Origin of the sequence: Bradyrhizobium nivariense (assembly GCF_029846695.2) — a bacterium.
Taxonomy (GTDB): domain Bacteria; phylum Pseudomonadota; class Alphaproteobacteria; order Rhizobiales; family Xanthobacteraceae; genus Bradyrhizobium.
In genome coordinates, this window is the sequence record NZ_JARWCR020000066.1 from 1 (window position 1) to 52,711 (window position 52,711).

Sequence of the window (52,711 nt, forward strand, 5' to 3'; positions counted from 1 at the left end):
AAGGGCAACAATATTGCTAGTCTCGTTCATGGCGTATCGCTCTCCTTGAGAGGTTCTGGCAGGCTCGACACCCGCCTCGATACGCCGCCTATCTCATTCCGTCATCACCCACTTTCCCGCATAGCTCGAAGGCCCGTCTAGAGCAGATGGGTTTTGTTCACGTGGGTGACAATCAATATGTGCTTGACCCTACGCAGCACTCCGACAAGTGGACGCTGAACGAGGAGGGAAAATGGCAGCGGGCGGACAAGCCTCGGCTATATCTCTCTAAAGCTGAGAGTAGCGATGACGATAACGAAGGAAGCGTCGAGGAAAATTCGGGCGAAGAATACATCGAAACGGATTCGTCTCCGGATGAGTTTGGTTGGTACTTCGACCGGCTCAATTTAGCCTCGGGACCGACTAGCAGGAGTCGCACCAGGTGCGGCTTGGCCCGAAAGTGGCCAACTTCTTAGCCGCATGCACCGGGGCGAAAGTAGCACCGCAACGGGAGCGCCCGCCACGCGCGGGCGTGCTCCTGATGTCACACGCGAGCGGATATAGATTCGGAATTGGCACAGGCTCGAGTCAGCTTGCAGCCCCGGCTCAATGGAAGCATCGCGTGTGCTGCGCGATGAATGTGCCGGCGACGAGCCTGTGGAGCGCGGTCCGCTTTCCGACTGCGTGTGAAACCAGGATTGGAGATCGATCAGCTCTTGCGCGCGCTGTTCGGCATCGTGGCGCGCTGGTCGCTCGCAGTCCTGCGGGAAATGTCCTTCCGACCAGAGTTGATCTTATGAAAGTGAAGATTGCCGCTCGCCCGACGCTGGCCTGTCGACTTACGTGCCGAAGAAGGATCTCGAACAGTCGGTGGTTGGATCGGGGCACGACACGCTGTGGGGCGGGTGGATAAGAATAGCCAATGGCTGGGTGTTCGATCTGCTTGAGATGGCGGGTGACACGCCGTTGTCGATCACGTAATGCCAGGAATGTGGTGAGGACGGGGATAACCGATGAAGACGACCCCGCTCAATGCGAGCGAGCGGAGACGATCCTCATTGGCCTCGGCCTTAGGTAGCGTGCCCGCAGCACTATTCCCTATCTCGGCCCTTGCCTCACCGAGTTGTCCAAAGCGATGTGCCGATGACGCCGGAGGCATTGGCTACCTTCTTCGCCAGCAACGTCGCGCTGCCCCGCCGGACCAAGGGCAATGTCTGCGCGTCGGCGCAGTACATCGAGACCAACAAACATCGCTCAGCCTCGACAGCACTGATGGCGCAGGCTTTTGCCCCACCGGTCGAGCTGACAGCGCTGTATCATTATCTCGCGGAGCTGTTTCTGTTAAATGCGACCGTCTGGAATGATGATTAGGGCAATTCCACCACCCGTCGTGTCAACATCACCGAACCCAATCGAGCCGCTCTATTGCAGAGCCAATGGCACAGGATCTCATTCCCGGAGTCCAGAAGATAGACAGGAAATCCGCCGAGGAGCCTTGGAATTCCTCCGCGTCAGTTTGCAGAAACAGGATGGCCCGCCAAACGACATCTTTCTTCAAAGCAGCCCGACCGCAACAAGCGCGGTGTCGAGTCACAAGGGAGCGATAAAGGTAAAGAGCCCCTCAACGAGGGTGGCCTTCGAGCCATCGCATTCGAATCGGGAACGCGGGCGCGGGTACAGCTGTGTCCCGAAACCTGTCAGCTTACTGACAGCTAGGCTCCCTAACATGAGAACGTGGTCTCTTGACGGCGGTTGCCGCCGATGGGGCAACTGGTGACAAGCCCAGGGAAAGCTCTGGCGGATTTGAGCCCACGTTTCTGAAACCAATAGGAGGTGGATTTCAATCGGATCGACGGTGCTGGGTCTCCAGGGTCCCCAAGTGCCTACGAGTGGACTCAAGAAGATCATGACCTATTTAGTCGAGTGATCAATGAAGCCGGGCCGTCCTCGTCTGCCGAGCCAGATACGACGGTATATGATGTCTCATGGGCCGTTCCCGAAAGGTTTGCGCACGGCTCCCAAGTCGCCCCGCTCCGAATGATCGAGCAACTGACCCACCACGGTCTCCTGCCCGACTCGGAGCAGCCGACGATGAGCTACGTGATCCGGGGGCACCTCTATACGGCCGCATGGGATCCGTCTGAGGGCGTACACCTCATTCATAACCCACCGGAAGCTCAAATGCCGCGACTCGGGTCGACGGGGGCGCCAGATTTCGGAGCGTTCTTCGTTGAGACCCGGCACGATGGTGTGCCCCACCCGGAGCAATGGGCCCCGCTGGCGCTTATTGAAAAGCTGCGGGAACATGGGCTCATGCCTACCGAAGACCACCCAACAATCATTTCGCTCGACAGCAAGCTTTATAATGCCGAGCTAAAAGAAGGAGGGTTCGTTAGGCTTACGCGCCAGACCTGAAATCTATGCGGTGGTTGAGTCGAGTTGGCTGGGCTGGAGTTCCTCCGGCCCAGCCGGCTTCTATTACGTAGACAATTCACCGTTCGCCAGGGGGTTGTCCGCATCGCCAGCGGGCGCGCATTTTATCGAACCCGCTGGCAACTGGTGAGCATGAACGCTGTGGCACTTGAGTGGCTACTTAAGCGGGTGGCGGTCCGGCGGATTTCCTGAATGCAGTACCGGCCAATAGCGATGCAGCGGTAGCGCTCGCGATCGCGCTCCTGCCATATGGCGCTACTCGCAGGGAGATGGCGCTAAGCATCAAGCATCGGCAGCATAGAGAATTAAGCAATCGAGCAGAGAATTCCCACCGGCCCGCTCGCCGAAGAGAGCGGCAGATGAAGAACTCGCACGCGATGCCGGAGAGATCGGCGCGGGCGCGGAGTGCGATGGGTTGGCGGAGTTCTTCTGGATCGGCTGGGAGGGAGCAGTGATGTGGGCCCGCCTCGTCAAGAACGGCTTCCGCTCGATACTTTCATCGTCGGCTTTATCGCCGGCCTGCCGCGTCCGGACGGGCCGAAGGGCAGGCCCAGAAGAAAATCGTGAAAAGGAGTTCGAGTTGTTTAAGGCCGTGTTGATCGAAGGACGAGCGGGGATATCGGCCGATGTTGCCGAAATTACCGGAAACCGACCTCCCCGGCGAAGCCATGCATGAGACGCCACAGTTCAAGGTGCTATTATCAACCCGCGCATCAGAGCTTGATGACAAAGCTCACTATGTCGCCTCTTGCCCCCCGATCAGCTCTATCGCGATCGCTCGAATTCTATTTCGCATGCTTGGAACACATCAGAGCACCGTCAGCCCGACCTACATTTGTTGCTTCTGATGTGCGAGGTTCGCAAATGTCTTTGAAGCAGTCGGCTCATGTTTATGGATCGCTTCGTTCGTGACCCTCAGCATGCGCGATGCGCCGCTCCATAATCTATTCGGCAGTTGGATGCGGTCCATAAAAAAATGGATTTGTTGATTTTACCCTGAAGGCCGATAGTGCAATCGCTGTTGGAAGGAGCATCCAGGAAAATCATGCGCAAAGCGTTCGTCAGTCCGTCGCAGGCCAACTCAAGGACCAGTTGGCGGCAGCAAGACGTGGATACCCAACGGGCTATAGTGTGGCTGTTAACTCCGACGTCTGAGCCGAATCGATCTATCGCACTGTCGAGCACGTAATGGCTTGCCCAAAACGCAAAGAAAGATGTTGCCTGATTGCTCGTGCGCGGGGCGTAGTTTTGGAGCACGAGCTGACTAGGTCGACCACCGTGTGCCAGTCGATGGACTCGCCCGGGTTGGCTCGTCGCAGTTCGGTGCCCCGCAAGGGAGTTGGTATTCGATCAATCACTGTCAAAGCCACTTGAATCGCACCTAACGTCAGAGTGTAGGCTTTGCGACAAGTCGCGGCATCGGTCGCCTCAACACTTGCTGACAGTTAGGCAATAATAGCGAATGTCTGAAGGCTATAACATCGCGCCGCTCGACTGCGTGACGCTTTGCGAGCATCCCTCCTGCCGAGGGCCTGTCGGAAAGATCTCTTGTGCAACAGGGCGTACGATTCGCCGCTGCCCAGTTGCAACCGGAAACTCCGGGCGGACCGAGAGCAAGGCGGACTGTCTCCGTCCGCCCCCTGCCGCGCCTAGCGCAACTTCGATACCATGCCGTTTGCGCCGAGAGATGAATTGCACGCGCCGCAACCGCTCAAACCAGATGGATGACGACGCCAACATGCGGCCGAATCGATTACTGATTCACTTCCTATTGTTTCCACGGCCACATTTCTGGACAACAGCCTGACTGCTGCATCGGGGACGTCAGACATGACTGAATAAAGCGACTGCTGGAACTCGCTAGTTTATCTCATCGGGTCGGGAGGGAGGCTTCCTCCCGTCCGAGCCAGATCGGTCGTTCGTCACCAGTATCTATTGGCTCATTGGCCTTCAGAGGCCCAATCTACCTTCAGGCAACTTGCATTGGGGTCACTTGGCGGTGCATCAGATCGAGAGCACAGCAAGACCGACGCAAACCAATCGATTTTGGGAGCTTCAAATGCCGAATCCTCGTGTCTATTCAGGCAGAAATCCCGCCATTGTCTCGTGCGCTTTTGCTTCAGGCTCGGAGAGCGGCAGTATCGATAATGTCCTCAGCGGGTCAATGACCGCGGTAACTGCGGGCATACGGATGCGCCAGCGTTCTGCTATGGCCCTCGATGTCCAGAATCGATTCAGGCGCTCTTCCAGCCGGAAGGGCATCTTGAGCGTCGCCGACAATGTGTGCGACCCCGGGCGAGACGCCGCAGTCGCCAACAGGCTGAACAAGCTCGGGTGACACTCGTCGGTGGCGACCATGATCTCCGCCATTGGTCCGGGCTTCGGACGGTCAGACGAAAGGCGAGCTCTTGAGATCGGCCAGACCTCATTTACGGCCGTAATGCGCTCGGCTTTTGGGACAGATGTGCGAAGGGCGATAGAATGCGAATTCTCGTGGTTGATCGTGATGCGGATTTTGCGCGCGCTGTAAAGGAAGCGCTGTTGGTTTGCGGTTTTGCCGTGGATGTCGTCCGCATTCTTGACGAGGCGGAGACTGCCCTTGCTTGCGCCAGCTATCAAATTGTCTTGCTCGAACTGGTTTTGCCCGATGGAGATGGCTTGGACTGGCTGAAGCAGTTGAGACGCGAGGGATGTTCGATTCCCGCCATAATAGTGAGCAAGTTGAACGATCTGGGCAGGCGAATCGCGATCTTCAACGGCGGCGCGGACGATTTCCTGCCCAAGCCAGTATCTATCGATGAACTCGTCGCTCGTATGCGAGCCATTTTGCGACGATCGCCGCAAATGACAGCGCCCGTCCTTACGTTCGGAAATCTACATTTCGATTCTATCGGCCGGCAAGCTTCAATTGATGATCGGCAACTAAGGATCGCCCGGCGCGAACTGTGCATTCTTGAACATCTGCTCAGCCGCGCTGGCCGCACCGTACCACGAGCGTCACTGGAGGAGGGCCTCTATGCGTTCGACGACGAGGTCTCGACCAACGCCCTCGAAGTTGGGATTTACCGCTTACGCACACATTTGAGCCGGTCCGGCGCGACGCTACGGATCACGACTGTGCGCGGCGTCGGTTATGCACTTGAACTGGCGCAGGTCCCCGCTGCGCAATCGATTGAACCTGAAAGCGAAGGCTCCCTTGAAGTTCGCTCCTAACACTCATCATGGCAGCCGCGGAGGGCCGAGCGCCGTCACATCTGCCGCGCTTCCCTGCATTTTTTGTGCGCTATGCATGGTCGCTCTACTAGCTCCTTTTGCCGCCACAGCTCAGGTAAAGCGGGTTGGTACTGTGGGGACGCCACGCGCGACTGCTGATAGCCTTCAGGGAACTCTGAATCTTTCCTCCTCGCAGGGCAAAACAATTCATCTCCCAGCGCCAGCTGCGAGCATCTTTGTTGCCGACCCGACGATCGCGGACTATCAGGCGCCGTCAAACACGACCATCTTCGTGTTTGGAAAACACTCGGGGCGGACCAGCTTGTTCGCTTTGAACGATAATGGCGAGGCGCTAGCCGAGCTTCGCGTTGTCGTCACCCAACCTATAGAGGATCTGCGTGCCGCGCTGAAGGCGCAGCTCGGGGACTATCCGATCCAAGTTAGCTATACGCCGCGCGGCGCGATTCTTAGCGGAACAGCACCAAATCCCGATCTCGTCGACAGCGCCAAGAAGATCACGGAGCAGTTTCTCGGTGCGGATGCGCTGGTCGTCAACAAGATCCAGGTTGCCGGTTCACTTCAGGTCAATCTTAGTGTGCGAGTCGCCGAGGTTTCGCGCACCGCCATGAAGGAGCTTGGCATTAACCTCTCTGCCTCGGGTCAAACCGGCCCTTTCGTTTTCGGCTTTAAAAGTGGCAAAGCTGGTGGTGCCAGCGCCACCCGTGGAGCCGGCTCGGCAAGCGTCGGATACGGCATTGGCGGTGCGAACGTCAGTGCTGTTCTAGACGTACTCGCTAACGAGAACCTCGCGTATGTACTGGCTGAACCAAACCTTACCGCCATGTCCGGCGAATCAGCAAGTTTCCTGGCAGGCGGCGAATTTCCGATTCCGGTCATGCAGGACAATCGGCAGGTCTCAGTCCAATTCCGTCAATTTGGGATTAGCCTAGAGTTCGTCCCGACGGTTCTCAGCAACAACCAGATCAATCTTCACGTGAAGCCTGAGGTCAGCGAGCTGTCGAAAGTAGGCGAAGTCAGCGTCAATGGAACGTCTATACCCGGTCTTTCCACGCGGCGTGCCACTACGGTCGTCGAGCTTGCCAGCGGTCAAAGCTTTGCAATCGGAGGGCTTATCCGGCGCAATTTCAGCACCGACATTGGCCGTTTTCCTTGGTTGAGCGATGTGCCGATCCTGGGTGCGCTGTTTCGTTCTTCCTCATTTCAGAAGGACGAGACGGAGCTGGTAATTATTGTCACGCCCTACATCGTGCGACCAGGATCGACTCCTGGCAAGATGAGCGCGCCCACTGACCGCATCGGACCACCCTCGGATGCCGGGCGCACTTTAACAAACACGTTGGCAAGTTCGCCGCGAGGCCGTGATGCTCCCAAGGCACAACCAGGCGCTAATGGCGGCGCCAACTTTATCATCGAATGAGGATAGCGTATGAGCTTGCGACATCTGTATTGCTTGATCGCTATTTCGGCGAGCGTAGGTGGATGCACAAACGGTTCTGCGATCTATTCTGGGCGCGCTGAACGAACGATCCGGATAGAGCAGAAGACAAGCGTCTTGCTGCTACAGGGCGTTCGTCGCGTCGAGAGATCTCGTCTGCGGGACTTCATTGCGAGCGCCAGTCGCGGTCGGTGGGATGCAGTCCATCTCGATGTCACGGGCTCACCCAGGCTGATTGCGCAGGTGGCCCATGATGCCCGCGCGATGGGTGTTACCCCTTGGAATATCCGCCTCTCCGATTCCGTCATCAGTCTGCCTGCCCATTTCGGGGTAAGGATCGAGGCGACTATCTACGAAGCACATCCTGCCATCTGTCCACCGCTTTCGATCGTTGGCCCTTCGGTAGACGACAATTCTTTCAATCCAACGCTTGGCTGCTCCATCCAGAACAACCTGGGAGTCATGGTCAACGATCCCGGCGACTTGCTGGGCAATGAAGCTGTCGTGCCAACCAGTGGCGATCGTGCGGTACTTCCCTCTCCGGCCCGCAGGACTATCACGCCGACTGACCACGGAAACTTGGAACATGGAACTCAGAACAGAGTTCTATCGGAAGGTTCATGAGCGGCTCATCAATCCTAAGCAGCATACGGCGCTATGTTGGCTGATATTCTGGTCAGTCGGTCAGCGATAAGCAGACGACCCTACAAACAATGTTCGCTTTCCTTCGTGATCGCGCCGTTTGCAGATCCGGTAGTGCAGTTTGGGGCGTGCGCGCGAAGCTAGACCAGGCCTACGGCAAAGAGCGCTTTTGCAACCCTCTCGAAGCAGTCGATCGGAACGGCCTTCCCCAACGCTGCCTTTCGGATCAGCTGACGCGTCAACATATCGTCCTGGACAATGCTGAGATGCAGCGCCCGCGCCTGACCAAGCAAACGTGAAGCAAGTTCGCCCTCACCGCGACAGACCAAGACCGGAACACCAGTCTCACCACGAACATAGCGCAGCCCAATCAACATTGCGGGGCCGGTCAGGATCAATGTGGCCCGATGAGTACCGAGCGGCGACTCGTTCGCCGACTCGCGCCGGTGCCGACGGTGTTCATTCTTGATGTGAGGATTGCCCTCCTGTTCCTTGGACTCGCGCTTCGCTTCGCTCTGCGTCATGCGCATATCGCGCAAGAACAGCCAGCGCTGAAGTAGTAGATCAATCAAACCGCCGATCAGAAAAGCGCCGGCCGCAATCTCGATCAGAACTTTGAGCTGGTTAAAGACAAACCCGAAGCAAGCCAAACCGCAGACGGGCAAGTACACAAGCGCTTTCCAACTTGCGACCACAACAAGAAGAAGGGTTCCACCGAGAAGCAATACTTTGATGAGTGACTTGCCGAGCTCCACAAGTGATCGCTGAGAGACAATCTTTTTCAGCCCTTTGACGGGATCCAACTTCTCAAGGCCTGGTTGCAACGGCTCCATAGAAAATGTCGGCCCGCCGCTAGCCAGGACACTGGCCAAGATAGCCGCAATCACCACCACTCCGATGATTGGGGCAACTGCCGCAATAGAAATTTCGATCAATCCGACCAGCGCCTGCCGGACCGCACTATTGAAGGGCTGCGCCTGCAGCTTATTGACTAGCCGTACCGATTCTAGCCAGCCGTTTTCAATCTGGCCCGCTCTAACGTATAGGCAGCCGAAACCTGCGCAAACGCTGACGCCGGTGACAAAGTCGGCGCTGCGCGGACTCTGTCCTTTCTTACGCGCGTCCCGTAGCTTCTTGGGGGTTGGTGGAAGCTTCTTCTCCTCGCTCGCGCCGTTCATTTCAAGAACTTCGCGAGCCACTCCAGCACGCCGTTGAACTGGATGATCTCCGCGCCCATGTATTCAATGAGATAGACGGTGTAACTGATCATGATGATGCCAAAAGCGACATTCTTGATGGTCGGGGAGTGATCGTTTAGCTTGATTTGTGGCGCAAAGCGCCCGAGCAACATGAGGGATACCTCGATCAGGAGCAGTAGGGCCGTGACAGGCCCAGAAACCAGCAGGGTGGTATGCATGATATGGTCGAGGAGCGCTACAAATTCCGTTGCCCCTTGCAGCGTCAGGGTAGGAAGTAGCTGATATATGGGCCAGATAAGATAACTGTCATAGAGGCATCTGACCATCGTCTGCAGACCTCCAGACACAACGAAAATCGTAACCGCAGCGGTCCCGAGAAAAAGACCTGTCGCCGAGACTTGGCTGTGGGTCGCAGGATCGTCCACCTGGCTCGAAACACCTCGCTGGGTGTCTATGATCTCACCAACCGCCTGGATGCTCCATAGTGGTATACCGAGCAAGATGCCAATCAGCAGGCCGATGAATATCTCCTTGAGACCGATGAACGCGACGACGATCATACGGGTGCCTGGATCTAGCGTCTGCAGACCATCCTTGATATGCGCCAAGCATGGCAGTCCGATCACGAGCGCCAAGCTACCGCGGATCATCCCGCTAGTGTGCAGTCGCGTAAATACGGGAAGCACTAACGTGATGCCTAGAGTGCGGGCTGCACCTAGGCCGGCCGCAACAACGAAGTCCATAGCAGTCTTGATCAGTGTTTGCGTCTCGGTGGGTGACAAACCATGCATTTGAGATCTGCTAGTCGCTTGCTTCGGCCAACGGAACAGGCCCCGCTCGCCCTGCCCTGATGTTAGAAGTCGAGAATGCCGCAAATAATCGGCTGGGTTCGCCCCCATCGACGGCAGATGGCGGTACTGTCGCAGAGACTTTGCCCTGCCTTCCACTCGCTAATACTTCGCTGTAAGAGTGGGGAACTCGGCGAAAATATGCTGGGCTTGTTCAACAAGCGGGGCGCTCAGCACCGGAGAAAATAGAACTAGCACGGCGACGACGACGGCGAGCTTCACGGTGAGCGGTAAGGTTTGATCCTGGACCTGCGTTGCCGCCTGGATGATGCCAACGCCCAGTCCGGCCACGAGGGCTGAGAGGAGCGGTGGCAGAACCCAGATCATGAATAGGACAAGCGATCGGCTGAGGTGAGTGAGTATGTTGGCTTCGTCCACCTTAACCTCCTGGCGTTGCGTAACTTAAGACTAATCCGTGCATGAGCAGCGACCAGCCATCGATCGTGACGAATAGAAAGAGCTTGAAAGGAACAGATATTAGTGTTGGTGAGACCATGGACATGCCCATGGCCATCAAGATCGTCGTTACAATCAGATCGATCGTGATGAATGGAAGATACAGAAGGAAGCCGATTTCAAACGCACGCTTTAACTCCGAGATCATAAACGAGGGTACAAGAATCGCAAAATCATTAGCCGTAACGTTGCCCCGCATCTCCTCAGACCAGACACGTTCTGTCGACGACAGGAAGAATGTACGCTGCTCCTCGTTTGTGAATTTCTTCAGATGAGCGCGTAGTGGTTCGCTGCCTTCCTTGGCGGCGGTCACCCAGTCATCGAGCGTTTCGTAGCGAAGTTGCCGCTCGGTAACGCGGTTGTAGGTCTGTTCAAACACTGGGGCGCTAATGAATACGGTGAGGATCAATGCAGCGCCATACAGAACGATGTTCGGGGGTATGGATTGGGTGCCGAGCGCGTTGCGAACCAGGAAGAGAACGACGGAAACCTTTATGAACGCCGTTGTTGTGACGACTGCCAAAGCCAGAAGGCCGAGGCCCACCGTGACCGCAAGAAGCGCAACGATACTTGGTGGAAAGTCAATCATTGACCGCCAGCCTGCCACGCAACCTGATGGCCAGTTCTTCACCGACCCGAACGACGTCGCCGCAGCCGATCAATTGGCCATTGGCAAGAATGTCGACCGGGCTGTCAAAGCGGCGACCAAGTTCGAACACATGCCCTTCGTTGATGCTTCTCAACGTGCCCAACGGGATAGACCAGCGGCCGCATTCGAACACAAGCGTGATCTCAACGCTGTCGATGTCGGCTTCTGAGGGAGGGATCAGTTGCTGCGCTTGGCGTTTTGTCATCATATGTGCACGCTTTAGAGGGTGGGGTTGTAGGCGGAACGGCCCCCGCAGGACCAGTGTGTCACCGGTGACCTGTGCCGGAGCCCATAACCTGTCCGCGGTGAGGATGACCTCGCCGCCGGCAAGGGGAATGACGTCCGGCAACAGTGCGTCGCCCGCCTGTGCTTGACGAATCAGTGCGATGGACACGCGCAGCGAGCCAATCTCCGTTGCAATAACGACAGGCAATTCCGGAGAAAGCACGCGCGTCTCGCGCGGCAATTGGCGGACCAGTTCGCCTAAGATTCGGAACGCGGACGGAACCGGACCGTCCAGGGACGGGAATAGGAATAGGCGAGCCTTGCCCGCGAGCGGCCCGTGGGCGATCTCGAGTTCCAGATAAGGGCCGTGCGCGCTTGCTTCGTCGATGCGGGCAAGTTGCAAATCCCGCGCTAGCAGCGCTTCCAGTGGACAGAGCAAGGATTCGAGCGCAAGTTCGAGAAGGAGCGAACGGGCAGGCTCGGAAGGTAAAGTGAGGCCAGGCTGCACCGTCGAAATCAGTGTCTCCACAAGCGGGCGGGGCAAGGACAATACAGCCGTTTCACCTCCGACGCGAAATACGCAGTCAAGCATGGCCAGGGCAGACGGCTCCGCCTGCCACACAAGCCGGTTCACACGGATGGATAGCGGCTTTTCGCCAAGGCGGATCCGCAGAACGATGCGCGGCGCGGCGATCTCATTGAGCCACAAGACCACACCGTGGGACAGGAGTAGAGAGGGCTCGAACTCTGCGAGTCCACCCGGAGTATCTAGCGAAGTGATTTCTACACGACCACATTGTCGTGCCAGAGAGCCAGCCATCAAATTGAACCGCCTACCGCTTGGCTATGCGAAGCACCCTGATACGGGAGCAACTGATCATCGTCCGTCTCGATTTCGGCTGCGAACTCCAGACGAGAATCGGTCGTGCGCTGAACATCGCGCTCGATCTGTCGCCATTTGTGGCTCGCCGCCGCACGCTTGGCCCAGAGAGCCCGGGCCTCAACAACCGCCGTCTGTGCTTGCTCTTGAGCGATGCGCGCCTGCTCAAGCGCCTCCCGCCTCGATGCGATCTCGGCTGTGAGCCGTCCAATGACCAGATGGCAGCGACGGTCGAGTTCCGTGCCGGACATCGCACTGAGAGATGCCATTTCCTGGTAGAGTTGATCTTCGACGCTTGCGCGGTGTTTCTCGACGGTTGCAAGATCGCTGGAAGCTCGCTCCACCGCTTCAAACGCAATGCGGCGCTTGGCTTCGATATTGGACAGATCACGAAGCACGCTTCGCTCTCTTATGTCCTTTACGAGCCGTAATTTCGACGCTTCGACCGGTTTCAGGCCGTCAGACGCGACATCCATGTCACGGTCTCCTCAAAATTGGAAGGCTCGTCCTGGCCCTGGCACACGAATTTCCGCAACTGCTCGATTGAGGCGATTGCCCGGTCAGTTAGCGGATCGCTACCCGGCTTGTATTCACCGACTTTGATCAAGAACTCCGCCTCATTGTAGCGCGAGAGCAGTTCACGGAAGAAGGATGCCGCCTTTCGATGTGACCCAGAGACGACCGCATCCATAACGCGACTTCGGCTCGACAGCACGTCGATGGCGGGAAAATGTTCACGCGACGCGAGCGCGCGTGAAAGAATGATATGACCATCGAGAATACCGCGCGATTCTTCGGCGATTGGATCGCCCGTGCCATCACCTTCGACAAGCACGGTATAGAACGCCGTGATCGAGCCGTGCTCGCCCATACCGGCACGCTCCAATAGACCAGGCAGAAGCGCAAACACGGAGGGAGGAAATCCGCGCCGCGTCGGAGGTTCTCCTGCGGCAAGGCCTATTTCGCGCATTGCGCGGCTAAAGCGCGTTAATGAATCCATGATCAGTACGACGCGCAGCCCTTGATCACGAAAGTACTCCGCGAGTGCAGTCGCCATATGAGCGCATTGCACCCGCTCCATTGCCGAGCGGTCGGAGGTCTCAACGACCACAATCGTACGATCGAGAGCCGCTCCGATATGACGCTCGATGAATTCACGTACCTCACGTCCACGCTCTCCCACAAGCGCAACGACGGTCACGTCGGCGGCCGCGCCCCTTACAATTTGTGACATCAAGGTCGACTTGCCGCAACCGGCATCTCCATAGATTCCGATCCGCTGGCCTTCGCCGCACGTCAGCAGTCCATCCAGCACGCGAACGCCGAGCGGAAACGGCCGCTCGATGCCACGCCGCCTCATTGGATTGGGCGCCCTGCCGCGGAGCGGGCGAGTGTGGGCCGCCTTTATTGGCCCCTTGCCGTCGAGCGGACGGCCGGCACTGTCAATCACGCGGCCAAGCAAATCGGGTCCAACTGAAACTTCACGCATTCGCCCGGTCGAAACCACTTCCGCGCGGTTAGACAGGCCTATCGTTTCGCCGATGGGCGTCAGCAACACCCCGTTCGGCAGCAGACCGATGACCTCGGCCTCAAGTGACCATCCAGTGCCATGATCCTGCAGCACACAAAGTTCCCCAACACGTGCCCCTGGCAATACGGCATGAAGCAATGTGCCGACCGCCCGTGTGATCCGTCCGCGCACCGCGCGCGTATCGATCTGCTTTGCTGTAGATTTCACAGATGACAACTCGGCGCGCACAGCCGCTTCGACCAGCCCATCGTCATAGGATCGTCGTAGCGTGGTCACGGCTCGCGTTCCTGAGAAGACGGGGCAAGGCCAACACGTAAGATACGCAGCTGCGCGGCAAGCCCTAGATCGACATTGCCAAACTCGCTCCACAAAACGCACTGATCCGGCGTCAGAGCCGGGTCCGGGTCAATTGTAAGTTTCGGCCGACCATTCCTTCCGTCGAACGCTGCGAACTCGCGGATCAGTGCATCGGCTTTCACAGGCGACACATGAAGTCGCACTTCCGCACTGCCATATGTTCGATCGATCGCATGACGAACCGTCCTCACCAAGATCTCGCCGGGATCGAAGGAGCCCAGGACGTCGTCCAAGATATCGAGGACGAGCTGCGGCAACTCATGTTCCAGAACAGCTTTTCGGCGTGCCAGCTCGCAAGTAGCCCGGGAAACCAGCTGCGCCATTTCGTCCGAACCTGTCTTCAGACCCTCGGAGTGGCCGCGCGCCTGCTCGCGCTCATAGGCTTTTCTTGCCCAGCTGCGAACCTGGAGCAGATACCGCTCCGCTAGCGCCCGGGTCTTTAGCGCATCGGACCAGATCCCAAGTTCCGCGGCTGGTATAAGTGGGCCGACCGGACGAATCTGCGGGTCTGCTGGCAATGCTTGATCGTTGTCGGTCATGCCGTTGGTGCCTCCGTGGCCAGATGGGTCATCACCAAAGACAGCAATTGGCCTGCCGCCCTGTGGTGTTCGGTGGCTGGAGCTTCCGCGGCCGTCCCCACAGGTAAGCGGAGAAGAACGCGCTTACGGTCAAGCTCTGAAGCTTCATCGAGCCAAGCACCAAGACAGGCATATCCGTCGTGTTCTATTCCTTGCGAAAGTCGTTCCGGATCGAGAATCGATGTAGTTGCGACTGCGCTGGACAAGTTTCGTATACCGAAAGCATGTGCTTCCGCGCCGACATTTCCGATCAGAGTTTCCAGATCACGCCTTGACACCAGCTTCAGCAATGAACGGGCATGCCAAACACTGCCAGCGAGCAGGGCGGCGCGATGCGGATCATGGCCGAGCAGAACGTCCCTGCCCCAGTTACTTCCGTTCCAGGCCCCTTCATTGCCTACCGCCAATTCGGCCAGTCTCTCCTGAAGCCTGACACTCCTCTGCAACCGCAGCACCGTGGGCATTGACAGCAGCGCATCAAGACGGGCGGCAAAACGGCTCGGATGCATCACCGCAGCAAGTTCGCGCAGGCGATCGGAATGCAGATGAGGTGAATGATTTGGCTCGTTGGATGGCATCGATACCCATACTGCATTCCGTCTATTTTGCATCAGAGCTCAATTCTTTGCCGACGGCTTGGGCCGCGGGTACATGGTCGAAGATCCGCCGAGATTTCCAACTTTCCGCGATGATCGACCGAACTGGCGCATCCGTGTGCTCAGCAACATGTAAGATAGAACACCCAGCGCGGCACCCGCACCTCCGACCCCGATCGCAAACAAGGGGGGCGACATGAACTTGGCCGGTTGAGCCGAAGCAGCTGCTGACGCTGACGACAGCTCATGCTGAGCCCGCTCAACCGGCACGAACACGACCGCTACCTTGTCATATGATAGCCCTTCGATGCTGTTGGCGACGAGCATCTTGATCTGCGGTAGCAAGGCTGAGAGCCTCACATTGGAGCCATGTCGGATGAAAACCGACGCCGAGGACGGGGTTGCATCCTGTCGCAAAAGGTCATTCTTCGGCAGAACAACATGGACCCGGGCGGAGAGTACCCCATCGATATCGTTGATCGTGCGCGACAACTCTTCACTTAGAGCGTAAACGTACCGGGCGCGCTCTTCAACCGGAGAGGCAACAAGACCAGATCCCTTGAACACCTCCCCGAGGTTCTTGAAAGTCTGGCGCGGCAAGCCCTCGCCATTCAGCAGGTCGATCGAGAAGGCTAGCTGCTTTTCTTCCACCTGAATCACGCTGGTCCCATCCTTGGCGACAATGCGGACGGCATCGACACCCCTTCTGAGGAGAAGCGCAAGCATTTCGTTGGCTTCACGCTCTTGCACCTTGGTATAGACATCTACCTTGCAACCGGCCAGGGAGAGCAAAATCGGCAACGCCATAAGAATGCGAAACCGCCTTCCCGCGCTCGCGCGGCGACCGATCTTTCTATGCGGGAAACCGCTCATCAACGTCTGTTAGCCTGCCGAGAGCAGCTTGTTCAGAGACGAGCTGGCAGCGCCAGTGCACTTGGAGATGAGCGAAACCAGGGTGACGCTATTGTAAACATCCCGCAGATTCGCCAATGTCGATTCGAAATGGTCTGCACCTTCCAGGTTTTCGACCGGGTGCACCTCGAATTCGTGCGAGCGCAAGATGGGCTGCGCTGCCGGTCCAAGCTGGAAGCTATTCGCAGGAGTCGGCTCGCCGCCGACCGCCGAAGGAACCGAAGGAAATGCTATGCCTCGATGCATTGCAGCAAGATTTCGAAGGATGCGATCGCCAAGGGGGCTTACCTGCGGGGCTTCACGCTGAACCTCCGACACTGGCGGAGCCAACGCGCTATCGATCATCGAAGAGGCGGCATCTCGATTTGAACCCACCTGCGCGAGACTCTCGTGAAACTGAGCCCGCGTCGATGAACAAGCCTCGGATAGACATTCGAGCGGACTGGCGGAGATCGGCGTAACGCCAAGCATCATGGACGACATCGTTGCTCTCACGTCATGAGATTAGCCGTTCGACACCGTGAACGGCCCAGCACCCCTAGCGAAGCGAGCTGACCAGAAGCTGACGAGTATCAGGAGCACCGTCATCTAAAGATCACGCCTGGCCTCGCATTTGGGACGAATTCTCGGCCTCCACCTTTGTGACCAATTTCGGTGCTTGTTCGCTAGCGGAAGACTACTAGGAGCGCTCATCAGAGCCAGGAGGCTGCACATCTTGAATAACCTCTTATATGTCGGAGCTTTTATTCTCCTGGGGCTCGTTAGAGCGCTCGGCGCTCCCCTGCCGCTGCCATCGACGCCTTATAGCTACACGGTTCTGGACCAGGACCTTGCTGCCGCGCTGCAGGAGTTTGGCAACAATTTAAATATCCGAATCAATGTGAGCACCGAGGTGAAGGGGCGGATTCGCGGGCGAATGCCGGATCTCGCGCCGCGAGAATTCCTCGAGCGCTTAAGCAAGCTCTACAATCTTCAATGGTACTACGACGGACTGGTGCTTTATGTGTCTGATGCGCACGAGGCGCAAAGCCGCTTGCTCGTCCTGACTCCAATCACCTTCGAAGCATTCAAGGCCGCACTCGATGCTCTCAACATCTCCGATGAGCGCTATTTTGTGAGACCTGCAGCAGGAGATGGCCCAGTCTTCGTTTCTGGTCCGCCTCGGTTTATCGCGCTTGTGGACCAAACGCTCAAAAGCCTGCTGGCGGAGGCACAGGCGCAGCGAAACCCTACGATTGTCGAAAAGCCGCCGCAGCAATCAGTTTTGATGTTGTTTCGGGGGTCGTCGAGCATGGTCATTCGTGATGGACGACTGGAGAGCCCTCTTTTGCCCGAGGCATCGCATTAACACAGCGCGGTTCATGGTCCAGCCCGGAGATGAGTTGATGCAGCGAGTGGCTTACAGCAACGCAACGCGGAGTCTGTGTGTGCTCTATCGGTTTTCGAGAGACAGTGCTACCAGCTTGAATGCGACTGGCTGGACCGGAATGCCGCGGAGCGTCGCGATCGACGTACAGGTCAGGCCACGGACGCACGAAGCCGAGGCGGACCCGAGTAGTTAATTGGAACGCGGTCGAACGCAAGAAGCTAGCGCCAAACATGTCTTGAGAATGCACTAGAGCTTTCGGAAGGGCGTCTTTCATGACTCATCCCGAGTTCTTGCGGACCGTCAGCTTCTCGACAGCTAATCCCTTGTAGCATAGGAGCGTGAAATCTAGCCGGCGATGCGCCGATAGATTTGTTGCGGAACTGAGCGCTGGGACGCACTGAGCAACCGGACGCACCTGACAGGAGCCGTTGAGCTCCGCGTAGCATTGCTTCTTGCTCGTTGTGTCACGCGCTCGGCTGCGCCACATGATCAACTTGTGGCGCAATCTCACACCAAAGGATGTATATCAGTGAACAACCTATTGCTAAATGCCAATCCAACCGCGGCTTTGTCCGGGCTTGCTCCGGGGCTCTCGTCGCTGCCGGAGCATTCAAGCTTCGAGGCGGTGCTGGCCAGCTACTCCTTGAAGGACGCGATAGGCGATCATTCGGAGCCGCCAGATTCCGACAAGCAACTGACGGAGGAGCTCGTGCAGGAGGCACTGCATATCCTGCCTCCGACTCTCACCGATGCATTGGACGCACCTGCGCAGACCACGGAGTCGTCCTCTGGTGCGAGCGCCAGTGTTGCAACGGCGCCTGTACCCAGCTCAAGGATCACATGGAACGGCGGCACCTTGACCAACGCCGAGTTGCAGATTGTGTCGGTGCTGAACCGTCACAAAGACAAATGCCCGCTCGATTGGGAGTCCCTTTCAGATTTGGCCAACGATCCCTCCACGCCGCCGGATCTGAAGACGGCGATCGGGGCATTGCAGCAGGATCCTGAGCTCTTCTATGCAATAGGCTCGCAAGGCGACGGCCACTGCGGCGGGAAGATCAAGGCAGGTGATCTCTCGGGCTTTTCCTACCATCACGCACAGGTTGCCACATTCCAAGAGCAGCAGGCGCACAGCTACCAGCAAAACTACATTCCATCCGACGGCACCGGAGACGGCCAGCCGTCAATTATGACCGAGAGTGATGCATTGCGCGAGCTCTATCGGTATTCCGACAGTCTGCCGAAGAACCTCAGCCTCGCCGATTTTAAGCAGATTGTCGATGGCGAGGCAAAAGCCGGAAAAAGCCCGCCGCAGGTTCTAGCGGCCGCGAGATACTTTCTCAGCTACCCTGATGAATGGAAACAGTTGTACGGTGGCTCGATAGATAAGGTCCACAAAGAGGACTTCCTGCAGGTTGCGTCATCATCGATGAATCTCGCGCAAACCGAGCTGGATACGCTGGACACGATCAATACGAATCAGGGCGCTTTTTTCGGGAAGGGCGACCTGACTCAGGACAAGCTAGCGAGCATGGCCGATGACAACAGTCTAACCCCCGACATGCGAAATGCTGCCTCCCAGCTGCTCTCGGATCCGCTGTTGTTCGGGTTGATGAATAATTCGATCACAGGCTACAAGGCCCACCATCAGTTCTTCGACTTCGGCGGAGGCCATACGGTCGATTCCGGCAATATCAGCAATAACGACTTCACTCACTTCTTCGACAACATGTCGACTGCGAACCGCACCGCGCATCAATTGAAGACGCATGTCGCCCAAACGGCCGGCGAGCAGTCCGCTGCCGCGGACATGATGATGGGCGCCGCTGATCAGCCCGAGATCAAGTCTCCCAAGAAAAATGGCGGCGCTTTCATGCATGTTGTTGACGACGTGCTCAAGGTCGTCCCGAAGGCGCTCGACTGGGCTGCAACCGGAGTTGGTTTACTCGGCTTTATTCCAGGCCTGGGCGAATTGGCCGATCTCGCGTCAATGGTGCTCGAGAGCGAGGCGCAAGCAGCAACTCTTCTTCATACTGCCATTACCGGTGGCAACATCAAGCTAGCGTTGGAAGAAGCGGGCATCAGTCTTGCGTCGCAGGCGGTGGGCTGCCTCGGCGGCCCCGAGGTCAAGCTAGCCATGCGCGAAGGCTTAATGAAGCAGGCAATTCAAGAAGCCGCGACGGCTGGCATCAATCTGCCGGTTTCGATCGCACAGTCCCACGCGGAAAATTACTTGAACCAGCTGAAGGAACGGATTGAGTCCGAGCGCATGCAAGCTGAGGGCGCCAACAGCTAGTTGGAACGACGCGCCGCCTCAGACCGTGCTGTAAGCTATGCGCACTTGTGGGCCCTCCGATTGGCCGGCCACCACCTACCGATCAGTAGGTCCCGCAAGCTTTGCCTGCACGTTCGAACCCGCCGCCCGCACGCAGACACTTTGTCGTGTCGAACTTCGGCCCACGATGTGGGCAGAAGGTCCGATACACGATCAGCCTCAGTTTCATTTCGCGGCTGCGAAAGTTGCATAGGCCGGCATCTGGCTCCAATCGGACAGGCGAAGTTATCGACGCTTTATCTCCCACGAGAAAGCCGGATCGACATCGACGAGAATGGCAGGCTTACAAATGTGAGCCGAGGGCACATTAGGCCGCTAGTGCAGAGCTGGGAGGCGCCGAGCGCCGCCGCGCGAGGCGTAGGCGTCCGCCCGCGCCGCGAAGTGGGATTGACCGCATCGCCCTAAGGCGTAGCAGGGCTGAGGGATCGCTGTTCGCGGCCGGCTCGTCTGAGCACTGAATACCTTAGGATCGTATCTGATGGGATCGAGGCATCACCGCCGCCCGAGGAGAAGTAATCGCCAAAGAAGTGACGTGTCGCAGGCGAGCTATTCCATCGCCTCGGTCTCAGCACGTTGGCATCTTCGGTCCCGGTGCTGCGAGTCCGCTCGTTGAAGCTCTACCTTATGAAGAACAGAGCGCGGGATCGATCGCTACCCGGAAAGCATGGTTTTCCTTCACAAGTCATCTGGCCCCGAGTGTCCGCCAGGGCACTGCTCAGATACGATTGTTGATACGGAGCACCCAAGGAGACGAATTCCCATCGACTTATTGCATCCTCCAAGTCTCGTCAGGTTATCGAAAGCTACTGCTGGCACAATGACGATGTGGAGATTGCCTTCATCGGCATGATCGAAATTAAGATAGGAGAACGCGATGCGCATTCCGTCAAGCGCCGCTGTGCACGTTGATACCAATCTCCGTGCGGCCCGCGGCGACAAAAGCAACTCGCACATGCCCGGCACGCATGAGAATGATGGTGCGCCACGTGCGCATGATGATGGTCGATCGTCTGGTACAACCAGCCCTGCAAATGGCGCGTCCAGTCCGGACGATAACTCGCAAGATGCGCGTTTGCAGCAAGCGTTCACAGCTGCTCTCGGGTCCGTCGGTCTCCAACTTGTAAATAGTGCGTCAGCGAGCTTCGACGAAGCCATCGCGGAGACAGAGCAGGATTCCTGATGTTGGACTTAGGGCGTCAGGATATAGGAGCCGCTAAAGCGGCAATATTCGAAAACTAGGAGAAATAGTATGACTGGCAAGACAAGTGCGACTAACACCTCGACCGCAGGCGGCGCGGCTGGTGCGGCTCTCGCTGGAGGAGCTGACGCGATCACTCAGGTCGGGGCACAGGCAGCGTTCGACAAGCAACTCGCCGCTCTGACTGCCGTTAGCACCCAGGCGGCCGAGAGGGATGTTCAGCTTCGCACGCTTACAACGTCGCTTTCGACGATCAAGAAGGTGGCTGATGAGCGGGTGCAGTAACGGACAAGTTGGACGACATCGTCGCCCCACTTTTCGGGTGTGAATTGTCAGCGAACTCGAAATCAGCCGTACGGCATTGCCGTACGGCTGCTCTCGCTGTTAAGGAGACCGATTGTGCATGAACCGGACTGCCTGCATTTCGAAGTGCTATCGGGACTTTATTCCGGGCTGACTGGCAAGGCAGGGCCTGGATCGAGCCTTATTGGCAGTGGCTTCGATGCCGATTTCGTCTTCATCGAACAAGGTCTCGAACGGCAACACCTTCGCATCACCCCACATTGCGATTCGATTCAGATCGAGGCCCTAGCCAGTCAAATCCGCGTCGAAGGTCACGAGACAATTTCCTCAAACGAGCGCGTTGTTGTTGCCCTCCCAGCCGTTATTCATGCGGGCGCAATGTCCATTCGCTGGTCGATAGAGGGCTCCAAACAAGCTGGCTCTCTCGACGGCTGGCGTGTATCGATTGCCGCACTTGCGATTGTCCTCATAAGCTCTGTGGCGATCGGCACAGTCTCAACTCTTTTCGTCCACGCCGACACCGCTGCGGTCCTCAGCACCGATTCGCCCCCGGCCGTAGAAGTTGCGCCCAAACCGGCGCTCAGCGCTCCTGATGCTCTAACGACCGATGCAGCTGCCGAACGGCTGCAAGAGGAGGTTGATAGAGCGGGTCTTCTCAACATCAAAGTCGGTTCTGCGCCGGATGTTGTCACCGTTCACGGCACCATTACGCCCGCCTCTGTTGCAAAATGGCAGGACGTCCAGCAACGGTTCGATCACCATAGTAGTGGCGCTTATACGCTCCTCAACACAGTAGCGGTCAAGGAAGAGAAGATGCCCTCCTCAATTGCCGTTCAGGCTGTATGGCGCGGAACGGATCCTTATCTCGTCATTGGCGACCAAAAGTACTTCTTGGGCGCGCTGTTGAATAATGGATGGACCGTCGATCGGATCGAGGCGGGACGCGTGCTGCTGAGCCGGAACGGCCGGCTTGCTGCCCTCCCCTACTAGAGTTTCACCCTCGCAGGTCAGAAGGAATTTATCATGACTAGGCTGCCCCGGCATTCTGTAGAGCCTCGCACCTCCTTTCAGAGGATCGACCTCGGCGATCATACACCTACCGTTCAGCCGACCATCTCTCAAGCCGATGGCATCGAGATCGAGGCGGCGCAAGTAGATGATGGCAAGAGGCACGCGCCAACTTTTCGGGATAGGCCGTCGCAGGAACTGCCGGTTGGGGCCATAATCGAGGCCGCGGTGGAGATCGACTCTGTCGATCCAGTCTCGCGCGTCAATTTCGACAAGACGCGCAGCCAAGTGGGTGAGACCGCGCCATGTTCAGAACTGGCTCGGTTGAATGGCCCCAATCTCGCAGGCAACCTGCTCTCGTTCGTCACGCCGCACTTACGTCATTGGGACGTTCTGCGTGCAGACAAACATGGCCTTCTTCTCGAAACTCTGGCTGTTGCGCTGTCGGCGGCGCCAGAGGATTCGGTGTCACGTGAAGGGATCGGTGTGCTGCAGCAGGAGCTGCGGCGGCTCGTTCTGCTCCGGCAGAATCAGAATGGCTTAATCAAAGGCTAGCAATGGCCGAGGTTGACCGAGGGCAACACCTCACGCGTATTCCACCGCCAAACGTGTCCAAAGACCGTGAGGTGCCGCTGATCTCTGAACAGGAGCTTGAGTTGCTCTGCGCGCTTTCCTATGTCCACCTTGCTTGCGGGAACAGCGCCGAAAGCTTGGCTCTGCTGCGATTCGTGGCTCACGAACGCTCTCAGAACGTCGACCTGCTGCGCATTCTGGCCTACGCTCTAGTCTCAGAGGGCAGCGGCCATGAAGCACTGGCGGTATTGGATAGGCTGGACACTTTTGACGGCCAGCCGTCTTCGCGCCTGCCTCTGATGCTCTTGCGCAGTCACGCCCTGCGCAAGAGTGGCCGCATGGCTGAGGCGCGAGCCACCTTTGCACGCTATGTTTCGTTGCGGGGCAGCGCAATTCGGTTCGAACAACAATAGGGGCTGCTCATGGCCAACGTCCTACGCAACCTTATTGCGCGCGCGCCGGCCCATCCGGACTTGATGGTCGCGTTGGTTCTGCTTCTGGCGATCGCCCTGATGATCATACCGATCCCGATCGTAGCGATCGACACGCTGATCGGCTTCAACCTTGGCGTGGCCATATTGCTGCTGATGGTCGCCCTGCATCTCAACACGCCAGTCGACTTTTCGTCCTTGCCGGGCGTGATCCTTATCTCTACCGTCTTTCGTCTGGCGCTTACGGTCGCAACGACGCGGCTGATTCTCGCTGAGGGTGATGCCGGTAGCATCATTCACACTTTCGGCGACTTCGTCATATCGGGCAACATCGCCGTCGGAATTGTCATATTCCTAATCGTGACGATGGTGCAGTTCATGGTTCTCGCCAAGGGCGCCGAACGGGTCGCAGAGGTGTCGGCGCGCTTCACACTTGATGCGCTGCCCGGCAAGCAGATGGCGATCGACGCGGAGCTGCGCAACGGCCACATCGATCAGCACGAAGCCCGCAGCCGGCGCGCCGTGCTTGAGCAAGAAAGCCAGCTTCACGGCGCCATGGACGGCGCTATGAAATTCGTCAAAGGCGACGCCATCGCCGGGCTGATAGTCATCTGCATCAATATGCTAGGTGGGATCAGCATCGGCCTGCTTTCCAGGGGAATGTCGCTCGATGAGGCGCTGCATCAATATACGCTGCTGACCATAGGTGATGCGCTAATCTCGCAAATTCCGGCGCTGCTGCTGTCGATCACAGCCGCAACTATCGTCACCCGCGTCAACGGGCCCACCAGGCTCAAACTCGGTGCCGATATCGTCAACCAACTTACAGCGAGCACACAAGCACTACGGCTGGCAGCCTGCGTGTTGCTTGTGATGGGACTCGTGCCCGGTTTCCCCCTGCCTCCATTTGTTATCCTGGCCGCATTCTTTGCCGGCGCGAGCTATTACAAGGTTGGTACGCAAAGTGGGAAGATAGCCGCCAAAACGGACGCCGGTGTCACCGGTTCGAGCCCGGGCCCAACACAAGCCGAGAAGCAAACCGTCCCTACGGAGGCACTTCCGATCGCGCTATTCCTCGCACCCAATCTGACACATGCAATCGGCAAAGGGGAGCTCGAGCAATGCATCGGACGCGTTTCGGCGCTGGTCTCAGCCGATCTTGGCATCACCATTCCACGCATCCCCGCCCAACTCGATCAGCGCTTAGCTGAGTCGCAATTTAGGGTGGATGTCGAGGGAGTCCCCGTTGAAGCGGATTTCGTTGATCCGGCGCAGCTCATGCTTAACGATGACGTGGCGAACATTGAACTGAGCGGTATCCCGTTTCGGCAGGAGACGGACACAAACCGGATCTGGATCGAACAAGAGCATGCGCCGGCTCTCAAAGCCGCCGGAATAGGGTATCATAGTCCGAGCGAACTCGTCGGCTTACGCGTCCATTCGACATTGACACGGTACGCACAGCGCTTGCTGGGCATTCAGGAGACGCGTCAATTGCTCAACCGGATGGAGCAGGAGTACGCCGATCTGGTGAAGGAGGTGCTACGCACGACGCCGGTTCCCCGGATCGCCGACGTCCTGCGCCGCTTACTGGACGAGGGCATCCCCATTCGCAACACCCGCCTGGTGCTGGAGACGCTGGCCGAATGGAGCGAACGCGAGAAAAGTGTCGTGCTGCTCACCGAATATGTTCGCTCCGGTCTGAGTCGGCAGATCTGCCATCGCTATGCCAATGCCCACCGTGTCGTGGCCGCCTTTATCATCGAGCGGGAAACTGAGGAGATCGTGCGTGGTGGGCTGCGTGATACCGCTGTCGGCCCCTACCTCGTCTTAGAGGATTCGCAAACCGAGAAGCTGCTTTCCCAATTCCGTCGGATCCATGCAAGCATCGCATCGGGTCAAAGCCGGCCGGTCATTCTGGGTTCAATGGATATCCGGCGTTTCGTCCGCGGTTTTCTCACCCGCAACAGTATTGATCTACCTGTTCTGTCCTACCAGGATCTCGCCTCCGATTTCACGATCCAGCCGGTTGGATCCGTCAAGCTCACGGCAGCCAAGGAGACGGTTCCGTCAGCGGAACGTCGCGGCCCGGTTGCCGCGGCCGGTTGATGGAGCAGCAGTTGATCGTGGGATGGACCTGATGAGACAACCACAAGCAGGGCAGCAGCTGCGCTCCATTGGCGCGGGCTCGTGCTCTAGGCTCCTCGCAGTGCTCGCTGTTCTGCTGGTCGGCGGTTGCACTAGCTTGGATAAATCATCTATTGGAGCAGCGGAGGCGCCAAGACCAGAGTTATCAGCTACCAAGGATGTCGATCCTGCCGTGCGCGAGCGCGTTGTGCACGCATTTCGCCAGGATGCTGGTGAGGACACTCTGCGCGCTGCTTTAAGCCAACGGCCCGGCAACGTTGATGTTGCGATCCCTCTTGCGCGGGCCTTACTGGCGCGAAAGCACGCGGATGAGGCGCTTCAGATACTGGACAGCGTTTTGATTGCCACACCCGGTGATCTGCGTGCACTGAACGCGAAAGCCGTGGTCCTCGACACCGAGGGACGCCACTCTGAGGCCCAAGCGCTGTATCAACGTGCACTTGCAACGGAGCCAGACAACGAGATGTTGCGCAACAATCTGAACCTTTCGCTCGCACTCAATGGCAAAGCCGACAGCGGAAACGCCAGTTTGCGTGCGCCGTCCGACGAGGCTCATCCGTTGATAGACTGGAAATAACCAGCGCCTCAGACATGCGCTGGCATCGCTAACCGCCGTGAGCAGGACGTCGGCTGCATCGTCTCCATCCTATTTGCCGAGCACGCGCTGCAGTGCCCTTAGTACGGATCGTCTGTTGTTCAGATGCGGTGGCATTTGAGATTGCAGGGATTTGGGGGTCGAGAACCCCAAACTTGCAGTTTCGTTTTATGGATTCATTTTCGGGGCGGAGCATAATTCTGTGCCGGGACGATGCGGCCGAAGAAGCACAAGACGACGTGATCGAACGATCTGTTCCGGGCTCGGCTCGACCAGATCATCAATCTGAAGCACGAGCTGGTTCTGCTTGCCGGCAAGATCGATTGGGACTGGATCGACGGCGAGATCGCGCCGTTCTACAGCGAGAACGGCCGGCCGGGGATTGAGACCCGCTTCATGACCGGGCTGTTGTTGCTCAAGCACATTTACCGGCGGTCCGATGAGGGGGTCTGTGAGCGCAGGGTCCACGACCCGTATTTCCAGTACTTCACCGGCGAAGAGTTCTTCCAGCACGCGTTCCCGCACGAGCGCTCGGATCTGCGGGTCGGCGACAATCTGGAGTTGCTGCTGGCCGAGAGCCTGCGGGTGGCGCACGAGGCCGGCGCGTTGCGCAGCCAAGACCTCAAGCGGGTCACGGTCGACACCACGGTGCAGCCGAAGGCCATCAGCTTTCGGACTGACGTCAAATTGCTGCATGCAGCAATCCGAGGGCTGAACCGCCTGGCAAGCAGGCACGGCGTCAGGCTGCGGCAATCCTATTCTCGCGTGGCGTCGCGGGTGTAGGCGCTATCGAGGATCCACCAATTCGACCATACATAACTGTTCGCTCTCTTATTTTTTGCATTGAGTTCAGGCCGGCGAGGCGCGGCAGATCCCCATAAAATGCTTAGTTGACGACTAGCTTACGAAGACGTTCTCCCGGACGCACAAATCAATCAGAATTGCCTCAAGTCGACGAAATTAGGTTGCTGCCCTGCTTGACGACACCCCGCGCATCTGTTCTGCGGGGTACGCCGGACGAAAAGAAAGAGGGGCCGTTTTGTGGATCGAGGCGGCGGGGCCTGCTACGGCAGCTTCGGCTCCAAGTCGACGGGCTTGCCGCAAGGATTGTTTCATGCCTCTGCGTACGCAAACAGTCTATTCGCGCGAACATGCGATAAGAGCCGTGCATTGCCGGTAAGTTCGCCGAGCCATGCTAGGCAACCTTCGCGGAGGGATGCTTCGTCGTCTTGAGGCGCGTTACACTGCATCGGCCGTCGACGCTGACAGGCGCGTCACCATCGATTGTGGCACGATGGACGACGCGATGCTGGTCACCGTAATCGTTGACCGCATAATGCTGCGTTGCGCGGTTATCCCAAATTGCGACATACCCTCTTTCCAGCTCCAGCGCACGGTGTTTTCGGGCGCCGCGATATGAGACTGGAATAGATCGAACAGCCTCTGACCGTCGCGCTTTTGGATATCGATAAACCTTTGCACCAGATCGCCGAGCACCAGCGCGCGCTCGCCGGTCTCGGGATGTACACGGACCACAGGATGCTCGGTCTCATAGATCGTTTTAGTAAAGACCTCATCAAAATGTTTCTGGTCGATTTCGCGAACACGGCAGGTCCCGGCGTAATCGAAGGCGTTGCTGTGAACGGTCCAGAGTTCGTCGGCAAGCCGTTGGATGGGTCGTGGCAGATCCAGATAGGCGGACACAGCGTTCGACCAAATCGTATCGCCACCGGACGATGGGACCACAACAGCTCGCAGCACCGCAAGTTTGGGATAGGCCGCGAGAAACGTTCCATCGGCGTGCCAAACATCAGCCCGGCTACCTCCGCGCGCGGAATCAAGCTCGATGATCGAGGTCTTTTCATTGATCGCACCGAGTGTCGGATGCGGCACCAGCTTTCCAAACAAGCAGCAAAGCGCTCCTGCTCCGCGTCATCAAGATGCCCCTGATTGAAGAAGATCACCTTGTGCTCGAGCAGCAAGCTGTTGATCGCAGTGATGGCTCGGCTCGGTAAATCACCCGAGAGCCTGATATTTCCGATTTCAACACCGATGCGCGCTGCGCGCTTGACGACGTCGGTCGGTGGAATGACCCTATCAATCGAGGCCGTTTCTTTCATTGCGATCTCTTCCAAGCTTTGCGGATTCTTCAACAATAAGGGTTAGGGTCACTCGGTTTCGAAGGCGAACCTCGCGCTACGGGTACTCTCGAGCAAGCACCATGCCAGTCGGAAAACGAAGCTGTGAAGGTCCGTCAGCTAGCTGATCGGATGAGATAATTCGAACAGTTGCCAGGAACTCGATGCTGCCCCCTTCCTCTTTCCAACCCGAATCCGTCAAAAACCGGACGGATGCATTTGAGGCGAGCGCCTGGGTCGGCGGGGAAAGGCATAGGGCGCATAATCGACAGGAATTGTACCGCTCGGCACCCGAAGAGAAAGGCCGTACGGTCCTCGTGCAACGTCGGGCAGTGCCGTTCTCGTCCAGTATGCGCCTTCCACTCAACTGTTTGCGGCATTCGGCCAAGTCTCGAGCCGCATCTGCGAACGAGCCATCACCGGCTCCCAAGGTGTCCGGGACCTGCCCTGGCCGTAATCACGGCCGGAACATCATCCGCTCGAAATGGAAGAGGAATAGACGAGCTTGGAAGATCTCCAAACGATTGAACTACGGTTTCATCCAGGCGAAAGCCATTGAACCGCGGCACTGGGATGGCGATGTTCTCGATGCACCGGCGTCCGAGCACGGTGAGGCAGATGTTCTGCATGGCCCCGCTGGCTTTGCCTAACAAACCAAAGATATGTCCAGTCCCGGTCTTTATAGGTGTTTCAATGTTGTCAAAGTAGTTACCCTCGATCAGTGCTTGCACAGATGATCCAGCATCCACTGCATGGAAGAATCCGCCGCTTTGTTGGGCATTCGTATTGTGGAAATAATTGTTAACGAGATGAATAACGGCGTGCGCACCGTCAATGTGCGGCGCCCGCCCCGAGATCTCATGGAAATAATTATTTGCGATAGTGATCGTCTGCGGGACACCGAGAAATAGGAGATTCCAATAGTGCTCCCCGTTGCAATAGGAGGAATAGGTATCGCTGCCATCGAAGTCGTTCCAAGAAATCGTAATATTCGTCGTAGGGCCAAAGCCGCCGGCGATCATCTGTCGCCCGATATTATGAAATCGGTTGTGATCGATCCAAACCAGGTCGGCTCGTGCAACTGCAATAGCATCACCGGCAAATATCACGCCTTGATTGACATCACTGATGGTCAGGTTGCGAATAACGACGTTGCTGACCCCATTCAGGCGCAGCCCCTTCCCTTTGATTGTAGCGCTCGGACCAACGCCGATCACTGTTTTGTTTGAGCCAATTTCCAGCGGGCGCTTGCCGGCCCGGTCGAAGCCGACCAACGTCTTCTCCTTGCCATCGCAATGCGCGTCGTTGCCATCTAGGAGGAGAAGGGACTCACGCTTGTAAGGTGCCGAACAAGCGCGGCCGTATTGGCATCCCTGCCCCTCGCCTCGCCCTTCCGTACCGGTAAAGTCTATGGTTCCGATTACCTGGATCTCGCGCGGACTATTGTCATTGCACTGCCCGAAGCTGTACGAACGACATAACTCATGATTCAGAGCTTCGGTTGATCTCACCTGAACTATCTCGCCTCCAAGGCCGCCCGTCGCTGCAGAGCCAAAGCCGTTGAGGGCTTCCGATCGCACATTGTTCGATCCGAGCACGGAAGAGATGCCGAGAACGACAGCAAGTCCGCCGAGCACGCGCAACGAACGCTTGATGTGCTCCATCGTGTCTTTTCTAAACATTAGCTCTCTCTGCTACCCGGAAATCCCCACGAGAAACTGGACTTTCGACCTGAAATGCTGAACTGGAATGGGCCATCGGCATGGGGCGTTAACGCCATCACATCGGCCTCAATAAGGCAGGAACGGAATATTGGAACCCTGCTAAACAACAGCCGAAGTGTGCAGCCGCAGGCTCCGTACCAACTGCGACGGATCTGGGTAGCCATTGAGCCACTCACGGCCGATGAAAGCAGCGGTCGATGCTTCGAGAGCTCGGTCAGAATGAAAGCAAGATGCTATCCCACGGCTGGCCCTAAGGCGCACGGCTCGAAGACGACGGCTGGACCAGCTTGCAAACGCTCTTCGATCTACCCCCTTCCACACATCATAGGTTAGCTGCCTCAGCGCCAGCGTGCGCGGAGGAATGAAACTACCCAGGTTGGCTCTTTCTGTGATCCGGCATGAGGCGCACCGCAGTTCAAATCAAGAGCCGCCCGGCTGTCCGTTGGGCTGCCGGGTGGCTTCGCCCATGTACACGCCGCCCGCCTTCCGAGTCGTCGACGACGCCGACCTTCATCGGAAAATGCGCGAGGCACGTCAGCGACACTGATGACCGCACTCACGAAGGTATTGTTGGAGCGATGCTGCCCGTAGTACTCGACGAGAGCGAAGGCTCCATGGGCACTATTTACGCGCGCCTGGCGCGTTCGAATCCGCAGTGGAAGCTGACGCCGACTGGCGAGGCCATGGCGATTTTCGCTGGGGCTCAGGCCTATATCAGCCCTTCCTGGTACGTGACCAAGCACGACACAGGCGAGGCCGTACCGACGTGGAACTCATGCGTACGCTCGAGTTGAGATGATGCCGATCGGATGAGGGAGGTCGTCACGCGGCTGACCAATATGCAGGAGCGCTCGGGCAAGACCGTGGGGCGGTCTCCGACGCTCCTGCCGATTTCATCAAGCGGAGCTCAAGGGGATTGTCGGTCTGCCATTGCAAATTGCACGGCTCGATGCCACGCGGAAGATGAGCCAGAACCGCAATACGGCGGACCGCGCCGGCGTCATTGAAGAGCGTCGTGCGGCTCACCTCATTCCGAAATGATGACGAACCCGAACGGCTTATTGTAAACGACCCGGTGCCACCTGGATTTTCTCGACTTCTTCGACTGCTCTCCGTCTGCACAACGACGTGCTGGCGGCGGTGGGTTTCTGCTCGCGTCAGGTGCCTTACGCAGCACAGAAGAGTGCATGATGCCATCGAACGCGCGCCGTTTGCCGCGAGCGGCAGCCGTGGCGCCCAGGCTTTGAGGCCAACCCCGGAGAAGAAAAGCGATGCACCAGTGGCAGCCCATGGGATGGTTCGCAGCGCATTGCAGCAATGCTTTGCATTGAGATCGGATTTACGAGCGCGGCGCCGCTCTTTATTGTCAAAGCACCCTCTTCCCAACCAGTTCAGCACGGACTCTTGTGATAGGGTTAACCTGATCCGCCCCCGAAGCTCTGCTTAAGCTCAGGCGAGGGTTGCATGCAACTAAAACTACTTTCCGGATTGATATCGCCCTTCCAGCTCAAATAACGATGCTTTGAATGACGATTGCCGTCGCATCTCGAACACTGCGTCTGCAGGTTTCGTCTGATTGCGCTTGATGGCTCGCAATTCTCTAGAGAGATTTGCAAAGAGCCAGCGAGCGTCTGGAATCTGACATTGCGGTCGGATTGCAGATTTTCTGACAGTTCGCGACAATCAGCGGTCGCGCCAACAGTCCCGACGGCAGCAAGAAACGCGAATATCTCAACTTATCAAGGTCGCGCAGCTTACTTCTGTCATGATGATCGGGGCTCCCGGAGCACCCCCTGCTCGACGATGCACTCGACCTAAGACGCTCAAGAGACCTGTTCCGCCCGATCGAGGCCCTCCGGCGCAACGGGCATGCTGAACTGAAAGACGGCTCCGCGAGGATTATTGGCGCCCGCCCACATTCGGCCCCCGTGCGCCTCAATAATAGAATGGCAAATGGCCAGCCCCATGCCCATGCCTTCGGATTTGGTGGTGTAAAACGCCTCGAACACGCGGTCTGCGCTGTTTGGATCGAGTCCTGGACCCGTATCCCTAAAAGCGACCACTACATTATTCGCGCCATCAGTCCGCGTAGCGATCAGTAATTCGCGCTCGCCTTCGTTGATCTCGCTCATTGCCTCGATGGCGTTCGTGATCAGATTGAGAATCACCTGCCGCACCTGAACGCGATCTGCTCGAACGAGCGGCACCGCCTCAGGACGTCGGGTTCGCACCCACACGCCATTTTTTGCGAGTTCCGCGCGAACTAGGGCCAGCACCTCTAAGATCACTTCGTCAATTGCAAGAAGCTCCGTTTGTATCGGAGCTTTATTCATAAGAGCGCGGATCCGACGGATCACGTTCCCGGCGCGCATACTGTCACGGGCAATCAAACCGAAGGTCTGCCGAACTTCTTCCAGATTTGGGGGTTGAGCACCGAGCCAATTTAGCCCTGCCCCCGCATTGCTGCTGATCGCCGCAATCGGCTGGTTGACCTCATGGGCGATCGAGGCGGCCAGCTGTCCCATTGTCGTGATCCGGTTGGCGTGTGCAAGGCCCATCAAAGTTTCGCGATAACGCCGTTCGCTTTCACGGGCTTCGGCTTCCACTTTCTTTCGCTCTGTCAGATCGAGGACGAAGCCAACACCGTGGTCCTGTCGCTCATCGAATACGGCGAGGCCAATTAGCACCGGCACGCGGCTGCCATCCTTCCGAATATACTCTTTCTCGAACTGCTGAACAGCTCCGGTCCTTTTTGCTTCTGTCCGAGCATCCATTGTGCGCTCGTGCCATTCTGGAGGCGTCAGGTCGAGACCGTTCACTCGCCCTGCGAGAAGATCGCTTTGGTCGTATCCAACCATCGTGAGGAAGGGTTGATTTGCCTCGATGATCTCGCCCCCTTTGCGGATGATAAAGATTCCGATGACGTTAGCGTCGAGTAAACGCCGGATTTTCGCCTCCCGTTGCTGCACTTCGCTGTACAACCGACTGTTTTCCAGCGCTGTTGCAGCTTGAGAGGCAAGCATTTTCAACACCGAGTTGCGCGCAGCCGAGAATATGCGCGGGGCGAGATTATTCTCCAGATAAAGTACGCCGATCAGCTTGCCTTGCGTGATCAGTGGCAGGCAAAGAATAGAACGCGATTTGCGCTCGCGGATATACGGGTCTTCCGCAAATGAAGGCTGGGCGGCAGCATCTTCGAGAATGACGTTTTCGCGGACACGTAGGACGAAATGCAGCACGGACTCGGGAAGAGCCATCGGAGTCACGGGCTGTTCACCCACCTTTACAAGCAGCGCATCCGCTACCGTTGTGGCTTCCGCCTCGATCCGTGGCTCGCCCCCATCCAGCAGAATCAACAAACCTCGCTCGGCGCCAGCCTGCTCAATGGCAGTCCGCATAAGCGTGTCGATTAGTTTTTGAAGCACAATCTCGCCGGAAATCGCTTGCGACACTTTTGTCACCGTCGCCAGATCAAGATGCTCAACCGGAGCTCCGATCCTCATGCCATTCACGCCAAGAGTGGTCTCCTCATGGTTGAGATGGGGATTCAGCTCCTCGAGTTGACGCACCTTACCATCTGCTCCCCAACGAAGGTAGCCATGCCGGGCGTCCTGCAGGTAAACACGGGAGATCCTGTCAAAGCCGCGCGCTGCATAAAAGCGCGCTGCAAGTTCACAAGCGACCCCCTCGTGATGGGCGAAACCGTTACGTCCTGCGGTCTGGATTGAGTGTTCGTACAGTCGCATTGCGTCCGCATCCCGGCATTCCAGCCTCGCAATTTCAGCCCCGACCAAGGAAGCCCGATTGTCAAAGTTTTCGGGGCAATTCGTGGCCCATATCTGCAGCTGTCTGTGATGGGCATCAATCATCTCTCGATGTTGCTGTTGTTCGCTTTCACACAGCCTGTCGCAGTAACAGGAGTGAGACAGCGCGCCATAGAAGTGAAACTCCGCGATCAAGGCCTCTGTCGGGATGGTCCACAATCTGGGCTCTGCCTTCGAGCGAGCAGCAATAGCTGCAGGATAATCGCCGGCCAGAAACCGCGCCTGAAGTTTGCGAATCCAGTAGACGGTTTCGCTCGGTGACAGCTCCGGACTGCGTTCAAATGATCGCTCGATGTCCAGCTCGTCAAATTGCTGATCATCGAAGGAACCGAATGAGCGCGTGAGGCCGCGCATGGTTCTAATAATTGCGAGCTGTGCAGTCATGGCATCAGCAGCAAACTTGACCTTTCTGTTCCGTATCGTAGCAAGGTTTTTCTCTATCTCGTTCTGCACCTCTTTCAGGGGATCTCCTGCCATCATCATATTTGAGGTTAGATGAACCAAGCTGTACGCCTCATAGATGAAATCGCCGATGCTGTTCGCAGCTTCGAGCGCTCGCCGGATCAACACTCGTCCGTCCCTTAGGGGCTTCGTCCACGGGATCACGTTGCCTCCGATCGCCAAATAGACCGGAGCCCGGAAACGAGAGAACCGACCGCGATCAACCAGATCGCACGCAAGACGACCAAATTTATCAGCCGCGTGGTAGTCACCGAAGCGGCCCGCCGAGATTCGGCCCAGCCATGCGTAGTGGGTGCAAGAAGCATCAGTGTTGCCGTATTCGAGGCTGATGCTGACGGCTCTGCAGATGACCAGAGCGGATAAATTCACGTCCGTGAAACCTGCGGGCGGAAGAATCCGGGTCAAGACGGAAAGCGTGGCAAGCATGGTCTGATCTGTCATTTCAGGCAAACCAGCAAGCTCCTCGATCGCGCCCGGCACCTGTGACCACATCCGCTGATATTCGGCTAGTGTTTCCTGGTCCGTCGGATGCCGCGACCACTCGATCCCGACATCGCGAAGATATTCGAGACCTATGAGCACCGCTCGGCCGTGCTGACCGAGCGTCAAGTAAAGGTCGACCCGCAAACATGCGACCGCCGCTCGTTCGGGCGCGTTCAAAGCGCGCTTCGACAGCGCGGACAGGAGGCACTCCGCAATCTCCAGCCGGCCTACCAGGAATTCACATTCGGCCCGACTGGTTTCCAGTGCGAATGCGAGTTCGTGGCGCCTTTGCCACGAATCCTGCGCGAGCAGCGCAGCACCGACAGTGAAATATGTCAGCGCCGAGGCGTAGGCCGCCGACGCCCTGGCACGCTGCCCTGCGATTAAATTTAACTCCGCGAGCTGCTCTCGCTCCTGACCGGAAGCGATGAGCGCGACACCTCGATTGAGTTGACTGACAACATCGAAGATAGCCTCCTCACGTTTGTGCGCAGGGACATGTGCCGCAAGCATCCGACCGATCCGCAAATGGGCAGGAGCGCGCGAGGATTCCGGCACCAGCAAGTAAGCCGCCTCTTGAACGCGATCGTGGACAAAGCGGTAGACTGTTCCCTGGCGCGAGACCAGTTCCTGCCGGATCGCTGGCCATAGCCTCGCCTGCACCTGTGCCTGCGACGTTTCGAGCACGATCGCAAGCTCTGCCGTCTCGGCCATGTTGCCGAAACAGGCCAGCTGTTGCAGCGCGTCCTGCGTTTCGTCGGGGAGCCGGATGAGCTTACCAAGCATCAGATCGACGACGTTCTCGGTGTACGCTTTTGCGTGAATGCGCTCGAGATCCCAACGCCAGCGCGCCGGCTCGTGATCGAACGTTAACAGCTGCTCTTCGGCAAGTTCAGACAAGAATTGAATGGCGAAGAACGGATTGCCCATCGTCTTCTGATGCACCAACTTTGCAAGCGGGGCAGCGCGTTTTGGTCCGCAGCGAAGGGTATCCGCGACCAACTGCGCGACATCGCCTGCAGTGAGCGGCGAAAGCGTTATCTCCTCTAGATTTGCGTCGGCTCTCCTGATGGACTCGAGCTTGCGTTTGAGTGGATGGCCTGCATCAACTTCGTTGCTGCGGTAAGCTCCAATGACCAGCAGGTGCAGGTCCGACTGGGTCAGAAGATCCTCGATCAGGTCGAGGGTTGCGGCATCGTGCCACTGCAAATCGTCGAGGAAGAGCACCAATGGATGGGTCCGCCGGGCGAATGCACCAATAAAGCGGCGAAGCACGAGCTGGAAACGATTTTGCGCTTGCCGGGCTGGAAGCTCAGCAGGCGCGGGCTGCTCGCCAATGATCAGGCTCAGATCGGGGATCAATTCGACCATCAGCCGTCCATTCGCGCCGAGCGCCTCCCGGAGCGCTTGCCGCCAGGTCGCGAGTTCGCCCTCACTTTTGCTAAGAAGAGGCCGCACAAGACCCTGAAAGATTTGCACTAATGTCGCATAGGGAACATCGCGCTTCAGTTGGTCGAATTTGCCTGATGCCAACAGTCCGCGCGAGGGCACGAGTACTTTGTGTAGCTCCTGGACAAGCGAGGACTTACCGATGCCGGAGTAGCCGGCAACCAGCACCAACCTCGGCGCGCCGCTCTTCACCGCGCGATCGAAAGAGCCAAGCAAGGTCTCGATGTCGCGGGCTCTGCCATAGAGCTTCTCGGGGATGAGCAACCGATCAGGTGTATCGTCTGCGCCGAGCTCAAATTTCTCGATGCGACCGTGGTTGGCCCATGCTGCCAGACAGTGTTGCAGATCGTGCTCGAGGCCAGCGGCAGTCTGGTAGCGTTCCTCGGCGGTTTTCGCGAGGAGTTTCATCACAATCTGAGAGATTGGCTCCGGGAGGTTTTGCGATTTCTCGACAGGCGGTGTTGCTTTTCTTGCGATATGACAATGGATCCACTCCAAGGGATCTGAGCCCGTGAACGGCAGCGCGCCGGTCAGCATCTGATAGAATGTCACGCCAAGTGAATAGAGGTCACTGCGACAGTCGACTGAGCGATTCATTCGTCCGGTCTGTTCGGGCGCCATGTAGGGCAGCGAGCCGGCGATGAACTCGGCAGGCTCAGGCGGCACGCGCTCGCGGGAAAGTCGGGAAGCCAGGCCAAACCCAGTGAGTCGGACCTGTTCGTCAGGACAATTGACCAGAATGTGAGCGGGTTTCAGGTCCTTGTGGACGAAGCCGTGCTGGTGAAGTTTGCCCACGGCCCTTGTGATACCAACAGCGAGGCGCAGGAAGCGCTTGGGCTCCATGCGGATCCCGAGTAAATTTAACAGTGGCTCGCCGCATGGATCCTGCAGGACCAGCATAGTCCGACCAGCTTCCCGGATGAGTTCCAACGGCCGCACCGCCCATGCCTCGTCTAGCTCCTCCCTCAGCTCACATTCATGGGCGAGGCGGTCGAGCGTCGCTGGGTGTTCCGCTATGGGCCGCACGACAAGCACGACAGCCCTGCTGCCGTGGATTTGCTGGCGCCACGCACGGCAGAACGCGCGATCACCGTCCTCCCACAGGGGCTGGATGTCACTGTCGACATTTGAGCCGAACAGAGTTCGGCTGAGGGAGTCCCGCGGCATTTGCCCGCCCAGTATCAATAAGGATTGAGCCAAAATCTGACACATATGGGGCGAGCTTGTGAAGGGACTTCGCAAAAGGGCGCGAGTACCGATCAAGGCCGCCAAAGACTGGACCTGGCAACCAAGATGCGACTTACACACCCAATACGTCACAGTCTGATCGTGTCGATCCAGCCCAATCCCGCGCGCAGGCAGGCCTGCACAGCATCGGCAGCGGGCGCTCCCGACTGGGAATCGTGCGATGTGGACTGCTCAATTAGGTCCTGCGTCAGCTATGCCGCTACTGATCGTCTCGACGACGATCGCGGTTCTCAGGTTCGCACGCAATTAAGGCCACCGAAGCCGAAGCGGACATGGAGAAAACTCGCTCGGTTGCGGCCTGCGGTGGATCGTGAGGAACTTGATCAGCCACCGGAACTCGCAATCGGCTCTTATTTGTTGGGAACGGATAGCCGCGGGGCTGATCGCTATGCTACCCGAGAGCTTACGTTTTCCCGAACGCGGAATTGTCAGGAGCGCTGCCTCGAAGCAAAAAAGAAACGCAACATGAAAAAAAGGCCTTGAACCCCACTTAACGTCAGGTTGTAGCACTCAGCTCGCGAGCTTACGAAGTCTGTCTCTTCACGGAAGAGAGTGTGTGGATCCGATCAATTCAATCGACCCATGGAATACGGAATCTTGGGTGCAGGGGTACGCTGCTCGGCAAGAGCAGCAGCCGGCGAGGCAACAAGCGGGTAACATGCCCGCGGGTCTAGCCGGATTTGAGCAGCAGCTGAGCGAGCTGCACCTCAGCTCCTCTGATGAGCGCTCCGCAGAGGGGAGTTCGCCTGATGCGAGACCCGCAGACGGAGATGCGACCGCTGTGGGGGCCGAGGCATGCATCCAGCGCACTGATATTGGCGATTCCATGCGGTCGCGGTCCAACCCGCCGACCAAACTGTTCCGCGGCACGCGTTACGGCCTAGACGCCCCTCATGCGGACTCAAACAGCTTGCGATCCAGGCGATCGACATCATCAGTGGACGCGTATCAGGCTTCATCGGAGGCTCGTGAATCCTCCTCAGCGCCGCACAGCGAACGCCACCGACTGCTGCCGCGCTTTAAAGCAGGGGTCAAGGGCATCAAGAAAGCGTTGGGGCTAAGCAGCGGAAATAGGCTGTCCGGGGCTTCGACGCAGGAAGAGGTACTTTCGACAGAGCTTCGCATGTATTTCGCCAAGCGGCGTAGCGCGATTGAGCCCTTTGAGTCGGACAAAGTGCTTATTTCTAGGTTTATGAGGGCGTCCGTCGCCAGCGTGTTCATGCACACCGCCCAGAGGAATGCATCTCATTTACGCAACTTCAGTGCCTGGCTTAACGAGCACGAGAGAGGCCCAATTGCCGACCGGCTGAACGAGCCTGGGTTGAAGAACGATGCGCTGGATTATGCGCGGGAAGTGGAGCCCGCTGGCAGCAGAAACATCAAAGATCAAGTCATTGAGGCGTTGACAAATGTTCAGCAGTCCGATCTTCCACCAGCCGAGCTCTCAGGTGACGAGAAACTCATTTCCGAGTTCAGGGAGGCCGCCGAGTCCGCCGGCCGCGTGCGCAAGACTGTTCGTTGGTGGGTGGGGAATCTGCATAAATTCGTCATCTGGCTTCGCTCCAAGACCTTGACGCTGTCCAGCTTGCTTGACCGTCCTGATGAGTTGAAACAACTTGCAACACTCTATGTGGAGGAGGGTGGCACAAAAGATGTCCATCCGGTGTTGACAGTGCTTCGGGAGTTCCACATGGCGAAAGCCCAGGGACGCCCCGCAAATTTCAACCCCCAGCTACGACAGCGCTTGGCTGCCCCACCTGCCGTTGACCTGCGCTCATAACGAGGTTCAGGAGGGCAGCCGTACAAGCCGGAGTTCCCAAAAACACCATCGACAGTAGTCTCATACATGCAAAAAAATTCGCTAACTGGCTCCATGAAAACAACAAGGAGCCATTGGCTTCTCGGTTTCGCGATGCCACGCTTGCGGACGATCTCGATGAGTATAAAGCGCAAGGTAACGACCCTGAAAACCGTCTTCATTCGACGCTGAATCATCTCCGGAGGCTTGTGCCAGGGGGAGAAAACATTGGACCGATCGGGCCAGGCTCGCGTCTGATGGACCGCCGCCTCCTGCACCCGTATCCCGCAGACGCCCCCTTCATCAACGGTATGCTCGATTGCGGAATCCGAGGCAAAGCGGCCACCGATTCCGACGGAAGGCGGCCACCGATTCCGATCGAAAGCGACCACCCAATCCGAACGAAGGCGGCCACCCTGTTGATAGGGTGAGACGGGGGGGGGTTGTCGGCAATCTGAACGGGGCAAGGTCCCTCCTTTTGCGGTTCACGCAATGGGAGGTCCGATGCCCGCCGAGAGATTGCCGATGCGGAAGATTCGAGAAGTTCTACGCCTGAAGTATTCCTGTGGGACGAGCGATCGGGTGATCTCCCGATCGGTCGGGATCGGTCGCACGGCGATTGCGGAGTATGTCCGCCGCGCCGCGGTGATCGGCATCACTTGGCCGATACCGGAGGAGCTCGACGACACCGCGCTGGAGCGCAAGCTGTTTGCGCCGGCCGGCTACAACCCGCCGCGATCGAAGCCGCTTCCGGATTGGGGGCATGTCCATGCCGAGTTGCGCCGCCGCAGCGTAACGCTGGCGCTGCTGTGGGAGGAATACCGCGGCCATCATCCCGACGGCTACGGCTACAGCCGGTTCTGCGACCTCTACGTCGAATGGCGCCACGGGATTACGGCGACCATGCGACAGACCCACGCGGCCGGCGAGAAGCTGTTCGTGGACTTCGCCGGCGATACCGTGCCGGTGTTCGACGGGCTCACCGGGGAGGTTCGCGCCGCCAAGATCTTCGTCGCGGTCATGGGAGCGTCGAATTACACATTCGTCCAAGCTCGGTTCAGCGAGGCGTTGCCCGACTGGATCGGCGCCCATGTGGATGCGCTTACCTTCCTGGGCGGGGTGCCGAAGGCGCTCGTCTGCGACAATCTGAAGGCCGGGGTCACGACGGCGAGCCGCTACGAGCCGGGGGTCAACCGGACCTACCAGGATCTCGCGGCCCATTACGGCACCACCATCATGCCGGCGCGGCCGCGCAAGCCGCGCGACAAGGCCAAGGTCGAGGCGGCGGTTCTCATCGTTCAGCGATGGATTTTGGCGCGGCTGCGCAATCGGCGTTTCTTCTCGCTCGCCGAGTTGAACGTCGCGATCCGCATCTTGGTCGACGACCTCAATGCCCGCCTGATGCGCAAGCTCGGTGCCAGCCGCCGTGAGTTCTTCGACACCATCGATCGTCCGGCCCTGATGCCGCTGCCAGCCGAGCCCTATCAGTACGCCGAATGGCGCCGCGCGCGCGTGGCGCCGGATTACCACGTCGAAGTTCAGGGACACTTCTACTCGGTGCCATCCCGCCTGATCCGCCAGGTCGTCGAGGTGCGGGCCACCGAGGCTACCATCGAGGTGTTCCATCGCGGCACCCGCATCGCCAGCCACGCACGCTCGGGCTTGAAGCGCCGGCACACGACGATCCCAGAGCACATGCCGAGCGCGCATCGCCGATACGCCTTCTGGACGCCGGCGCGTCTGCTGGCCGCCGCCGAGAAGATCGGTCCGTCCACGGTCGCGCTGTGCGAGGCGATCATGCGGACAAAGCCCCATCCTGAGCAGGGCTTCCGATCCTGTCTCGGTATCCTGCGGATGGAGAGGACCTATGGGGCGCAGCGTCTCGAGGCCGCATGCCGCCGTGGTATCAGCATCGGCGCAGCGAGCTATCGGTCGATCGCCTCGATCCTCAAGACCGGCCTCGACAAGGCTTTCCTTCCCGACACCACCCCCGACGCCGATCCCATCCAGCACGGCAACATCCGGGGCCGCGGCTACTACCACTGACCAGCAAGAAGGAGACCTTATGCTCAGCAACCACACCCACGAACGTCTTGCCGCTCTCGGGCTCGCCGGCATGGCCAAGGCCTTCGATGATCAGCAACGCCAACCCGACGTCACCGCGCTGACCTTCGAGCAGCGGCTCGGCCTGATGATTGATCGCGAAGCAACCGAGCGGGAGAACAAAAGGCTCACCGTGCGCCTGAAGTTCGCCTCGCTACGGCAGACCGCAATCATCGAAGATGTCGATCTGCGCGCTCCGCGCGGCATCGACCGCGCCTTCTTTGCCAAGCTCGTCGATGGCGATTGGATCAGCCGCAAGCAAAATTTGCTCATCACCGGGCCAACTGGCGTCGGCAAGAGCTGGATCGCCTGCGCACTCGGCCACAAGGCATGCCGCGATAATCGATCCGTCTTATATCATCGCCTGCCAAGGCTGTTCGAAGCTCTTGCGCTCGCCCGCGGCGACGGACGCTATGCGCGGCTCCTCAAGACGCTATCGAGGGTCGATTTGCTCATCCTCGATGATTGGGGCCTCGCCCCGCTTACCGGCGAGCAGCGTCGCGATCTCCTCGAAGTCGTCGACGAACGACACCAGCGCGGATCGACCATCATCACCAGCCAGGTACCGATCGAAAATTGGCATGAGGTCATCGCCGACCCGACCATCGCCGACGCCGTCCTGGATCGGCTCGTCCACAATGCTCACCGCCTCACACTCAAGGGAGACAGCATGCGAAAGATCACTGCGCAGCGCGCCAATCTTGACGCAGCCAAAAAACCTGACCCAACTCCTCATGCCGGCAACGACACCCCGGCCGCCTTCGTCGGAGCAGGTGGTCGCCTTCGATCGGAATGCATGGTCGCGTTCAATCGGAATCCCTGGCCGCAATCCCCGGAATCCGCAGAAGACTCATTTTAAATGCAGTTCAAGGATGTCTAGCGCATTGATTGGCGGAGAATCAGCGCCATGCGGAAGGCACTCTACCGCTCCAGTCTGGTGCCCCGTGGGTTTGTTGTAGAGAATACGTGCTACGAGGGTGATAAGGCCGTCATCACGGTTCGGGCTTCCGGCGGTGTCGGCCTTGTGGGACGTTTCGCGGCGTATCCATCGCCGGTATCGGCGACGCGTAACTGATCTGCCGCTGTCCGGGGCGAGTCGCAGAGCTCCTGGTGATCGCCCGCCGCTTCCGCTGCGACGCCGACCTGTGCGGACGCCAGATCTTCATTGAGCGTTTCGGCGAGGGGTATTGGCTCCATCGGCGCGACGCACGGCGAGGCTGGACTCTATCGTCCATCATCTCGGTCTGGCGCTTGCTGGTCGGCCGGCAGCGGACTTTGCAAAACGGCTGATGCTGCCAGGGAGCAAAGACACGCTCCTGCGCGTCGTCCGACGCCGTAGCAGTCTGCCAGCTGACCCACCCGTGATCATCGGCATTGATGACTGGGCCTGGCGGCGCAATCACCGATACGCCAGCATCATCTGCAACCTGAAAAGGCCCGGGTCGTCGCGTTGATGCCGGATCGTGAGGCCGCGACTGCGCAAGCCTGGCCGGCTGCTCATCCCACGATCTCGATCGTCGCTCGCGATCGTGGAGGGGGATATGGCGAAGCTGCAGCAAAGGCCCTGCCGCACGCAATGCAGGTCGCCGACCATTGCCATTTGGTGGAGAATGCCAGCGGAGGAGACAGTCAACGGCCTTACCATCGGCGCTCGCAACCTCGATCTGGGTGTCTGATGCCGACCGCCCTTTCGCGCGCGCTAATGTGAAACCCTATCCCGCTCTGGACACGGCGAACCCTTCGAGCGCACTCGGCCCGGGCTTCGCCGATGCAGTGAAACCCGACACCCTCTTGCCGGAGGCCCGCGAGCATCTGCGCGTCGTACGACGAGCGGAGAGGAGATTGTTGTCGTACCGGCCCGCGCAAGCAGGGGCGCCGGTCCGAGGGTTGCAGCGCCTCCCGCCTTGGCGGAGTGGAAGGCGGCGAAGCCCATACCAACGGGACAAACGCGGGAGCCGCAATCGCATCGAGAACCGCGCACAGAATTCACGATGCTCTCGGCGGCGTTTGTCAGAGAGCTCCTCGGTACATTTGGCAGGGGACAGGCTAGAAATCCCGCTGACACGCGCGGTGCTGTTTTGGAGATCGATGTTCACTCCTGGCGCCGTTGCTGGAAGGCGCCACGCAGTCATCAACTCTGAACCACAGCATCAAGGGCAGATCTGCGAGCCGTTGTGAGCGAAACCGCGCCCATAACTATTCTCATCATTCCTGCTATCATTGATGGAGCAACTGACCCGCGACAAAGACACTCCTGATGCGAACAAAGCGCCCGTACAGGCCTCACGGATCGGAATGTCGCTGCTGCGGTTCGCAGGAGGGCGATTGCCGGCCATGCGAAGCCGATAGATCCGAGAGATATCTCGCTGCTTAAATCGCTTCAAGCAAGGCGTAAGCTATCCCAAAAGCGGTGAAGATGATTGCTATTAAAATGACGAACAGCGGAACGCCTCTTCTCACCACGCGCACTGTGACAACATTTATCCAACCTCTGCCAACGAGAACTTTGCCGGATTGCCAATTCGATAGATCTACACCAGGATCGTACAACTTGACGCTAGATACGAAGACGGAGGGACTCACTACTACTCTGCCTTGCTGAGCGAGCCTCAGTTTTGCCACGCTGGTTGCTTCATTGGAGGCAGCATCACCACGGATGTACTGGCGATGTGGGGCGAACCCGACGCACTTTCTTCTCGACGGAGTGCGTCGGGCCGCCTTTAATGACCCTGCCTGGGGGCTTTATGCCCTTAGCGGATCGATGAGCTGGTAGGTCTGACAACGGCTTCAGGTTGACCGCTCGGGGCGCGTTTTGCCGTTCCTATGTAGGTCAAAGAGCTATTCTTCAACTCCAGGCTACCCGGTACGGACCCGTGATGTCCGCCAATTCTGGTAGGAGATGACGGATAGGACTTGAATCGCACCTTGCGTCAGGTTGTACGAAGCCGATGCAAGGTGCTTTCCCCGAGGTCGCCAAGACGCAACTCACAGGCGCTCTGACGACGGAAAAGAAGTGTTCATGTGCTGATGCCGCCGCTACTCGTTCTGCTTTCTATTTTCCTTAGTACGGGTGCGATAGTCTACGCCGCTTGCCGATCGCAACGCCGGCGGGATCGGCGCGTGCACAAGCACAATCGCGCCCATTCGCTCAGCTCGCGCCCCCGCGTTCAACTACCAAGGCGGCGGGCATTCTGATCCTTCAGCGGCAAAATGAGTCGTCCGCTGCAGCACCACTCGCGAAGGCCAGGCGACACGCGCTACCGTGCTAAAGCGAGCGCCGCAAGTCCTGGATTCGGTGCTTCTCGACCGGCTGTTCATCGATTTGATCGATGCCGCGGGGCCGATCCAACGCGACGGCGGATAGACGCGAAAGGCAGTTCTCGACCACTCGAGCGGTTTTTGCTAGACTTTCCTGTAATGGGTCACGCTGGTGCGAATGGCTAACCAGTCACGTGCCTCGAAAATCTCAAAGATTCGGCTGCGCGAAAGGCTGCATATCTCAATCAAAGGTCGTTGTGACGCGACAATTCTACTGTAAATCGTACAAGTGAGGCTCTTATCGTGACCAAGCGCTCTGAACCGCGGAAGGAAGCCGCAAATGTCGTAGGGCCGGAGGTGAGGCCGAGCGTTTTCGTCGTCGACGATGATCTCTCCATGCGCGAATCCCTGGTCAACCTATTTCGTTCGATCGGTCTACATGTCGTTGCTTACGGATCGGCCCAGGAACTGCTCCAGAGCGAGCTTCCTGATGTTCCTAGCTGCCTCGTGCTTGACATCAGGCTGCCAGGATCGAGCGGGCTTGAGCTCCAGAGTGAGTTAGCCAAACTGAAGATTCACATTCCCATCATTTTCATCACCGCTCATGGCGATATTCCGATGACCGTCAAAGCCATGAAGAGTGGAGCAATCGATTTTCTCAGCAAGCCGTTTCGCGATCAGGAACTGCTCGATGGCGTCGTCGCAGCTATCGAACAGGATCGGAAGAGGCGGGGTGTAGACAAGGTGGTCGGGAGGCTGCAGTCCTTGTTTGAGGCCCTAAGTCCACGAGAGCAGGATGTCTTGAAACTGGTCGCCGCCGGCCTGTTGAACAAACAGGTAGCCGCGGAACTCGGGCTCGCCGAGATTACAGTAAAAATCTATCGCGGGCACGTGATGAAGAAGATGGGCGCTCGATCGCTAGCCGATTTGATCAGGATGAGTGAGAGGTTGGGAATTGGCACCGACCGTTTCAGGGTACAAACCTAAGTATGATTTTACAATTTCATCGAACACGCGCACCCTTCAGCTGGCCGTCATGCTTCTGCCACCGCCTTCGCCCAACTAGAACGGGTTGTCTTGTCCAGATATTCAACTGTTTCCGTTGTCGACGACGATCCTTCGATTCGTGCCGCACTGAACAACCTTTTGAAATCGCAGGGCCACGTCGTTCATACGTTTGCGTCGGCTGAGGACTTCTTGCGGTCGTCTCAATTGAAGAACACGTCCTGTGTCATTGCAGACGTGCAGATGCCCACGATGAGCGGCTTTGAACTTTTGGAACAGATGCGGGCCCAGGGTCACGCCGCGCCATTCATCTTGATTACTGCCTTCGCGGATGATCGTACGCGAGCCCGCGCGTTGAGCGCCGGTGTAGCTGGCTTTTTCGCCAAACCCTTTGCAGGTCTGGAGTTGATAGCCTGCCTCGATGAAGCGCTGCGCGAGCATCGTGGCGGAACGGATGCGTAAAAGACGGGGAAGCAGTCTCGACCACACCGCGCCCGCGCGGCGCTTACGATATCGATCAATGTGCCGCTGCCATTGCTGACCTCGTGCCGGTGGCGACCATGGCCTTTCCACCTTGCCGCATTCCTGTCGCGGTTGTTGTGCCTTCGGCCTCTCATCGAAGCACTTGCAAGGGCTCCTGACAAAACCGCCACTGGTATGATCGCGTAATCAGACGAGGCGAGGCCCTCCTCGGCCTGACAAAGGTGCGCACCAACGGCGATGCTGGGCTTGGGTCGAAAGTACCACGGCAGCGGCTTGCCAGGCAGGACCTCGCCGAAAAGGGTTCACCCGACGCTTTCGCGAGTGCTCCAGAGAAAGTCCGGCCCCGGAGTCTGTGGGAGGATGACGCGCCAATCACAGCGAAATCACGCAGCCTTTCAAGACGATCGCTGCATTCACAAAAGGCTGTAGGCCATGTTGGACTTCCGAAAGATCCACAGTTTGCACCGCGAGATTCGTGCGTTCCATCCCAGCATCCTTCGGCGGGCAGAAGCACCCGAAACTTACGCATCCGTTGCAGCCGTAAGACTAATGCCGCTGGTCGATGCGATCTCACGCCATGCCTTCGCTACCGACCGAAGCGCATCGGACCCTTTTGGGTCACGATGAAAGTTATGACATTCGTTCTCCTTCACACAATTTGTCCTGACGCAAGCTAGCCGCAAGGCAGGCGCGAACTCCTCGCGCGCGGCTAAGCAAGCCTGTCCGCGAAAGACGACTTTAGCCAATGGCGTCCGCTGGATGTGGACGACACTACTAGACATAGTAGCTTTGTTCCGCATGATTCTCAGGTAAATCGCTGGAGATGATTTTCAGACGCGCTACGCGCTACCCAAAGCACGTCGAGAGGCGTGGAACCGCGCGTTCACCGTTTGCCTATCTCGTACGATGTTGGCCGCGCTTGTCCGTCGGGCAGATTTTCTTGTCGAGGAGACGATCACATGGTTGGAGTACACGGGCCACACAGAATGAAAACAGTCGAAACGCTAGAGTCGAATGTGCGCTCGTACTCACGTTCCTTTCCTGCTGTCTTCAGTAGGGCGCGCGGCTCGATTATGTTCACCGAGGGTGGCCGAAAGGTCATTGACTTTCTGTCCGGCGCTGGAGCGCTAAACTATGGCCACAACAATCAGGAGATCAAAGCAGCAATCAGCAAGTATCTGGAGTCGGACGGCGTCGTCCATGGCTTGGACATGGCCACTCCAGCAAAGGTCGAATTCATGGAGACCTTTAGCTCTGTCATCCTTCGTGAACGGAATCTTTCCTATCGCTTTCAATTTACGGGGCCTACGGGAGCTAACGCTGTTGAAGCAGCCTTAAAGCTCTCGCGTAAGATCACAGGGCGTCACAACGTCATTTCTTTCACGAATGGATATCACGGCCACAGCTTGGGAGCCCTAGCTGCGAGCGGTAACCGCTTTTACCGCAAAGCCAGCAGCATTCCCTTATCCGGCACAACTTTCATGCCGTATGATGGGTATCTTGACTCCGCTGACAGTCCGGCGGATTACGTGCGAAAGGTATTAATGGACGAGAGCAGTGGCATTGATCTTCCAGCCGCCATTCTCGTCGAAACCGTGCAAGGAGAGGGAGGCATTAACGTCGCCGGTAAGGAATGGTTGCAGTCAATTCAGGCTTTGGCAAAAGAGGTCGGAGCTATTTTCATAGTTGACGATATCCAAATGGGCTGTGGTCGTACAGGCGAGTTCTTCAGTTTTGAGTTCGCCGCCTTGTCGCCAGACATTGTTGTGATGTCGAAATCGCTGAGTGGGTACGGCTTGCCGTTGTCGATGCTCTTGATCAAAGAAGCGATCGACGCATGGGAACCAGGCGAGCACACGGGAACGTTTCGAGGGAACAACCTTGCGCTCGTTTCTGGCAAAGCGGCTTTGACTCTGTATTGGCGTGACCAGACGTTCTCGCACCAGGTCCAACGCTTGGGCGCATTTATGCGGCGTCGACTCGATGCTATCGCGCATCAGCACGGAAACAAGTTTGCTGTTCGTGGACGGGGCATGGTACGCGGCTTCGATTGCAAAACGACAGAGATCGCAGAGGCGACGTCACATAAAGCTTTTGCGAAGGGCTTGATTATCGAGCGATGCGGATCGACGGATCAGGTTGTGAAGTTCTTGCCCGCACTTACGATCGACCAAGACACGTTGGGACAAGGCCTAGACATATTCGAGGAGTCGTTGACCGAAACGTTGAATGCAGCCCGAGGAAGCTAATTTGTAGTCAGACGAGAGAAACTGTTGCACGACAGCATCGCCGCACAAGTCACTGGCGCGAGTCCCTTCTTGCCGCCGAAACGTTCAGGAGTTTTGAAGCCGTGATTATGGAGGTGATGCCTGAACGCCAATGCTGTCTGTGATCCGCCGAGTCGGCTGATGCGCGAAGAACGGCTGCTGCCCTCCTTGGTCCACAACACTGAGTGCGAGCAGCACCTTTGACCATAAAACCTCGCAATCGCGAGCGACTCTGGTCGAGCTGGTTCGCTATCAATCACCCTGCGAGTACGATCCAACTAGTACCTCGTCACAGAGATTATGACTCTTTGGAAGTGGCGGGGTAGGCGCCAGCCATTTTGGGGCGAGCCTTGTCTGTTGTGAACATCCATTTGATGCGGGAGCGGGCGGCATTTCGTTGTCGTTCCCAGGCGGTGATTTCGCGGCGCAGTCGCTTGGGGTCGTCGATCCTGCGATCCAGGCACTGGCGGACGCCGATTTCGATCTCGACCATGTTGAGCCAGCTTGCGTGTTTTGGGGTGTAGTGGAACTCGAGCCGTCGCAAAATCCGCCTGGCTTCGGCGGGCGGGAACGCCTGATAGAGGGCGCCGGCGGAGTGGGTCGATAAATTGTCCTGGACGACCCGGATGATCTCGGCGTCGGGATAATGGATGTCGACGAGATCACGCATGCATTGGGCGTAATCCCTTGCCGCTCGCCGCTCGGTGACCTTGACCTTGCGCCAGGGACGATGCACGTCGAGGAGAACGAAGAGATTGACCGTGCCATTGCGACGATACTCATAATCGTAACGTTCGAGCCTGCCGGGCTTGGCCGGGATGGGCTGACGCGTTTCGCCGATGAGTTGCACCGGGCTTTCGTCGAAGCACACCACTGGCCGTCTGGAGTCGGGTGCCTTGGCATAGAGGTCGAGCACATCCTCCATGCGGGCGACGTATTCGCCGTCGACCTGCGGAATGCACCACATGTCTTTGCGCCAGGGCTTGAGGGCATTCTCGGCCAGGCGCCGCCGAACCGTCTCGTGCGACAGGCTCTTGTGTTCGGTGAGCTTGACCATCGCACCCGCCAGCAGCTTTAGCGTCCAGCGGGCACGGCCCTTTGGCGGACTGGCGCAGGCTGTCGCCACCAGCAAGGCTTCTTCCTTGCCCGTGAGTTTGCGCTCCGCCCCGGGACGCGGCTCTTCGCTCAGCGCCCGCTCCAGATTGCCTTCCACGAAGCGTCGCTTGGTCCGGTACACGGTCGAGCCGCTCACGCCGACGCTCCTTGCGATCTCCTCGTCGCTGGTCTCGGCATCGGCGGCCAGCAAAATCTGCGCTCGCTTGAGCTTGCGGGACGCATGCTTGCCGCCGCTGAGCAGCGCCCTCAGTTCGGTGCGCTCGATTTGGCTGAGTTCGACCCGATAGCGTACATTCATGGCGTGCCTCCTCGTTCGAGGCACGCACGAACAACTGAATCGGATGGCCGGCGTGAGTCCTTCGACAAAACCCTTCACGCCCACGCAGGGGCAGTACCTGGCCTTTATCCACCTCTATACCCGGCTGCATCGCAGGCCCCCGGCCGAAACCGACATGCAGGAATATTTCCGCGTCAGCCCGCCTACGGTTCACCAGATGGTGCTGACACTGGAACGCGCCGGCCTCATCAGACGGCAGCCAAGGACGCCTCGCAGTATCGAGGTCCTCGTTGATCTGAAGCTCCTGCCGGAGCTAATCTGACCGACGACCCAACCTGTCAAAATCACTGTGCAGAGCCACTAGGGCCTTCGCGGATGCACACCAAAGCCACGAGCTGCACTAAGAGATGGCGCGACGAAAGTCGCGTCAAAGCACGCGCTGTTGACGGCGTCAGTTACACGAAACCGAACAAGCCTCCCAATCAGAAAGGTCGGTCCTCGGCTTTTGCTCCAGAACTGCAGAGCACCGCTATCGGCGTGCGCCCATAGCACGCTGCCGTAACCCCAGTGTTGGCGTGCTCGCGTTCAGTTATCAGAAGCCCCTATTGGCGTGAGCACCTCGGCGTCAAGCGAAATTGACGGACCAAATGTCAACTATGCTGGGCCAACCGAGGAAGCCCGACGCATCTGCCGGGTCTGAGATGCGTCGGGCCGAGTGGAGACTGAGCGTGACAGTCTTCCTCCCACAAACGCGTCTGCAAGTAGTATGCCGCGCCCGTGCCGCTACAGCCGTGTCTCAAATTAGATATCTTGTCTTTGCCACAAAGTTCCCCGAGGCATTCAGACATGCCGGCCGACAGCTAGTTCTTGGAAGGCCTAACAAGCTGAGCCTATTCCCCTTCCAAAAACTTCCGCCATCGCCTTTCGTTTGGATCAAAAATGAGGCAGAAGAACCGGACAATGGGCCGCCGGCTCGTCAACAACAGATATCTAGATGTTTGATACATTGCTACCCGTGACTGGAACGAACGTCCCCAGTTCGCGCACGGCAGAGGCATACGATCGAGATCTCAGTTTAGATTTCGCGAAAGGTGCACTCATTGTTTTGGTGATTGTTGGGCACCTGATCCAGTATGTCATCTACCGAGACGACGGGTTTTGGTATTCGCCGTACTACAAATCGATCTATATGTTTCACATGCCACTTTTTATGGCGATAAGCGGATATCTTTCTGCTCGATCGCTGCTGCAAAAGCCGCTCACTCGAGCCGCCAGCGACCGTGCGAAGCAGCTCTTGCTGCCGATGCTGTTTTGGTGGGCGATGATGGAGACAGCTAAGTTAGCGGTGTTGTGGCGCGCGACCAGCCTAACGAGCGGACTTTTGGAATTTGTAGACGATCTCGCTGGCACATATTGGTTCATCTGGGCCACGTTTATTTCCTACCTTCTCATCAAGATTTCTACCAGGCTCACCCGCCGATCGTGGGTCATAACTGGCTCAGCGATACTGGTCGCGCTCGCGCCTCTGACATTCTCCATATCACCGCTGATCAGATTCACTTACCCGTTCTTCTGCTTCGGCTTCTTGCTTGCTCAATCGAGAGAACGATCGACGAGTGCATTGCGACATCACAAGCCGGTCCTGATTTTATTTCTCTTAATAGTGACTTGCGTATGCTTTCTAGCTTGGGGCAAGAGCACCTATGTCTACAATAATCTTGGGGTAATTCACGACTTTCGGTCAACTCAAGACGTGCTTCTGATGTTTGTTGGCTCTGCAGCTGCGTCAGCAATCGCTATCGAACTCCTGCTGCAATGCTGGCGCTTTGGCCATTCAAATCGAATGGCCCGCTTTATCGCTGTGGAATTGGGCCAAACCACGCTGCTGCTCTACCTGGTCCAGGGTACCGTGTTCCGTCTCATGGATTTCATACAATTCGGAGAACTTTGGGATCTCACGACCCGGTTGATCATCGCCGGTGTGCTCGGGGCCGCGATCATTGCGATCGCCCTAACGATCCGCTCGATCGTTCGAGGCGTTCCATATCTGTCTCAGCTCGTCCTTGGAATGCCACCACGCTCAGGTCTCCCGCAAGCCAAACCTGCAATGTGAGCTGGTCCCGGTTGTCTGAACAAAAATTCCGCGTCGATAAGTGGAGCCTCTGCCGGGGTTAGGCCACCGCGCGGAGCGGTGGAAGGTTGAAGTAGGCTTGATCTGGGGTCATGTCGTCAAGACTCGAGTGGGGCCTTCGTCCGTTGTAGAAGTCGAGATATCGGCCGATCGAGCTGCGGGCCTCGCTGACGCTTTCATAAGCTCGCAGATAGACCTCCTCGTACTTGACGCTACGCCACAGCCGCTCGACGAACACGTTGTCCCGCCAGGCCCCTTTGCCATCCATGCTGATGGCGATGCCGTGGCCGGCTAGCAGACCGGTGAACGCCGTGCCCGTGAACTGCGAGCCCTGATCGGTGTTGAAGATCTCCGGCTTGCCATGACGAGCAAGAGCATCCTCCAACGTCTCGACGCAGAAGGCCGCTTCCATCGTGATCGACAACCGCCACGACAGAACACGACGCGTCGCCCAGTCCAGCACCACGGCGAGATAAACAAAGCCGTGCGCCATTGGAATGTACGTGATGTCCATGGCCCAGACCTGGTTCGGGCGCGTGACCTCCATGCCGCGCAGCAGATACGGATAGATCTTGTGGCCGGGCTCGGGCTTGGTGGTGCGCGGACGGCGATAGAGCGCTTCTATCCCCATGCGCTGCATGAGCGTCTTCACATGCCGGCGGCCGATCTTGCACCCCTGCAAAGCCAGCAGGCCTCGCAACATACGCGAACCGGCGAAGGGGAACTCCAGGTGCAGCCGATCGAGACGCCGCATGATCTCGAGGTCGGCTGAAGAGACCGGACGCGGCAGATAATAAACGCAGCCGCGGCTGATCTTCAAAACTCCGGCCTGCTTGGTGATCGACAGATCGTGTTCACGGTCGATCATCGCTTTGCGCTCAGCAATCCCGCCTTGGTGAGCGCTCCTTCTAAAAAACTGATCTCGGCGCTGCACGCCCCCTGTGGGATAGAAACGAATTGGCGATAGACTGCGTTCGGAAGGGAGCGGCCGATACGATTTTGGTGGCATTTTAACCCCGTCAAAAAACCTG

Annotated in this window: 39 protein-coding genes and 6 pseudogenes; 28 read left to right on the plus strand and 17 right to left on the minus strand. The window is 57.9% G+C overall.

Annotated elements, in window-relative coordinates; all coding sequences use genetic code 11:
• The first annotated feature begins 95 nt into the window (after positions 1–95).
• From QCM77_RS35690 to QCM77_RS35705, 4 genes and pseudogenes are all read left to right on the plus strand, one after another.
• Positions 96–455: a hypothetical protein gene (locus QCM77_RS35690; RefSeq protein ID WP_511337223.1), complete on the plus strand. Its 360-nt coding sequence runs from the start codon at positions 96–98 to the stop codon at positions 453–455.
• 337 nt (positions 456–792) lie between these two features.
• Positions 793–960: pseudogene (gene nifT / locus QCM77_RS35695) on the plus strand (putative nitrogen fixation protein NifT); the annotation flags it as partial.
• A 162-nt stretch (positions 961–1,122) separates the two neighbouring features.
• Entirely contained in the window at positions 1,123–1,350 is a 228-nt protein-coding gene (locus QCM77_RS35700) for a hypothetical protein (protein ID WP_280096082.1), read from the plus strand.
• 720 nt (positions 1,351–2,070) lie between these two features.
• Positions 2,071–2,394, plus strand: a complete 324-nt coding sequence (locus QCM77_RS35705) for a hypothetical protein (RefSeq protein ID WP_280096083.1) — start codon at positions 2,071–2,073, stop codon at positions 2,392–2,394.
• A gap of 2,094 nt (positions 2,395–4,488) precedes the next feature.
• Here QCM77_RS35705 and QCM77_RS35710 read toward each other — a convergent pair.
• Positions 4,489–4,782: a hypothetical protein gene (locus tag QCM77_RS35710; RefSeq protein WP_280096085.1), complete on the minus strand. Its 294-nt coding sequence runs from the start codon at positions 4,780–4,782 to the stop codon at positions 4,489–4,491.
• Between the two features lie 111 nt (positions 4,783–4,893).
• On the opposite strand from QCM77_RS35710, the gene QCM77_RS35715 reads away from it, so the two are divergent.
• The 3 genes from QCM77_RS35715 (at position 4,894) to QCM77_RS35725 (ending at position 7,705) form a co-directional block, all read left to right on the plus strand.
• A complete protein-coding gene (locus QCM77_RS35715) occupies positions 4,894–5,625 on the plus strand; it encodes a response regulator (RefSeq protein WP_280096086.1) in 732 nt (243 codons plus the stop codon).
• 76 nt (positions 5,626–5,701) lie between these two features.
• On the plus strand, positions 5,702–7,063 hold the full coding sequence (locus tag QCM77_RS35720; protein ID WP_280096087.1) for a type II and III secretion system protein family protein: 1,362 nt from the start codon (positions 5,702–5,704) through the stop codon (positions 7,061–7,063).
• A gap of 9 nt (positions 7,064–7,072) precedes the next feature.
• Positions 7,073–7,705 carry a CpaD family pilus assembly lipoprotein gene (locus QCM77_RS35725; RefSeq protein ID WP_280096088.1) on the plus strand — a complete coding sequence of 211 codons (633 nt, stop codon included), beginning with the start codon at positions 7,073–7,075 and terminating at the stop codon, positions 7,703–7,705.
• Positions 7,706–7,863: 158 nt separating this feature from the next.
• On the opposite strand, the gene QCM77_RS35730 is transcribed toward QCM77_RS35725, so the two are convergent.
• The 11 genes from QCM77_RS35730 to QCM77_RS35780 all read right to left on the minus strand — a co-directional run bounded on the left by QCM77_RS35730 (position 7,864) and on the right by QCM77_RS35780 (position 16,437).
• Positions 7,864–8,901, minus strand: a complete 1,038-nt coding sequence (locus QCM77_RS35730) for an EscU/YscU/HrcU family type III secretion system export apparatus switch protein (RefSeq protein WP_280096115.1) — start codon at positions 8,899–8,901, stop codon at positions 7,864–7,866.
• Positions 8,898–9,713, minus strand: coding sequence for a type III secretion system export apparatus subunit SctT (gene sctT, locus QCM77_RS35735; RefSeq protein ID WP_280096089.1), 816 nt, complete (start codon positions 9,711–9,713; stop codon positions 8,898–8,900). Before sctT ends, QCM77_RS35730 begins: the two co-directional genes overlap by 4 nt.
• Positions 9,714–9,872: 159 nt before the next feature.
• Positions 9,873–10,148 carry an EscS/YscS/HrcS family type III secretion system export apparatus protein gene (locus tag QCM77_RS35740; protein WP_280096090.1) on the minus strand — a complete coding sequence of 92 codons (276 nt, stop codon included), beginning with the start codon at positions 10,146–10,148 and terminating at the stop codon, positions 9,873–9,875.
• Between the two features lies 1 nt (position 10,149).
• Entirely contained in the window at positions 10,150–10,815 is a 666-nt protein-coding gene (gene sctR / locus QCM77_RS35745; RefSeq protein WP_280096091.1) for a type III secretion system export apparatus subunit SctR, read from the minus strand.
• Complete coding sequence (gene sctQ / locus QCM77_RS35750; RefSeq protein WP_280096092.1) at positions 10,808–11,815, minus strand: type III secretion system cytoplasmic ring protein SctQ; 1,008 nt, start codon at positions 11,813–11,815, stop codon at positions 10,808–10,810. Before sctQ ends, sctR begins: the two co-directional genes overlap by 8 nt.
• A gap of 104 nt (positions 11,816–11,919) precedes the next feature.
• On the minus strand, positions 11,920–12,456 hold the full coding sequence (locus QCM77_RS35755) for a hypothetical protein (RefSeq protein ID WP_280096093.1): 537 nt from the start codon (positions 12,454–12,456) through the stop codon (positions 11,920–11,922).
• Complete coding sequence (gene sctN, locus QCM77_RS35760) at positions 12,432–13,787, minus strand: type III secretion system ATPase SctN (protein WP_280096094.1); 1,356 nt, start codon at positions 13,785–13,787, stop codon at positions 12,432–12,434. Before sctN ends, QCM77_RS35755 begins: the two co-directional genes overlap by 25 nt.
• Positions 13,784–14,407 carry a type III secretion system stator protein SctL gene (gene sctL / locus QCM77_RS35765; protein WP_280096095.1) on the minus strand — a complete coding sequence of 208 codons (624 nt, stop codon included), beginning with the start codon at positions 14,405–14,407 and terminating at the stop codon, positions 13,784–13,786. The genes sctN and sctL overlap by 4 nt, the downstream gene beginning before the upstream one ends.
• Positions 14,404–15,024 (minus strand): nodulation protein NolU, encoded by a 621-nt coding sequence (locus QCM77_RS35770; protein ID WP_280096096.1) that lies wholly within the window; start codon positions 15,022–15,024, stop codon positions 14,404–14,406. Before QCM77_RS35770 ends, sctL begins: the two co-directional genes overlap by 4 nt.
• Before the next feature lie 39 nt (positions 15,025–15,063).
• Positions 15,064–15,915 (minus strand): type III secretion system inner membrane ring lipoprotein SctJ, encoded by an 852-nt coding sequence (gene sctJ, locus QCM77_RS35775; RefSeq protein WP_280096097.1) that lies wholly within the window; start codon positions 15,913–15,915, stop codon positions 15,064–15,066.
• A 9-nt stretch (positions 15,916–15,924) separates the two neighbouring features.
• Complete coding sequence (locus tag QCM77_RS35780) at positions 15,925–16,437, minus strand: nodulation protein NolB (protein WP_280096098.1); 513 nt, start codon at positions 16,435–16,437, stop codon at positions 15,925–15,927.
• Positions 16,438–16,669: 232 nt separating this feature from the next.
• Between QCM77_RS35780 and QCM77_RS35785 the strand changes: the two genes are divergently transcribed.
• From QCM77_RS35785 to QCM77_RS35825, 9 genes and pseudogenes are all read left to right on the plus strand, one after another.
• A complete protein-coding gene (locus QCM77_RS35785) occupies positions 16,670–17,302 on the plus strand; it encodes an EscC/YscC/HrcC family type III secretion system outer membrane ring protein (protein ID WP_280096099.1) in 633 nt (210 codons plus the stop codon).
• Between the two features lie 544 nt (positions 17,303–17,846).
• Positions 17,847–19,619: an HrpF/NolX family T3SS translocon protein gene (locus QCM77_RS35790; RefSeq protein WP_280096116.1), complete on the plus strand. Its 1,773-nt coding sequence runs from the start codon at positions 17,847–17,849 to the stop codon at positions 19,617–19,619.
• A 1,288-nt stretch (positions 19,620–20,907) separates the two neighbouring features.
• A complete protein-coding gene (locus QCM77_RS35795) occupies positions 20,908–21,141 on the plus strand; it encodes a hypothetical protein (RefSeq protein WP_275173721.1) in 234 nt (77 codons plus the stop codon).
• Positions 21,142–21,255: 114 nt separating this feature from the next.
• Positions 21,256–22,149 (plus strand): SctD/MshK family protein, encoded by an 894-nt coding sequence (locus QCM77_RS35800; RefSeq protein ID WP_280096100.1) that lies wholly within the window; start codon positions 21,256–21,258, stop codon positions 22,147–22,149.
• A gap of 33 nt (positions 22,150–22,182) precedes the next feature.
• Complete coding sequence (locus QCM77_RS35805; protein WP_280096101.1) at positions 22,183–22,722, plus strand: hypothetical protein; 540 nt, start codon at positions 22,183–22,185, stop codon at positions 22,720–22,722.
• A gap of 2 nt (positions 22,723–22,724) precedes the next feature.
• The gene (locus QCM77_RS35810; RefSeq protein WP_280096102.1) at positions 22,725–23,153 is read left to right on the plus strand and encodes a histidine kinase; all 429 of its coding nucleotides are present in this window, start codon (positions 22,725–22,727) and stop codon (positions 23,151–23,153) included.
• A gap of 9 nt (positions 23,154–23,162) precedes the next feature.
• Positions 23,163–25,280 (plus strand): type III secretion system export apparatus subunit SctV, encoded by a 2,118-nt coding sequence (sctV, locus tag QCM77_RS35815; protein ID WP_280096103.1) that lies wholly within the window; start codon positions 23,163–23,165, stop codon positions 25,278–25,280.
• A 100-nt stretch (positions 25,281–25,380) separates the two neighbouring features.
• Positions 25,381–25,896 carry a tetratricopeptide repeat protein gene (locus QCM77_RS35820; RefSeq protein WP_280096104.1) on the plus strand — a complete coding sequence of 172 codons (516 nt, stop codon included), beginning with the start codon at positions 25,381–25,383 and terminating at the stop codon, positions 25,894–25,896.
• A gap of 270 nt (positions 25,897–26,166) precedes the next feature.
• A pseudogene (locus tag QCM77_RS35825) lies at positions 26,167–26,685 on the plus strand (transposase); the annotation flags it as partial.
• 424 nt (positions 26,686–27,109) lie between these two features.
• Here QCM77_RS35825 and QCM77_RS35830 read toward each other — a convergent pair.
• Positions 27,110–27,968, minus strand: a pseudogene (locus tag QCM77_RS35830) (TauD/TfdA dioxygenase family protein).
• Between QCM77_RS35830 and QCM77_RS35835 the strand changes: the two are divergent.
• Positions 27,865–28,080, plus strand: a complete 216-nt coding sequence (locus QCM77_RS35835) for a hypothetical protein (RefSeq protein WP_280096119.1) — start codon at positions 27,865–27,867, stop codon at positions 28,078–28,080. The pseudogene QCM77_RS35830 and the gene QCM77_RS35835 overlap by 104 nt on opposite strands.
• 388 nt (positions 28,081–28,468) lie before the next feature.
• Here QCM77_RS35835 and QCM77_RS35840 read toward each other — a convergent pair whose 3' ends face one another.
• Positions 28,469–29,716 carry a pectate lyase family protein gene (locus QCM77_RS35840; RefSeq protein WP_280096105.1) on the minus strand — a complete coding sequence of 416 codons (1,248 nt, stop codon included), beginning with the start codon at positions 29,714–29,716 and terminating at the stop codon, positions 28,469–28,471.
• A gap of 674 nt (positions 29,717–30,390) precedes the next feature.
• Between QCM77_RS35840 and QCM77_RS35845 the strand changes: the two genes are divergently transcribed.
• Entirely contained in the window at positions 30,391–30,570 is a 180-nt protein-coding gene (locus QCM77_RS35845; RefSeq protein WP_280096106.1) for an FMN-binding negative transcriptional regulator, read from the plus strand.
• Between the two features lie 1,029 nt (positions 30,571–31,599).
• On the opposite strand, the gene QCM77_RS35850 is transcribed toward QCM77_RS35845, so the two are convergent.
• On the minus strand, positions 31,600–37,161 hold the full coding sequence (locus QCM77_RS35850) for a trifunctional serine/threonine-protein kinase/ATP-binding protein/sensor histidine kinase (protein ID WP_280096107.1): 5,562 nt from the start codon (positions 37,159–37,161) through the stop codon (positions 31,600–31,602).
• 1,018 nt (positions 37,162–38,179) lie between these two features.
• On the opposite strand from QCM77_RS35850, the gene QCM77_RS35855 reads away from it, so the two are divergent.
• The 8 genes and pseudogenes from QCM77_RS35855 to ectB all read left to right on the plus strand — a co-directional run bounded on the left by QCM77_RS35855 (position 38,180) and on the right by ectB (position 48,138).
• Positions 38,180–39,022 (plus strand): hypothetical protein, encoded by an 843-nt coding sequence (locus QCM77_RS35855; protein ID WP_280096108.1) that lies wholly within the window; start codon positions 38,180–38,182, stop codon positions 39,020–39,022.
• Positions 39,023–39,544: 522 nt separating this feature from the next.
• Positions 39,545–41,086 carry an IS21 family transposase gene (gene istA, locus QCM77_RS35860; RefSeq protein ID WP_148774855.1) on the plus strand — a complete coding sequence of 514 codons (1,542 nt, stop codon included), beginning with the start codon at positions 39,545–39,547 and terminating at the stop codon, positions 41,084–41,086.
• 19 nt (positions 41,087–41,105) lie between these two features.
• Positions 41,106–41,828: pseudogene (istB, locus tag QCM77_RS35865) on the plus strand (IS21-like element helper ATPase IstB); the annotation flags it as partial.
• 425 nt (positions 41,829–42,253) lie between these two features.
• Positions 42,254–42,433, plus strand: a complete 180-nt coding sequence (locus QCM77_RS35870; protein ID WP_280096109.1) for a hypothetical protein — start codon at positions 42,254–42,256, stop codon at positions 42,431–42,433.
• Positions 42,346–42,767 (plus strand): annotated as a pseudogene (locus tag QCM77_RS35875) (ISL3 family transposase); the annotation flags it as partial. The gene QCM77_RS35870 and the pseudogene QCM77_RS35875, both read left to right, overlap by 88 nt.
• Positions 42,768–44,704: 1,937 nt before the next feature.
• Positions 44,705–45,388 (plus strand): response regulator transcription factor, encoded by a 684-nt coding sequence (locus tag QCM77_RS35880; RefSeq protein WP_280096110.1) that lies wholly within the window; start codon positions 44,705–44,707, stop codon positions 45,386–45,388.
• A gap of 90 nt (positions 45,389–45,478) precedes the next feature.
• Positions 45,479–45,868: a response regulator transcription factor gene (locus QCM77_RS35885; protein WP_280096111.1), complete on the plus strand. Its 390-nt coding sequence runs from the start codon at positions 45,479–45,481 to the stop codon at positions 45,866–45,868.
• A gap of 1,007 nt (positions 45,869–46,875) precedes the next feature.
• Positions 46,876–48,138 carry a diaminobutyrate--2-oxoglutarate transaminase gene (gene ectB, locus QCM77_RS35890; protein ID WP_280096112.1) on the plus strand — a complete coding sequence of 421 codons (1,263 nt, stop codon included), beginning with the start codon at positions 46,876–46,878 and terminating at the stop codon, positions 48,136–48,138.
• Positions 48,139–48,454: 316 nt separating this feature from the next.
• On the opposite strand, the gene QCM77_RS35895 is transcribed toward ectB, so the two are convergent.
• Entirely contained in the window at positions 48,455–49,570 is a 1,116-nt protein-coding gene (locus QCM77_RS35895; protein ID WP_280096118.1) for an IS630 family transposase, read from the minus strand.
• Positions 49,571–49,613: 43 nt separating this feature from the next.
• On the opposite strand from QCM77_RS35895, the gene QCM77_RS35900 reads away from it, so the two are divergent.
• The gene (locus QCM77_RS35900; RefSeq protein ID WP_280096113.1) at positions 49,614–49,871 is read left to right on the plus strand and encodes a LexA family protein; all 258 of its coding nucleotides are present in this window, start codon (positions 49,614–49,616) and stop codon (positions 49,869–49,871) included.
• A gap of 672 nt (positions 49,872–50,543) precedes the next feature.
• Positions 50,544–51,662, plus strand: a complete 1,119-nt coding sequence (gene nolL / locus QCM77_RS35905) for a nodulation factor fucose acetyltransferase NolL (RefSeq protein WP_280096114.1) — start codon at positions 50,544–50,546, stop codon at positions 51,660–51,662.
• A 58-nt stretch (positions 51,663–51,720) separates the two neighbouring features.
• Here nolL and QCM77_RS35910 read toward each other — a convergent pair.
• Positions 51,721–52,599, minus strand: a pseudogene (locus QCM77_RS35910) (IS3 family transposase); the annotation flags it as partial.
• Positions 52,600–52,711 lie beyond the last annotated feature (112 nt).

Coding starts and splice junctions, on each gene's coding strand:
- sctT (WP_280096089.1), bottom strand. CDS start 9,713: ATGCATGGTTTGTCACCCACCGAGACGCAAACACTGATCAAGACTGCT.
- istA (WP_148774855.1), top strand. CDS start 39,545: ATGCCCGCCGAGAGATTGCCGATGCGGAAGATTCGAGAAGTTCTACGC.
- ectB (WP_280096112.1), top strand. CDS start 46,876: ATGAAAACAGTCGAAACGCTAGAGTCGAATGTGCGCTCGTACTCACGT.
- QCM77_RS35845 (WP_280096106.1), top strand. CDS start 30,391: ATGGGCACTATTTACGCGCGCCTGGCGCGTTCGAATCCGCAGTGGAAG.
- QCM77_RS35715 (WP_280096086.1), top strand. CDS start 4,894: ATGCGAATTCTCGTGGTTGATCGTGATGCGGATTTTGCGCGCGCTGTA.
- QCM77_RS35850 (WP_280096107.1), bottom strand. CDS start 37,161: ATGCCGCGGGACTCCCTCAGCCGAACTCTGTTCGGCTCAAATGTCGAC.
- QCM77_RS35840 (WP_280096105.1), bottom strand. CDS start 29,716: ATGGAGCACATCAAGCGTTCGTTGCGCGTGCTCGGCGGACTTGCTGTC.
- sctV (WP_280096103.1), top strand. CDS start 23,163: ATGGCCAACGTCCTACGCAACCTTATTGCGCGCGCGCCGGCCCATCCG.
- QCM77_RS35730 (WP_280096115.1), bottom strand. CDS start 8,901: ATGAACGGCGCGAGCGAGGAGAAGAAGCTTCCACCAACCCCCAAGAAG.
- QCM77_RS35795 (WP_275173721.1), top strand. CDS start 20,908: ATGACTGGCAAGACAAGTGCGACTAACACCTCGACCGCAGGCGGCGCG.
- QCM77_RS35895 (WP_280096118.1), bottom strand. CDS start 49,570: ATGAATGTACGCTATCGGGTCGAACTCAGCCAAATCGAGCGCACCGAA.
- QCM77_RS35805 (WP_280096101.1), top strand. CDS start 22,183: ATGACTAGGCTGCCCCGGCATTCTGTAGAGCCTCGCACCTCCTTTCAG.
- QCM77_RS35810 (WP_280096102.1), top strand. CDS start 22,725: ATGGCCGAGGTTGACCGAGGGCAACACCTCACGCGTATTCCACCGCCA.
- sctL (WP_280096095.1), bottom strand. CDS start 14,407: ATGACCGACAACGATCAAGCATTGCCAGCAGACCCGCAGATTCGTCCG.
- sctJ (WP_280096097.1), bottom strand. CDS start 15,915: ATGAGCGGTTTCCCGCATAGAAAGATCGGTCGCCGCGCGAGCGCGGGA.
- QCM77_RS35900 (WP_280096113.1), top strand. CDS start 49,614: ATGGCCGGCGTGAGTCCTTCGACAAAACCCTTCACGCCCACGCAGGGG.
- QCM77_RS35755 (WP_280096093.1), bottom strand. CDS start 12,456: ATGGATGTCGCGTCTGACGGCCTGAAACCGGTCGAAGCGTCGAAATTA.
- QCM77_RS35710 (WP_280096085.1), bottom strand. CDS start 4,782: ATGGCGGAGATCATGGTCGCCACCGACGAGTGTCACCCGAGCTTGTTC.
- QCM77_RS35780 (WP_280096098.1), bottom strand. CDS start 16,437: ATGTCGTCCATGATGCTTGGCGTTACGCCGATCTCCGCCAGTCCGCTC.
- QCM77_RS35720 (WP_280096087.1), top strand. CDS start 5,702: ATGGTCGCTCTACTAGCTCCTTTTGCCGCCACAGCTCAGGTAAAGCGG.
- QCM77_RS35700 (WP_280096082.1), top strand. CDS start 1,123: ATGACGCCGGAGGCATTGGCTACCTTCTTCGCCAGCAACGTCGCGCTG.
- nolL (WP_280096114.1), top strand. CDS start 50,544: ATGTTTGATACATTGCTACCCGTGACTGGAACGAACGTCCCCAGTTCG.
- QCM77_RS35725 (WP_280096088.1), top strand. CDS start 7,073: ATGAGCTTGCGACATCTGTATTGCTTGATCGCTATTTCGGCGAGCGTA.
- QCM77_RS35705 (WP_280096083.1), top strand. CDS start 2,071: ATGAGCTACGTGATCCGGGGGCACCTCTATACGGCCGCATGGGATCCG.
- QCM77_RS35770 (WP_280096096.1), bottom strand. CDS start 15,024: ATGCCATCCAACGAGCCAAATCATTCACCTCATCTGCATTCCGATCGC.
- sctR (WP_280096091.1), bottom strand. CDS start 10,815: ATGATTGACTTTCCACCAAGTATCGTTGCGCTTCTTGCGGTCACGGTG.